Origin of the sequence: Paractinoplanes maris, from assembly GCF_023544465.1 — a bacterium.
GTDB classification, from domain to species: domain Bacteria; phylum Actinomycetota; class Actinomycetes; order Mycobacteriales; family Micromonosporaceae; genus Actinoplanes; species Actinoplanes maris.
Genome location: NZ_JALPVL010000017.1, coordinates 164889 through 222559 on the forward strand (window position 1 = coordinate 164889; position 57671 = coordinate 222559).

49 protein-coding genes (2 of these 49 cut by a window edge) are annotated in these 57671 nt (G+C 72.9%); 17 read left to right on the forward strand and 32 right to left on the reverse strand.

What is annotated here, in order from left to right; translation table 11 throughout:
- A protein-coding gene (locus NAG42_RS40250; RefSeq protein ID WP_250037735.1) for an AfsR/SARP family transcriptional regulator crosses the window boundary here: on the forward strand, positions 1–540 show its 3' portion. Its footprint begins 168 nt before the window's first position; the window shows 540 of its 708 coding nt (coding positions 169–708); the start codon falls outside the window, past its left edge; the stop codon is at positions 538–540.
- Between the two features lie 127 nt (positions 541–667).
- A complete protein-coding gene (locus NAG42_RS40255; RefSeq protein WP_250037737.1) occupies positions 668–3418 on the forward strand; it encodes an AAA family ATPase in 2751 nt (916 codons plus the stop codon).
- Between the two features lies 1 nt (position 3419).
- On the opposite strand, the gene NAG42_RS40260 is transcribed toward NAG42_RS40255, so the two are convergent.
- From NAG42_RS40260 to NAG42_RS40375, 24 genes are read right to left on the reverse strand one after another with little or no spacing between them, the layout of a single operon-like run.
- Positions 3420–4664, reverse strand: a complete 1245-nt coding sequence (locus NAG42_RS40260) for a hypothetical protein (RefSeq protein WP_250037738.1) — start codon at positions 4662–4664, stop codon at positions 3420–3422.
- Complete coding sequence (locus NAG42_RS40265) at positions 4661–5497, reverse strand: tetratricopeptide repeat protein (protein ID WP_250037740.1); 837 nt, start codon at positions 5495–5497, stop codon at positions 4661–4663. The genes NAG42_RS40260 and NAG42_RS40265 overlap by 4 nt, the downstream gene beginning before the upstream one ends.
- A 21-nt stretch (positions 5498–5518) precedes the next feature.
- Positions 5519–9094, reverse strand: coding sequence for an eCIS core domain-containing protein (locus tag NAG42_RS40270; RefSeq protein WP_250037741.1), 3576 nt, complete (start codon positions 9092–9094; stop codon positions 5519–5521).
- Between the two features lies 1 nt (position 9095).
- Entirely contained in the window at positions 9096–12167 is a 3072-nt protein-coding gene (locus tag NAG42_RS40275) for a hypothetical protein (RefSeq protein WP_250037744.1), read from the reverse strand.
- A complete protein-coding gene (locus NAG42_RS40280; RefSeq protein ID WP_250037745.1) occupies positions 12164–13450 on the reverse strand; it encodes a hypothetical protein in 1287 nt (428 codons plus the stop codon). Before NAG42_RS40280 ends, NAG42_RS40275 begins: the two co-directional genes overlap by 4 nt.
- 1 nt (position 13451) lies before the next feature.
- Positions 13452–14588, reverse strand: coding sequence for a coiled-coil domain-containing protein (locus tag NAG42_RS40285; RefSeq protein ID WP_250037747.1), 1137 nt, complete (start codon positions 14586–14588; stop codon positions 13452–13454).
- Complete coding sequence (locus NAG42_RS40290; RefSeq protein ID WP_250037749.1) at positions 14585–16525, reverse strand: ATP-binding protein; 1941 nt, start codon at positions 16523–16525, stop codon at positions 14585–14587. Before NAG42_RS40290 ends, NAG42_RS40285 begins: the two co-directional genes overlap by 4 nt.
- Complete coding sequence (locus tag NAG42_RS40295; RefSeq protein ID WP_250037751.1) at positions 16518–18056, reverse strand: hypothetical protein; 1539 nt, start codon at positions 18054–18056, stop codon at positions 16518–16520. Before NAG42_RS40295 ends, NAG42_RS40290 begins: the two co-directional genes overlap by 8 nt.
- Positions 18053–20215, reverse strand: a complete 2163-nt coding sequence (locus NAG42_RS40300) for a phage tail protein I (RefSeq protein WP_250037753.1) — start codon at positions 20213–20215, stop codon at positions 18053–18055. Before NAG42_RS40300 ends, NAG42_RS40295 begins: the two co-directional genes overlap by 4 nt.
- Positions 20215–22437, reverse strand: coding sequence for a putative baseplate assembly protein (locus NAG42_RS40305; RefSeq protein ID WP_250037755.1), 2223 nt, complete (start codon positions 22435–22437; stop codon positions 20215–20217). Before NAG42_RS40305 ends, NAG42_RS40300 begins: the two co-directional genes overlap by 1 nt.
- A 1-nt stretch (position 22438) precedes the next feature.
- Complete coding sequence (locus NAG42_RS40310) at positions 22439–22837, reverse strand: GPW/gp25 family protein (RefSeq protein WP_250037757.1); 399 nt, start codon at positions 22835–22837, stop codon at positions 22439–22441.
- Complete coding sequence (locus NAG42_RS40315) at positions 22834–24480, reverse strand: hypothetical protein (RefSeq protein WP_250037759.1); 1647 nt, start codon at positions 24478–24480, stop codon at positions 22834–22836. Before NAG42_RS40315 ends, NAG42_RS40310 begins: the two co-directional genes overlap by 4 nt.
- A complete protein-coding gene (locus NAG42_RS40320) occupies positions 24477–25127 on the reverse strand; it encodes a phage baseplate assembly protein V (RefSeq protein WP_250037761.1) in 651 nt (216 codons plus the stop codon). The genes NAG42_RS40315 and NAG42_RS40320 overlap by 4 nt, the downstream gene beginning before the upstream one ends.
- A gap of 27 nt (positions 25128–25154) precedes the next feature.
- Complete coding sequence (locus NAG42_RS40325) at positions 25155–26237, reverse strand: phage late control D family protein (RefSeq protein ID WP_250037763.1); 1083 nt, start codon at positions 26235–26237, stop codon at positions 25155–25157.
- The gene (locus NAG42_RS40330) at positions 26230–26415 is read right to left on the reverse strand and encodes a hypothetical protein (RefSeq protein WP_250037766.1); all 186 of its coding nucleotides are present in this window, start codon (positions 26413–26415) and stop codon (positions 26230–26232) included. Before NAG42_RS40330 ends, NAG42_RS40325 begins: the two co-directional genes overlap by 8 nt.
- Entirely contained in the window at positions 26412–27518 is a 1107-nt protein-coding gene (locus NAG42_RS40335) for a CIS tube protein (protein ID WP_250037768.1), read from the reverse strand. Before NAG42_RS40335 ends, NAG42_RS40330 begins: the two co-directional genes overlap by 4 nt.
- The gene (locus NAG42_RS40340) at positions 27518–28012 is read right to left on the reverse strand and encodes a phage tail protein (RefSeq protein ID WP_250037770.1); all 495 of its coding nucleotides are present in this window, start codon (positions 28010–28012) and stop codon (positions 27518–27520) included. The genes NAG42_RS40335 and NAG42_RS40340 overlap by 1 nt, the downstream gene beginning before the upstream one ends.
- The gene (locus NAG42_RS45230; protein WP_250037772.1) at positions 28005–30011 is read right to left on the reverse strand and encodes a phage tail sheath C-terminal domain-containing protein; all 2007 of its coding nucleotides are present in this window, start codon (positions 30009–30011) and stop codon (positions 28005–28007) included. Before NAG42_RS45230 ends, NAG42_RS40340 begins: the two co-directional genes overlap by 8 nt.
- Positions 30008–30472 (reverse strand): phage tail protein, encoded by a 465-nt coding sequence (locus NAG42_RS40350; RefSeq protein ID WP_250037774.1) that lies wholly within the window; start codon positions 30470–30472, stop codon positions 30008–30010. Before NAG42_RS40350 ends, NAG42_RS45230 begins: the two co-directional genes overlap by 4 nt.
- A gap of 28 nt (positions 30473–30500) precedes the next feature.
- Complete coding sequence (locus NAG42_RS40355) at positions 30501–32333, reverse strand: phage tail sheath subtilisin-like domain-containing protein (protein ID WP_250037776.1); 1833 nt, start codon at positions 32331–32333, stop codon at positions 30501–30503.
- A 26-nt stretch (positions 32334–32359) separates the two neighbouring features.
- Entirely contained in the window at positions 32360–33205 is an 846-nt protein-coding gene (locus tag NAG42_RS40360) for a hypothetical protein (protein ID WP_250037778.1), read from the reverse strand.
- Positions 33202–33792: a Pvc16 family protein gene (locus NAG42_RS40365; RefSeq protein ID WP_250037780.1), complete on the reverse strand. Its 591-nt coding sequence runs from the start codon at positions 33790–33792 to the stop codon at positions 33202–33204. Before NAG42_RS40365 ends, NAG42_RS40360 begins: the two co-directional genes overlap by 4 nt.
- Before the next feature lie 53 nt (positions 33793–33845).
- A complete protein-coding gene (locus tag NAG42_RS40370) occupies positions 33846–35012 on the reverse strand; it encodes an acyl-CoA dehydrogenase family protein (protein ID WP_250037782.1) in 1167 nt (388 codons plus the stop codon).
- 12 nt (positions 35013–35024) lie between these two features.
- Complete coding sequence (locus NAG42_RS40375) at positions 35025–35438, reverse strand: DUF1810 domain-containing protein (RefSeq protein ID WP_250037784.1); 414 nt, start codon at positions 35436–35438, stop codon at positions 35025–35027.
- A gap of 157 nt (positions 35439–35595) precedes the next feature.
- Between NAG42_RS40375 and NAG42_RS40380 the strand changes: the two genes are divergently transcribed.
- The 3 genes from NAG42_RS40380 to fliQ all read left to right on the forward strand — a co-directional run bounded on the left by NAG42_RS40380 (position 35596) and on the right by fliQ (position 37718).
- Positions 35596–36216 carry a Yip1 family protein gene (locus tag NAG42_RS40380; RefSeq protein ID WP_250037785.1) on the forward strand — a complete coding sequence of 207 codons (621 nt, stop codon included), beginning with the start codon at positions 35596–35598 and terminating at the stop codon, positions 36214–36216.
- A gap of 10 nt (positions 36217–36226) precedes the next feature.
- Positions 36227–36892 carry a maleylpyruvate isomerase N-terminal domain-containing protein gene (locus tag NAG42_RS40385; RefSeq protein ID WP_250037787.1) on the forward strand — a complete coding sequence of 222 codons (666 nt, stop codon included), beginning with the start codon at positions 36227–36229 and terminating at the stop codon, positions 36890–36892.
- 556 nt (positions 36893–37448) lie between these two features.
- Positions 37449–37718, forward strand: a complete 270-nt coding sequence (gene fliQ, locus NAG42_RS40390) for a flagellar biosynthesis protein FliQ (protein WP_250037789.1) — start codon at positions 37449–37451, stop codon at positions 37716–37718.
- A gap of 370 nt (positions 37719–38088) precedes the next feature.
- On the opposite strand, the gene NAG42_RS40395 is transcribed toward fliQ, so the two are convergent.
- Entirely contained in the window at positions 38089–39264 is a 1176-nt protein-coding gene (locus NAG42_RS40395) for an ROK family transcriptional regulator (protein ID WP_250037793.1), read from the reverse strand.
- A 90-nt stretch (positions 39265–39354) separates the two neighbouring features.
- Here NAG42_RS40395 and NAG42_RS40400 point away from each other — a divergent pair, with 90 nt between their 5' ends.
- Together NAG42_RS40400 and NAG42_RS40405 are read left to right on the forward strand one after the other, a co-directional pair.
- A complete protein-coding gene (locus NAG42_RS40400) occupies positions 39355–40617 on the forward strand; it encodes a DUF1479 domain-containing protein (RefSeq protein ID WP_250037795.1) in 1263 nt (420 codons plus the stop codon).
- 495 nt (positions 40618–41112) lie between these two features.
- Positions 41113–41589, forward strand: coding sequence for a GNAT family N-acetyltransferase (locus NAG42_RS40405; RefSeq protein ID WP_250037797.1), 477 nt, complete (start codon positions 41113–41115; stop codon positions 41587–41589).
- A 397-nt stretch (positions 41590–41986) separates the two neighbouring features.
- Here NAG42_RS40405 and NAG42_RS40410 read toward each other — a convergent pair whose 3' ends face one another.
- Positions 41987–42799, reverse strand: coding sequence for an inositol monophosphatase family protein (locus NAG42_RS40410; protein WP_250037799.1), 813 nt, complete (start codon positions 42797–42799; stop codon positions 41987–41989).
- Positions 42800–43008: 209 nt separating this feature from the next.
- On the opposite strand from NAG42_RS40410, the gene NAG42_RS40415 reads away from it, so the two are divergent.
- The 3 genes from NAG42_RS40415 (at position 43009) to NAG42_RS40425 (ending at position 45869) form a co-directional block, all read left to right on the forward strand.
- Positions 43009–43608: a sugar O-acetyltransferase gene (locus tag NAG42_RS40415; RefSeq protein ID WP_250037801.1), complete on the forward strand. Its 600-nt coding sequence runs from the start codon at positions 43009–43011 to the stop codon at positions 43606–43608.
- On the forward strand, positions 43605–44552 hold the full coding sequence (locus NAG42_RS40420; protein WP_250037803.1) for an LLM class flavin-dependent oxidoreductase: 948 nt from the start codon (positions 43605–43607) through the stop codon (positions 44550–44552). Before NAG42_RS40415 ends, NAG42_RS40420 begins: the two co-directional genes overlap by 4 nt.
- A 435-nt stretch (positions 44553–44987) precedes the next feature.
- Positions 44988–45869 (forward strand): alpha/beta fold hydrolase, encoded by an 882-nt coding sequence (locus tag NAG42_RS40425; RefSeq protein WP_250037805.1) that lies wholly within the window; start codon positions 44988–44990, stop codon positions 45867–45869.
- On the opposite strand, the gene NAG42_RS40430 is transcribed toward NAG42_RS40425, so the two are convergent.
- The 3 genes from NAG42_RS40430 to NAG42_RS40440 are packed head-to-tail and all read right to left on the reverse strand — an operon-like array spanning position 45866 to position 48164.
- Positions 45866–46363 carry a DUF1990 domain-containing protein gene (locus NAG42_RS40430; protein WP_250037807.1) on the reverse strand — a complete coding sequence of 166 codons (498 nt, stop codon included), beginning with the start codon at positions 46361–46363 and terminating at the stop codon, positions 45866–45868. The genes NAG42_RS40425 and NAG42_RS40430 overlap by 4 nt on opposite strands.
- Positions 46364–46380: 17 nt before the next feature.
- A complete protein-coding gene (locus tag NAG42_RS40435; protein ID WP_250037809.1) occupies positions 46381–47544 on the reverse strand; it encodes a PrsW family intramembrane metalloprotease in 1164 nt (387 codons plus the stop codon).
- Positions 47541–48164, reverse strand: coding sequence for a hypothetical protein (locus NAG42_RS40440; protein WP_250037810.1), 624 nt, complete (start codon positions 48162–48164; stop codon positions 47541–47543). Before NAG42_RS40440 ends, NAG42_RS40435 begins: the two co-directional genes overlap by 4 nt.
- 85 nt (positions 48165–48249) lie before the next feature.
- On the opposite strand from NAG42_RS40440, the gene glgX reads away from it, so the two are divergent.
- The 3 genes from glgX (at position 48250) to NAG42_RS40455 (ending at position 51993) form a co-directional block, all read left to right on the forward strand.
- Entirely contained in the window at positions 48250–50358 is a 2109-nt protein-coding gene (glgX, locus tag NAG42_RS40445) for a glycogen debranching protein GlgX (RefSeq protein ID WP_250037811.1), read from the forward strand.
- A 28-nt stretch (positions 50359–50386) separates the two neighbouring features.
- On the forward strand, positions 50387–51382 hold the full coding sequence (locus NAG42_RS40450; protein ID WP_250037812.1) for an SAM-dependent methyltransferase: 996 nt from the start codon (positions 50387–50389) through the stop codon (positions 51380–51382).
- 95 nt (positions 51383–51477) lie between these two features.
- The gene (locus NAG42_RS40455; protein WP_250037813.1) at positions 51478–51993 is read left to right on the forward strand and encodes an SET domain-containing protein; all 516 of its coding nucleotides are present in this window, start codon (positions 51478–51480) and stop codon (positions 51991–51993) included.
- 122 nt (positions 51994–52115) lie between these two features.
- Here the strand turns inward: NAG42_RS40455 and NAG42_RS40460 are convergent, their stop codons facing one another.
- Positions 52116–52343, reverse strand: coding sequence for a hypothetical protein (locus NAG42_RS40460; RefSeq protein ID WP_250037814.1), 228 nt, complete (start codon positions 52341–52343; stop codon positions 52116–52118).
- A gap of 236 nt (positions 52344–52579) precedes the next feature.
- Positions 52580–53716: a citrate synthase 2 gene (locus NAG42_RS40465; protein WP_250037815.1), complete on the reverse strand. Its 1137-nt coding sequence runs from the start codon at positions 53714–53716 to the stop codon at positions 52580–52582.
- Positions 53717–53783: 67 nt separating this feature from the next.
- Here NAG42_RS40465 and NAG42_RS40470 point away from each other — a divergent pair, with 67 nt between their 5' ends.
- The 4 genes from NAG42_RS40470 to NAG42_RS40485 all read left to right on the forward strand — a co-directional run bounded on the left by NAG42_RS40470 (position 53784) and on the right by NAG42_RS40485 (position 56807).
- Positions 53784–55100 carry a citrate/2-methylcitrate synthase gene (locus tag NAG42_RS40470; protein ID WP_250037816.1) on the forward strand — a complete coding sequence of 439 codons (1317 nt, stop codon included), beginning with the start codon at positions 53784–53786 and terminating at the stop codon, positions 55098–55100.
- Between the two features lie 9 nt (positions 55101–55109).
- Entirely contained in the window at positions 55110–55751 is a 642-nt protein-coding gene (locus tag NAG42_RS40475; protein ID WP_250037817.1) for a nitroreductase family protein, read from the forward strand.
- A 3-nt stretch (positions 55752–55754) separates the two neighbouring features.
- Positions 55755–56096: a VOC family protein gene (locus NAG42_RS40480; protein WP_250037818.1), complete on the forward strand. Its 342-nt coding sequence runs from the start codon at positions 55755–55757 to the stop codon at positions 56094–56096.
- 84 nt (positions 56097–56180) lie between these two features.
- Positions 56181–56807, forward strand: a complete 627-nt coding sequence (locus NAG42_RS40485) for a hypothetical protein (protein ID WP_250037819.1) — start codon at positions 56181–56183, stop codon at positions 56805–56807.
- Positions 56808–56859: 52 nt separating this feature from the next.
- Here NAG42_RS40485 and NAG42_RS40490 read toward each other — a convergent pair whose 3' ends face one another.
- Positions 56860–57671: the end of an ABC transporter ATP-binding protein gene (locus NAG42_RS40490; RefSeq protein WP_284046567.1), read on the reverse strand. Its footprint extends 979 nt past the window's final position; only the last 812 of its 1791 coding nucleotides appear in the window; its start codon lies off the right edge, out of view; it ends in the stop codon at positions 56860–56862.

A 57671-nucleotide genomic window follows, 5' to 3' on the forward strand; every position in this document is an offset into this window, starting at 1 on the left:
CGGGCCGGGGGCAACGTGCGCTCGGCGATCTGGCGGCTGCGCGCGGCCGGGGTGCCGATCGACGATCGGGCCGGCACCGGCCTCTGCGTCCGCGCCGGTCCCGCCCTCGCCCTCGACCTCGACGAGGTGACCGGCTGGGCCGGCCGGGTCACGACCGGGCCGGGCGACCGGGCCGATCTGTGCGTGCCGGCCGGCGTGGACGCCGCGCTCGACCTGCTGCCGGCCTGGTACGACGACTGGGTCGTCTTCGAGCGCGAACGGGTGCGGGCCCGCGTGCTGCACGCGCTCGAGCAGGTCAGCGAGCGGCTCTCGGCATCCGGGCGGCACGCCGAGGCGGTCGACGCGGCGATCGCCGCCGTCTGTGCCGAGCCGTTGCGCGAGAGCGCCCAGCGCGCCCTGATCCTGGCCCATCTGGCTGAGGGGAACCAGGTCGAGGCATACCGCTCGTTCCGGGCCTACCACAAGCTGCTCGAGGCGGAGCTCGGCGTGGCGCCGTCGCCGCGGTTGCGGGCGCTGGCCCCGGCCTCGATGAACGGTTGAGCGCGGCTGTCGGCGAAGCAGGTCCCGACGGCCCCGCGGCGTCCGGAAGCCGACACAGGCCGGGGGCGGCCCGGCGCAGGGCGCAGAATGAGGCCGGAGCCGCCGAAGGCTCATGCCGGGAGCCACGATGACTGGGCCGACGAGCGTACGGCTGGGCGAGCCGGTCGGGCGCGTCCACGAGTGCCGTCTGCTCGACGCGGCCGTCGACGGTCTCGACCGCCGGGGCACCGCGCTGCTGCTGTGGGGCGACCCGGGCGTCGGCAAGACAACGCTGCTCGATCATGTGGCGCGCCGGGCCGGGACGCGCGTGCTCCGCGCCCGCGGCGTGGAGTCCGAGGCGGTCCTGCCCTACGCGACGCTGGCCGACCTGCTGATCCCGCTGCGCGCCCACTTCGGGGCTCTCCCAGCGGTTCGGCGCGACGCGCTCGAGGGCGCGCTGGCCTTGTCCGACAAAGAAGCCTTCCCGTACGCGGTCTGCACAGCCGCCCTGGCCGTGCTGGCCGCCGCCGGCGAGACCGCCCCGCTGATCCTCCTCGTCGACGACCTGCACTGGGTGGACCAGCCGTCGCGGCAGGTGCTGCTGTTCGTCGCCCGGCGGCTGGACTCCGAACGACTCCTGCTGATCATGGCCGGCCGGGACGACACCGAGCTCCGCGGACGCTGTGACGTGCCGGCTCTGCATCTGGCCGGACTCACCCGGCCCGACTGCCTGCGGCTGCTGCGCGCGCACGACCTGCGACCCGTGCCCGGGGTGCTGGACGACCTGGTCGAGCGGACCGGCGGCAACCCGCTCGCTCTGCTGGAGTGGGTGGCGGCCACGGAGCCGGACCGGACCGCCGGGGACCCCGCCGGCGCCGGGTCGCTGTCGCTCGGCCGCCGGCTCGAGAGCGGCTGGCTGGCCCAGGTCGAACAACTGCCCGGACCGGCCCGGGCCGCGCTCACCGTGCTCGCTTCGAGCGGCTCCTCGGCGATCTCGCTGCTCGCCCCCGCGCTGGCCGGGCGCGGGCTCACCCTCGGCGACCTCGCGCCCGCCGAGGCGGCGGAGATCCTCATCGCGCAGGGCGACCGGTACGAGTTCCGGCACCCGCTGTTGCGCTCGGCGGTGCTCCGGAGCTCGTCGCTGGCCGATCGCCGGGCCGCCTATGACGCGCTGGCCGCCGTCACCTCGGGCCCGGCCCGGACGTGGTACCGGGCATCGGCCGCGGCCGGACCGGATGCGGCCGTCGCCGCCGAGCTCGCCGACGCCGCCCGGGAAGCCCGCCGCCGCAGCGGCTACGACAGTGCGGCGCTCGCCTGCCACCGGGCCGCACAGTTGTCCCCGCACCCGGCTGAGCGGGCCGGGCTGCTGCGCGACGCCGCCGCCGACTCGTTCCGGGCCGGCGCGTCGGCCCGCGCGGCCGCGTGGTGCGACGAGGCGCTGGCCGCCGCGGGCGACCCCCTGCTGCGGGCCGACATCGAGCTGCTCCGGGGCCGGATCCACACCTGGCTCGGACACACCACCGCGGCCCGCGACGGCCTGGTGGCGGCCGCGGGCGCCGTCCGCGACCTCGACCCCGCCCGGGCCGGTGCGCTGTTGAGCGAGGCCACCCTGCCGGCCGGGATGGACGGCCGGGTGCCCGAGCAGTTGCGGCTCGGCGCCGAAGCGGTCGCCCTGTCCCCCACGCCCCGCAACGTCGTGCTCAACAGCCTCAGCCTGATGATCGACGGCCAGGTCGAGGTGGCCCACCGAGGCCTCGAATCGGCCGCCGGCTTTCTCGGGCCGGCCGACCCGGTCGGTGAGCAGCACCTGCTCGCTCTGGTCGGCCAGAGCCTCCTGCTCGGCGAGCGGGAGACCGCCGGCCAGATGCTCCTCAACCAGGTCATCGAGGCGGCCCGGATCCACGCGGCCCCGGTCGTGCTGCCGATCGCGCTGGCCTTTCGCAGTGACGCCGAATACTGGTCCGGGCGGTGGGCCGAGAGTCAGGCCGACGCAACCGAATCGCTGCACTGGGCCGAGGAGCTGGGATACACCAGCGCCCTCGGCTTCATCATGGCGTTGCTGGGGCGCCTCGACGCGCAGCGGGGCGAGACCAGCCGGTGCGCGGCCCGCATCTCGCGCGGGCGGCGCGAGGCCGGGCCCTATCGGATCGGCAGCCTCGAGGGGTATTACACCGACGCGCTCGGACTGGCCGCACTCGCCTCTGGCGACTACGAGGATGCCGTGACCCAGCTGGACCGGACGTTCCGGATCAGCCGGCGGGGCGGGCTCGGCAATCCGCGGGTCATCCCGTTCGCCGCCGATCTGGTCGAGTCCCACGTCCGCGCCGGCCGTCCCGAGCGGGCCGCCGAGCCGCTCCGGTGGCTGGCCGGGGTAGCCGATCGGACCGGGCTGACCTGGCCGGCGGCGGCGCTGGCGCGCTGCCGCGGGCTTCTGGCCACCACGTGCGCCGAGGCCGAGACGCACTTCGCCGAGGCCGAGCAACTGCACAAGCAGCGGGAGCATCCGTACGAGGCGGCCCGCACCCTGCTGTGCCGGGGCGAGGCCTTGCGGCGCTTCCGCCGACCGGCGGCGGCCCGGATCCCGCTGACCGCCGCGCACGCCTGCTTCGAGTCGCTCGGCGCGGTGCCGTGGGCCCGGCGGGCGGCGGCCGAGCTCGCGGCGGCGGGCCGGCGCACCCCGCCCAGCGCCGGACCCCCCGTGCTCGACCTGTTGTCCCCGCAGGAGGTGCAGGTGGCCCGGGCCATCGCCGGCGGGATGAACAACGCCGAAGCGGCGGGCGTCCTGTTCATCTCGCGCAAGACGGTCGAGGCTCACCTGACCCGGGTCTATCGCAAACTCGGTGTCCGGTCCCGGACGGACCTCACCCGGGCGCTGGTCCTGGCCGGCCTGGTCCGGTGAGTCACGGCGCCCGGTAGCCCCCGGACTCGTCGCTGTAGGGGCGTCGCGGTTTCCGTGCGCGGGGCTTGGGCACCGGATCGGGGTCCGGCTCGGGGGCTCGGGGCGGGCGGGGACCGCGCCCGCGCCGGACCGGCCGGCTGTCATCGTCGTCGGTGTCGACGTTCACCTGGATGTCGATGTCGACGTCATCGTCGTCGTCGTCCTCATCGCGGTCGCCGGCGCGGCGGGAACGCGGATGGCCGGGCCCGTCGTCCTCCGGAGGCCGGTCGTCACCGTCGTGGTCGTCGTCGTCGGCGCAGTACCGCAGGTACTTCGCGACCACCTCGGCCGCCGCATCTTCCTCGAGCCGCCGGCACGCCGCACGCCACGACTTGCGATAGCAGTCCTCGACGGCGGCCCGGCGCACCAGCACGCTGATCCGGTGATGCCCGTCGATCATCGTGGTCAGGCAACCGCACAGGCAGTCCATGTAGTCGTTGACTGTGCCGAAGCCGAGCCAGATCGTCTTCAGGTGGCGGCGGGCCACGATCGCGGCCGCGTAGAGGTCGACCGGATCCCCGCCCGCGCCCAGGTCCTGGGTGATCTGGTCGATCTCGGCCAGCAGGTCCTCGACACGCTGGGGAAGCGGGACGACCTCGTCCTCCGGCGGATTCTCGCCCTCCTCGCCCTCGGCGACGGTGGGCGCGGCGGCCGTTCCGAGGCTGACCACGGCCGGCGCGGCCGGGGAGGACGGGGCCGGATCCGGGGTGGGCGCCGGATCCGGGGTGGCTCCCGGCTCCGCGATCAACCGGTGGAAGCAGGCCGCGGCCTCCGCGGTCCGGCGCTCGAGCGCGGCGCGGCGGCCCAGTTCGGCGATCTCCTGCGCGTCATCGTCGTCGTCCTCGTCGTCGCAGCAGCAGCCCCGTCCCGAGCCGCACCGATCGAGCCGTTCGACGACATGGGCGAACGCCCGGTCCAGCCGGGTCATGTCGTCGTCGTCGAGCTGACAGCGGATCTTCTCGATCAGGTCGCCCAGGTCCTTGCCGGCCTTGACGGCCTTCGGCCGCGCGGCCCGGCGCGCCTCGACGTATCGGGCCCGGGCCCCGGCGTAGGCCGCCCGGGCGTCGGTGATCGCCTTGGCCTGCTTCTCGTTGTACGCCGCCTGGGCCGCGATGCCCAGGACCCGGCACGCGTTCTGGTCGAGCACCCGGGGATCGCAGCGCCGGCGGCGTCGGGATCCGGATTCGGCAGCGGCCGGGTTCGTCATGACGTCCTCCCTGGATGGCTAACCGCATCCTGCTGCTCGCCTGTCACCGCACCGTCACCCGCGATCCGCTCGAGCAGCGCGACCGCCTCGGCCGCGTTGTCGCCGTCCTCGGCGACCAGCCGGCGCAGGGCGTCGCGGGCCTGCTCGGTCGCCCCGGCCAGCAGGTGCAGCAGGGCCAGGTGGAACCGCGCGGCCGGATCGTCCGGGGCCAGGTCGAGGGCGGTGAGCAGGGCCTCCCCGGCCGTCCCGTGGTCCTGGCGGATCAGCGAGATCACCCCCAGCTGGGTCCAGGCCCGGGCCGACCGGGGTGACCGCTCGGTGGCCTCGTGCAACACGCGCGCGGCCTCGAGAGTGCGGTCCTGGGCGGCCAGCGCCGTGGCCAGCGCGATGCGCAGACCGGCGTCCCCGGGGTGGGCCGCCACCGCCGAGGACCACGCCTGCTCGGCGTCGGCCGGGCGGCCGAGGGCCAGCTGGGCGCGGCCGAGGGCATCCCACGCGAAGTGGTTGGCCGGGTCCAGCCGTACGGCGGTGGCCAGCGCCGACAAGCCGGCCCCGACCTCGCCCAGGGCCAGCCGTGACATGCCCAGATGCGCCCAGGGCGCACTGCGGTCCGGTTCCAGCCCGATGGCGGTCTCGCTGTGCCCGGCGCCCTCGCGGTGCCGGCCGGTCGCGGAGAGGACGTAGCCGAGGTTGGCGTGCGCGGTGGCGTTGCCCGGATCGGTGGCCACCGCCTCGCGGAACAGCCGCTCGGCCGCGGCCGGGTCACCCCGGCCCAGGGCGAGCGCGCCCTGGTTGACGAGGTGACGGGCCGGCGAGTCCACGGTCGGATTCATGGGTTCCCCGCTCTCAGGGGTTCAGCCGACGAGCTGCTTCATGAGCCCGCCGAGCAGGTCGGACGCGTTGATCTGGGGATAGGTCCACTGGATCTGATCGAAGGACAGAGCGAACGGCTTCCCCGACTCGTAGTGCAGCGGGAAGGCGAGCCCGAAGCGCAGGTTCGACCCGTACTCGAAGGCGGCGAGCTTCCAGGTGCGGTGATAGAGCTCGATCTCGGTGAGCCACAGGTCGGCGGTGACGTCCACGAACGCGTCGACCCCGAAGCGGAACTTGGGCTCCACGAAGATCTCGCCGCGCGCGTCGAGCACGATGCCAGTGGCCGGCGTCCAGTTCAGCGCCGCCGCGGCCGACGCCTCCCCGGCCAGGCCCACCTCGCCGTGGACCGAGACCCCGGCGGTCGCGCTGACCACCGGGATGCCCACCCCCAGCCCGCCATCGACCTGCAGCCGCAGCCCGGCGTGGGCGGGCACCGCGAAGGTGCCGGTGCCCTTGACGGTGGTCTGGTCGGGCTTGTCCGGGCTGTAGGTGACCTCGAGGGCCACGTTGCGCAGCTGCCCCGGCCCGAAGCCGGCCGAGATGCTCAGCCCGCCCTTGATGGTGGCGAAGATACCGATCCGCTGCCCCGCCACGGCGACACCGACGATCGGCAGGTCGATCCCCACGGACATGACGGTTCGCTCGACCTTGCGCTCGTCGAACACGGTGAACTGCGACGGCATGGCCACCTTGCCGGTGACCTCGATCTGCCCCTTGGGTGAGAGCTTGAGCCCCACGGTCCCCTGCAACCAGGGCGTGACGGCCAGGGTCACGACCCCTTCCCCGTACGAGATGAGCGCCCCGTCCCGGGCCGGCGGCCCGGTCGGCAACCCGGCCTGGTCGAGGGTCCGGTTGGTGACCCCCAGTTTCACGGTCCCCTTGGCCAGCCCCCGCTCATAGGCCAGGTCCGCCTCAGCCAGGAACGCCCCGTCGGCATAGGTCCCGCCCACGGTCCCGCTGAGCCCAGGAACATCAGGCTCCGCCGTGATGCCTCCGGCCAGCGACCACCCTCCAACCGGCGACTGCGCCACAGTGGCGCTGACCTTGCCGCCCTTGATCCCGGGAATGCCCTTCCCCAGAAGGATCTCCCCGGTGATGGCCATGCCTTTCTCTTTGTCATAGACCAGCCCGAGGGTGCCCTTGTCGACTCCCTTGAGGTCGGTCTCGAATTCGCCCGTGGCGCTGATCGCGTCCTCACCGAGCTTGAGGTCGGCCGTCGCCCGCTTGATGCCCGGGATCTTGCCCGCCCCCACACCGATCCGGCCCTCCAGGGACCAGCCGTCCCTGCTGTACGAGCCGCGGATCTCGGCCGGCTTGAAGACTTCGCTGTCGAAGTCGAGGCCGACCAGGACGCCGAAGTCTCCGCTCTTCTCCTTGCGCCCGCTGATGAAGCCCTTGGCGAGCTTCGACACCTCGAAGTCCACCTGCCCGTCCACGCCGATGCCGCCGGTCGTGGCCGCGATGGCCAGCGAGCCGCCGGTCACCTGGAAAGGCCCGGGCAGCTTGAGCTCACCGGCCGAGACGACTGCCTCGACGCCGACATCCGCGCCGTCGATCAGCACCGCCATCTCGACGTTCTCCAGCAGCGGGATGGTCGGCTTGGGAATTCGTGCCCGTCCCACCATCCCGCTTTCGAAGTCGAAATCGGCCTGAAGCGAGTCGACGGGGCTCAGGGCGTCGTGGTGGAGTTGGACCGGCATGCGGGACTTGTCGAACGAGCGCAAACCTCCGGTGTCCAGGAGACCGCCGTATTCGATTCCCGAAATGCCGATGATCGGGAACGAGTCCGTTACCGGCCCCAGTCCCCTCTTGGCGCTCGGGAAGAACAAGATGCTTAGCTTTCCGACTTCGGTACCGGGAATCGCCGGCGCGTCGCCGGCCGTGTACGTCCCGCCGAGCACCTGAAACGCGCCGCGCAGGAAGAGATGCTCCGGACGAGGAATAGTGCCGCCTTCCTCGTCGACCGACTGACTGCCGTCCTTTCCACCGCCGCGCCGGGTCGCGATGGTGAGACGCCCCTTGGCACCGGTGATCTTCTCCCGGCTGGTCTTGTTCATCGCGATCAGGGCGTCCAAAGCGTTCGGACCACCGGCCTCGGCCCTGGTCCAGAAGTCCTTCGACGTCAACTTCTGGTCCCAGACCGAACTGCTCGACTCGGTCCGCGGATTGGGGCCTGCCTTGGCGGTCCCGAATGTCACGGCGCCGTTCTTACGGAGTGCCTTGAGATCGGGCACCGCGGGCAGGACAGTCGCGGCCGCGGCGAGAAACTTCTTGAGGTCACCGGCGATCGCGTTCTTGATGACCGTGCCGGACGCGGCGTTGGTACTTCTGTCGAGCAACTGCAGGTTCTCGATCTTGTCGGTGCCGTTGAGCTGCTCCTCCTGCCGGTGGTCGATCTGGTACTGGCGCAGCGGGTATTCCGGGACCTTGGCGTACGGCAGGACGGCCAGCGCGTTGGCGATGTCGGCGGCGGTGCCATAGGTCAAGACCGTCTTGGTCCGCTCGAAGTACCAGGGCGGCTCCGATTTCTGTTTGGTCTTCGCCGCGCGATCAGGCACCAGAGCGGCCAGCTCTTCGCTGATCTTGCCAACCCACTCCCGGCGGTGCTCGTCCCCCTTCGCCTCGGGCGGGGTCCACACCAGTGGGCGCTTGCCGGTGTGGTCGTCGACCTTGAAGTCCGGCACATATACTTCGTTGATCTTGATCTTGGGCTCGTCGGGCGTCGTGACGTCGATGGATCCGCCCGGACCTCGGTATTTCTTGGCCACCGCGGGCGCGAGATCCGCGGGTATCTGCGCTGACGTCTTCGATGTCGAGGACGCCGGAGCTTCCGCCCGTCTCACCACGGCGCGGCCCAGGGTCGGCTGGTGCTGGGATACGTGGGCCAGTTCGTGGGCCAGCAGGCGCTTCCCGTCCGGGGAGGACGGGTCGTAGGAACCGCTGCGGAAGTAGATGTCGGTGCCGAGGGTGAAGGCCAGGGCGTTCAAATTCCGGGCGGCCTGGTCGGCGGCGTTGTCGTCGTGGATGCGGATGTCACCGAGCGGGCGCCGGAACGCGGTCTCGAAGTCGAGGCGGACCGGCTCGGGCAACGGGGCGCCCTGACCTCGGGTGCTCATCAGGTATTCCTGCGCCTGATCGGTCACCACCGGCTCGCCGGCCGCGGGCTCGGGGGCCGGCTCCGGCTCCGGCTCCGGTTCGGGTGGTGTCACGGCCTGACGTCTCACCTCGTCGACCGGGCCGGGGACGCCGATCGGCGTGGCCGAGTCGGGCACAACGCCGACGGCCGGGGCGGCATCCGGCCGTACGGGAACGGCCGGCTCCGCCGACGGCAGGCGCTCGCCCAGCCGGCGCATCACCCGATCGGCGGTCGCGTCCGCCGCCTGCTCGGCGGGAGCACCGGCCGCACCGACCACCGCCTTGGCCCGCACCACCGCCCCGCCCAGCCCGCCACCCGGGGCGGCGGGCGCGGCGGACGTGCCGTCCGGCTTCTCCAGCTGTGGGGCGGGGCGGCTGTCGGGCTTGCGCTCGCCGTCGGGGGCGGCCGGCTCGCTGCCCACCTCAGGCCGCCGGGGCCGAGACGAGCAGGAACACGAACGCCACCGGCTCGGCGTCCTCGCGGTCGAAGGCCACCTCGTGCGCCTCGCCCCTGGTCAGCCGCCGCACCTCGGGGCGACCGGCCAGCGCCTGCTGGAGCTGCCCGGCCAGGTCGAGCATCGTCTTGCGGTCGTCCTCGTCCAACGCGTCGTGCGTCCACAGGACCGTCTCGATCTCGACGGCTTCCAGCTTGTTGCTCGCCCGGAACGCATCGAGCTGGGCGATCACCCGGTCCGCGTCGAGTCCGCCGGTGTCCCCCTCACCGAGTGCCGCGAACGCCGCGTCGTCGGTGTCGAGGGCCGGGTCGGGCTCATGGATCGCCCCGGTCGCCGCCGTCGTGGCCTCGGACGTCAGGATCGCCTTGACCGCCACCGAGCGGACCGTGGGCGCCCCCGCGGCGTACGTGATCAGGAAGGCGCTGCCCGCGAGCCCGGCCCCCCCCTGGAGAGCCGGCGGCGGTGTGACCGGGACGACCGGAAGCGACGGATCCGGCGTGACGTCCGGCGGCAGCGCCGACAGCAACGCCCGCAACCGCCCCGGCCCGACCAGCAGGCCCGACGTGCCGGGCGCGGCCGCATACCCGGCCAAGGCGACGGCACTCGCGCCGCCGGCCGCACGGTAATGCTGTTGCCAGGTGGCGCCCGGTGTCAGCAGCGTCGTCCGGCCGCCCTCGAAGACGACCTCGGTGGCCTTCCAGTCGCCGGGCCAGTCGCCCGGCTCGCCGGTGAGCAGGATCTGCGCCGCCTGTTGAGCACGGTCGAGGTCGGGCCGGGTCAGCACCTGCACGGTCACCGTGTCCACGGTGACCGGCGTGATCGGGTCGCCCTCGCAGCTCTCCCGGCGCCGCCGCCGGAACAGCACCCAGTCCTGGGTGGCCCGCACGGTCGCGGTGGGCCGGTCACCGGCCGGGAACAACCGCTGGTATTCCTCGGGCGCCCACTCCGGATCGGTGTGGATGCCGCCCAGCAGGGCCAGCGCGGCCGCCGCCGACTGATGGTGGAGGTTGCCGGGATCGCCGATCGCCGGTTCCTGCACCGCGACGACGCCGGCCGTCGGTGTGCTCCCCTCCGCGGGCCGCGTGTCGACGGTCGCCTCGGCCCGGATCGGGTCGCCCTTGATGTGCAGGTCGGCCGTCAGCCCGGTCTCCTCGTCCTGGACGGTCAGCGTGACACCGTCCTGGGTGGTGCGGGCCAGCCGGAGCCGGCGCCCTTCGAAGCTGCCGCCGGAACCGGCGCCGTCCGGACCCTCGGCCGAGAGACCGAATCCGCCCGACGCCACCACGACCGTCTCTCCCGCCGAGGCCGACTGCCAGGTGAGCGTCCCGAAGACCCGGAGGCTGAAGATGGTCGGTGTCCCGGCCGGCCGGTAGACGTCGATGTCGAGGCTGAACCCGGTGGAGTTCCTGCTGGTCCAGCCGAACGGGTCGTCGCGCACGGCGAGCGTGAGCCAGGCGGCGGCCAGCCGGTCGTTGCCCGCCGGGAGTGCGCCCAGGGTCGCCCGGCGGCGGGTCCGGGCCCGTACGGCCGTGGTCTGGGCCAGATCGACCAGCCGGCGCAACTGGGCCGGGGAGGGCGCGGTGACCGGCGACGCGGTGCGGATGGCCGACAGGAACGAGTCGAATCCCGCCCGGCCCGGTTCCTCCCCGCTCAGCAGTCGGGTCAGCGCCTCGGTGTTCTGCGGCAGCGAGATCGAGACCGCACCGCGCGCGACGAATCCGCTGTCCACCTCGACGCGGGCGGCGCCCTGCCCCCGCAGCGTCCCCCGTGGGCTGGCCTCGCCCTCGTCGAGCGCCCGCCGGACGTCGTCACCGAGGGCGAAGTCGACCGCGAAGCCGAGCCCGCCGCGGGCGGCGGTGACCGTCCCGTCCGGAACAAGGATGTCGATCTCCTCGCGGGCGGTCTCGTCGCGCAGGCCGCGCAGCAACGAGATGCGGTCCATGTGCTGGGCCCGGTCGAGCTCGTGCGGGATCTGGTCGCGCCGCACCGCGCACAACCACAGGCGTACGCCCGGCCCGAACTGCCCGGCCAGCCGGTCGCGCAGGTCCGAAGTGGCCGGTGGCACCGCCAGGTACCCGGCCGGCGGCAGCTCGACGAAGCCGCGGTCGATGAGCTCCTGGGCCGACCCACCGGGCGCGGGCGGCGCGGCCGAGAGCTGGTCCTGGAACTGCAGCACCTGGGCCAGGAAGACCGCGCCGGGCCGCTGCTCCAGCTGACCGGCCCAGTAACCGGCGGGCGGCGTCTCGAACGCCTCCCGGCAGGCGGTCCAGCGGTCGAGCAGCGTGATGTGCGTGCCGTCCCAGCCGAGCACGCCCACGGCCACGGTGTCGTCCCCGGCCCGCGGCGCTGCCCCGGCCCGCCACAGCGTGGACCCGAGCAGCGCCGCGCCGATCCGGCCGGTGGCCGCCCGCTCGGCCGCGAACCGCGAGGACGCGACCTGGGAGCGCAGGTGGGTCTCGGGCCGGGTCACCCCGGCGACCGTCCAGGGCTGGACGTCGGTGGTCAGCGGCCGCAGCAGCAGCGTCACGCCGTCCGCCCGGTATGGGCTGTCGGTGGTCGTGCCGCAGCCCGAGCAGACCCGGCCGAACACCTCGCCCGTGCCGGTGAGGGTGGCCGCCGGGCGCAGGCAGATCTCGTACAGGGCGGTGCCGGCGACCGAGACCCCGGCCGCCGGAGCCGCCGCCGGGGCCGCCGCGCACTCGGCGAATCCGGCCTTGCCGCCGGTCTGCGGTCCCCCCTGGGCGGCCGGGCCGAGCAGGTCGGTGATGGCGGCGCTGACGTCGTCGGGCAGATGGAGGATCTGACCCCGCGGGGTCTTGGCCAGCCCGGCCGACAGGTGCAGGACGCCGCCGCCGAACCCGGTCACGCCGAACCCGAAGGCGACGCCGGACGCGGTGGTCCGGTTGGACAACTCGACGTACTCGCGCTGGCTGTCCCTTTCCAGGTTGAGGTCGTCGGCCCGCAGGAACCGGCCGTCGTAGTAGTTGAGGTTGACGACCCCGCCGGTGCCCGGGGTGAAGGTGCGCCCTTCGACGGTCATGACGGTCCTCCCGGCTCGGACGGTGCGGATCGGCCCGGCAGCCGCCGGACCACGTCGCGGCCCTGCGCCCGGGAGGCGGGCGGGTCGCCGACGAACCCGGCCAGCGGCACGGGTCGCCCGTCGACCAGCCCGGCCAGCGGGGTGGGCCCGGTGCCACTGACGAGCAGGCGGTAGGTGACCGGGCCGGGTGGATCCGGGAGCTCGAACGTGAGTACGCTGCCGGTCCCCCCGTCGGTCACCGTGCGGCCGGTCAGTGCGACCGGGTCACCCCAGCCGGCCGCCTCGTCGAACCGGTGCACCCGCACCGCGCCCGGCACGGTCGACCCGGCGATCCGTCCCCGGAATTCGACGCTCACCCGCGTCCCGGTGACCCTGATCCGCTCCACCCGCGGCCCGCCGGCGTCGCTCGCACAGTCCTGGGCGCCCGAGCCGCCGCCCGGCCCCCGGTCCAGCAGTTCGGCGATCAGCTCGGCCAGCATCCAGACCGGCACGTGGGTGCGCCGCACGGACAGGTCGATGACCGGCGCCCGCAGACGCCACTTGTGGTCGGCGGTCTCGACCACGCTCATGCCGGGCAGGTCGGCCAGCAGGACCTCGCCCGGCTCGTCCTCGGGGAACAGCATCGTGCGGCCGGCCTGGGCGTCCGGCGCGTGCCCGGGCGGATGGAGCCCGGCGACCACCACGGCCAGAAGCGCCCGGAACTCGTCGAGCCGGGTGTCGCGATGGTCCACACCACCGGGCAGCAGGCCGTCCCGGACGTAGGCCCGCAGGGCCGCGAACGCCTGCCCGCGATCGTCCGGCGGCCGGGTGGTGTACGGCTTGAGCTCGAGCCGGGCCATCTCGAGGATCCGGGAGTAGGCCGGCGAGCGATCCGGCCCGGCGTGCCCCTGCTGGATCGACGGCACCGGCCGGGACAGGCAGGCCTCATGGCGTACGACCAGTCGAGCGTCGAAGGTCTTGGTGGTGATGCCCTGCTCGTCCAGCCACGCGCGCACGTCCAGGCACATCGGTGCGGCGGTGGCCACCTCGCGACCCAGCCCGTCGGTGGCCAGACCGGAGCCGACCATCAGCTCGGGCGTGTCCTCGGCCACCGAGACGGGGAAGCCCCAGATCACCCCTCGGCCGTGCTGCCAGGCCTGGTGGAGCGCCGCTTTGCCGCGCGGGTTGCCGGCCAGAACCTGGAAATCGGAGACGCCGAGCAGCATTCCGAAGTGGACGGCCAGTGAGGTGAACGGGTCGACGTCGAGCGCGGCCGCCGGCGGCGGCTGGGGTGCGGTGGTCATCTCACTCACCTCGCAGAAGGGCGGCCCGGCGGAGCTCGGCGGGAGCGGGCGCGACCGCCACAGCGGCGTCGGCGGCCTCGGCGGCGGCCACCAACGCCTCCCCGGCCCGGCGCTGCGTCTCCTGAGCGGCGAGGGCGGCGGCCAGCCGGGCGTCGGCGTCGGCCAGGGCCCGGGTCAGGACGATATGGTCACCCTCCAGCACGCGGTTGAGCTCGGCCACGGCGTCCAGCAGGGCAACGGTCTGGTCGACGAGACCGTCCGGGAGGGTGAGCAGCCACTGTTCGTAGGCGCCCGGGACACCGGCGGCAACGTCCTGCGCGGCCTGGTCGGTCCGGGCCTGCCCGGTCGACGGGACCGCGACCCGGGTCGCCTCCACCACAAGGGCCCCCGCGGCGACCCGGGCCGGCGCGTTCACCCCGTCGTCGACGGCGGCTCGGGCCCGGTTCAGGGCGTCCTCAGCCCGGGTGACCTCACTGCCGGCGGCCAGGACCGCGGCGTGGGCACGGGTCGCCTCCCCGGCCCGATCCTGCTCGGCCCGGCGGGCCTGCTGCACCGCCGCGTCGGCCCGGGCCAGCATGGCCTCGCCGCCGAGCAGGAGACCGAGCCGGGCCCCGGCCGCGGTGACCGCACCGGCCAGATCGCGCACCAGGGCGACCGCCTGCGGGTGGAAGGTCGCGACCTGAGCCAGCCTCTGGGTGTCGGCGTCACCCTCGGCCCGCGCCGCGTCGAGCGACTGCCGGGCGACCTGAAGGGCGCCGGTCGTCCGTTCGGCGGTGGAGGCGGTCCGGGTGGCGTTCGAGTCGGCCCGGCCCTTCGCCTCTCTGGCGTCCAGTTCTCGCAGCTCGGTGTGGATCTGCTTGCTGCGGTTGACGTCCAGGGCCAGCTCGGCGACGTGGCGTTCCGGGCCGGTTCGCGCGGCCGCAAGCTGCTGCCGCAGGGCCGACTCCTCCTGCCGCAGGGTGGCTCGCTCGGCCGCGATCGCGGTGAGCGCGGTGGCGGCCGCCACGGCGGCGGTGGCGGCCGCACCGGCCACGGCCTTCTGCGCCTTCTCGGCGGTCTCCAGCCGCTCGGCCTCGGCGGCGCGGAACGTCGTGACGGCGGTCGCGGTGATGGGTGCGGGGGTGGTGGATGTCGTCACGAGAGTCCCCTCGGGATCGGCGGCAGGCCTGGGAAGGACAGGCCGGCCTTGGCGTGTTCGCGCCGGACGGCGTGGACCAGGTGGGACAGGCCGAGCACGCGCCGGCCGGGACGCGGCTCGGCGGCGGCCAGGAAGGCGGCGGCCAGGGCGGCGTTGCGGATCAGGGCGCCGGGCAGCGGATAGAGGGCGGCGAGCAGGTCGAGGTCGAGGTCGCCGGCGAGCGGGGCGGTGTCCGGCAGATGGCGGCGCCACAGCGCCCGGCGGGCGGCCTCGTCGGGCAGGTCGAACGGGACGGCGAACTCGATCCGCCGGGCGAACGCGACGTCGAGGTTCTGCCGCAGGTTGGTGGCCAGGACGGCCACGCCGGTGAACCGTTCGAGCCGGCCCAGCAGATAGGCGGTCTCCAGGTTGGCATAGCGGTCGCGGGCGTCGGCCACCTCGGTGCGCTTGCCGAACAGCGCGTCCGCCTCGTCGAACAGCAGCACGGCGCCGTCGCGCTCGGCCGCGTCGAACACGGCGGCGAGGTTCTTCTCGGTCTCGCCGATCCACTTCGACACCAGCCGGGACAGATCGACGACGAGCAGGTCGCGGCCGAGCTCCGCGGCGACGACCTCGGCCGCGAGCGTCTTGCCGGTGCCCGGCGGCCCGGCCAGGAGCATTCTCAACCCGTACGTGCCGGGGCGGCCGAAGCCCCACTCGCCGAGTACCCGTTCCTGGCCTCGCATCCGGTCGACCGCCTCCCGCAGCTGGGCCAGGCGGTCGGCGGGCAGGACGAGGTCGTCCCAGCCGGCCCGCGGGTGCACGAGGGCCGCACCCGGCGGAACAGTCTCGGCGGCACGCGCGTCGATGCGGTCGCTCAGCTCGGCCCAGCCGGTCCGGCCGTCGACCAGGCCGGCGCGCAGGCGCACGTCAGCCGCGGCCCGCTCGACCTCGCTGGGCTCGATCGTGGCCGGGCCCAGCGGCGGGGGTGGGTCGCCCAGCTCGGGCAGGGCGGCGGCCAGGGCCGTCCGCCGGTCGGCGATCGGGTGCGGTCCGGCCGGCAGTTCGAGCACGGGCCGGGGCCAGGTGTGCACCTCCCGGCCGAGCTGGGCCAGCAACAGCGGAACGGGCAACCGAGGCTGGGACGGACCTTCGGTGGCGCCCGGTCCGCACAGCACGGGGACCACCCCACGCAGCAGGGCCAGCAACAGGACCGCACTGATCGTCGCGCGATCGGCGCGGGCCAGCCGCAGAACCACCGGTTCCCGGCCGGCCGCGGTCACCAGGGCGGCCAGCCGACCGGCCAGCGTCTCGGGGCGGGCCCCGGCCAGCAGCACCGTCACCGCGGCATCGCGTTCGACCGCCCGGCGCGCACCGGCCACGACCGGGTGGGTCAGCCAGGCCTGTGCACCCCAGCCCGGATACGGGCCGGGCAGCGGCTCGACCCCGGCCGGCCACCCGGGCAGGCCGCTCAGGGCGTCCCAGAGCCGGGTCGCCGGCCGCAGGCTGCGTTCCGGGAACGGCAGCTCCGGCTCATCGACGGTCATCGCCCGGCAAGCCGCGAGCGGTCCGGTGGCCAGGATCCGGGCCAGAGCCGTACGCGAGCGGGTTTCCTCACCGAGCATCACGGCCAGGCCCGTGGTCGCCCACGGCTCGCCGCGCGGGTGCAGAGCGCGCAGGATCGCCGCCGTTCCCTCGTGCTGGTTGGCCAGCAGCGACAGCACCAGCAGGTCGCGGTCGGCCGTGGCGAGGCCGAGCCCGGCCACCAGGCGGTCGATCGGCTCGGCCGGGCCGGCGGGCAGCGCCAGGCAGCCGCCGTCCGGTGCGGCGGGCCGGCCGGGCGCGGGCAACGAGCGCAGGAACCGGGCGCCCGCCTCGTCCCCCAGCCCGTCGAGCACGCCGGCCAGCCGCCCGGCCATGCGGGCGAGGGCGTCGTCGAGGCGGGCCGGCTCAGCCATAGCGGTACCGCACGACGCAGCCGAGCCAGGGCAGGAAGCCCGGGTCGAGGTCGAGGCCGGCCCGGCGGATGTCGACGTCCACATCGTCGAGGTCGAACAGCAGGTCGATCCAGCCGGGCTCGGCCTCGACCACGGCGCTCCGGTGGCTGACGAGACGGAGCAGCGCCTGCTCGGTGGGCTGCGGGGGCAGCATGGCGCGCAGGATGCCGGCCAGCTCGTCGACCACCGGCTCGAGGATCTCGGGGTGGGGTGGCGGCTCGGGCGGTTCGGCGTCCGGGGGCAGGCCGGCGAACGCCAGGACGGCCGGGTCGTCCGGCTCGGGCGGACCGGCGGCCGGGGCCGCCCGGCGGCAGGTGCGGCGGCCGAGCTCGTGCAGCACCGGCCGCAGCCCGGGACCGCCGTACCGGCCGGGGTCGGCGGTGACCCGGCCGGGCAGGTCCACCTCGGCGACCAGCGGCAGCAGGAACAGCAGTCCGCCCCAGGAGGTCCGCCGGACCCGGCCGGGGGTGATGACCGCCGCGGGCACCGGATCGATGCCCGCGGACCGGGCCGGCGGAGACACCCGGGCCGGCGACTCCCCAGGCTCCGGCCGAGCCGATCGTCCGGCCTGACCGGCCGGGCTCGCCCCGTCCGTCGGCTGGGGCCCCGCGCCGGCGTCGCGCCGGGCGCGATCCTGCTCGACCGGAACCTCTCGCGGACGGCCGGATGGGCCGGCGAGGTGGGCGGCGACCTCGGCCAGAAGGCTGCCCGCGGCCGGTCCCCGAGCCAACCCCGGGTCCACTTCCAGGACGGCGAAAGCGGCCAGCGCCGCGTCCAGGTCCGGACATGCCGTGTCGCGGGCGGCCCGATCGACGGCTCCGATGAGGACCGACCGGGTCAGGACGGCCACGCCGTCGGCCGTACGGTGGAAAGCCGCCACCGAGGCCAGCGGCGGAACCGACCCGGTGATCCGCCGCCAGGCCGCCCGGCTCAGCTCCACCAGAGCACGGTCCGGCACCGCCCCGATCAGGGCGGGCAGCAGCCCGGCCGCCGCGACCGCCGTGATCAGCGCGGTGGCCGCGTAGGCCTCGTCGTCCTCCGCGACCGCACGCAGCACCGGGACGAGCACCTCGCCGATCGGCGGGCCCGCACTCGGCATCGGCCACAGCCCGAGAGAACGCCAGGCCCACAGCCGGGTCCGATCGTCCCGCAGCACCGACAGCACGAGATCGCGCCGAGCTTGGACCGGGCCGCGATACCGGACCACGTCGGCCCCGCCGGCCGCGAGGGTCACCGACAGCGCCAGCGCGGCCGCCCGCCCCCACGCCTCGGCCAGCGCGGCGTCGTCGCGATCCCACGGCAGGCTCAGATCCGGCACCCGCACCCGGCGCACGCAGACGAGCCGGTCGCGATCGTCCTCGGCGCTCAGCCCGCCCGCCAGCCCGTGCTCGACCAGGGCGTCACCCAGCCCGGCCAGCCGGTCGTGGCCGCCCGGCCCGATCTGCGGGCCGACCCGCCAGGTGAGGGCGAGCCGGTCGATGCGGTCGGTCATGGGTCGATCACCGTCCCCCGCCCGAGTTCGGCCCCGCCGACGCGGACGCCCGCCCGGCCGCGCCCGATCACCCCGTCGGTGCCCAGCTGTGAGGTGGCGGCGAACCCGGAGTGCTCGCCCGCCCGCAGCCGCCGCACCCCCGACCCGGCCCCGACCGAGCTGGAGATCTCGACGTGCAGGCTCATCCCGACGCGCATCCCGGGGCCGAGCGGGCAGATCTCGACCAGTGTGTGCGCCGGGCGGTGCAGGTCGAGCAGATCGCGGACCACGGCGAGCTGCTCGTCGTCGGGCAGGCCGGTGAGCAGCACCGAGAACCGGTGCGCGGCCGAGTGAGGAGCGTGCCGCGGGCCCGCGGCGGGAGTGGCCGGGCCACCCACCACCCGCCAGCCGGCGCCCAGGACGGCGTCGAACGGCCCCGGCCGGTCGGCGGCGCCCCCGACCGCCGCGGCCCGCCCGCGCAGCCGGAACGACTCCAGGACCACGACCGGCTCGCCGAGGTAGATCTCCAGCGTGCGGCGCAGCCCGGCGACCGTGCCGCGCACGCGGAACAGGCCCGCGGCCTCGGCCAGCAAGGTCCGGCGGGCCTGTTCCGGCCAGCGGGTGTCCAGGGTCAGCCCGATCAGCGAGGCCAGCCAGGGCAGCAACTCGGCCGGAGCGCCGTACGGGTCGAACAGCAGATCCCGCTGCACCGCGCGGGCCTCGATGTCGCCGAGCTGACCACCGATGATCGCCAGGAAGCGGCGCAGCAGATCGGCGCCCGCCGGATCGCGGCGGTAGGTGCGGGGCAGCTTGGTGATCAGGTCGCGACCGGGGATCTCGGCCCGCACCGCCCGGACCCGCGGTGTGCTCACGCCGGTGCCGGTGAACCGCAGCCACAGCCGCAGATAGCGGCCGGGCGGGGCCACGATCGGCGCCTCCAGCACCTCGAAGCGGTCCCCCGCGGCCGGCGGCGACCACGGGAGCTCGCGCCCGGTCTCGCGCCGATGCAGCGGATGCCAGCGGCCGTCCGGGGCCGAGCCGGTGGGTGGGTCGTCGCCGGTGCCGGCCGCGAGCTCGACCGTCGTCCCCGGCGGTACGCAGGCCTCGACGAAGACGCGTCCCCAGGGCGACCCGTACGACTGGCCGTCCAGCCCGGGCGAGCCCGCTGTCCCCTCTCGCAGGTGGCGCACCCGCTCGGGGACGGCCGCGCGGAATCCCGTACGCCCGGAGTAGCCGATCCCGCCGTCGGGCGTCCGGGCGATGCCGCGCCCGTCATAGCCACGCGCCCGCAGCACCGGCCCCGGGCGCAGATCATCCGTCCAGGTCAGCAGGCGGTCGCCCGGTGGCCCGGCCACGACGACCCGGCCGCGCCCGTCCACCTCGATGTCGCGCGCGCCGGGCACCCGCACCACCTGCCCGGCTCCGCCGAGCAGATAGCCGTCGTCGTTGTCCCGCAACAGGATCCACACCGCCCCGTCGGGGCCGACGGCCAGCCGGGCCGGCCGGGCGCGCGGCGGCACCGGCCAGGAGCCCGCCGGACCCGGCCGGGGTGCCAGCAAGGCGGCCGCCCGGGGGTCCAGCGCGGCCGGGGCCGGCCGGCCGATCGCGTCCAGCCGCACCAGCGGCGCCGAGAGCGAGGCGGTCAGGGCGAGGACGAGCCGGCCGCCGGTGCCCGCGAGGTCGATCGGCGGATCGGCCGGCGTGACGGTGCGCAGCAGGCGGCCGTCGGCCTGGTCGAGCACGGCGATCCGCCCGGTCGTCCCGTCCAGCACGAACAGGTGGTCGTCGCTGTCGGTGGCCAGCGCCCGGGTTCGCAAGGGCCATCCGGCCACGGTGCCCGTCCGGCCGGCGGACGGGGAGGTCGCGAGCAGGTCGACCGGCGGTCCCGGTTCCGGCCAGGGCAGCCGCTGGATCTGCTCGCGGGCCGGATCGCCGCGGTAGAGGCACCGGTCGCGGTCGAAGGCGAGACCGACCGGTCCCACCTCGGGTGCGCCGGCCGGGAACTCCGGCGCCGGTCCGCCCGGTTCGGCGTCCAGCATCAGGTCGCCCGACTCCGGATCGACGCGGGTGCCGTCCCGGATCAGCCAGGCCGCGCCCGCCCCGCCGACCGGCGCGAAACGGCGCACGCCGGGGTCGGTCAGGTACGGGCTGGGCGGGGCCGGCAGCACTTCGGGCATCATCAGCATTCGTCCTTCGGCACGGGCACCGGCACCGGGGCCGGCGCGTCCGGGTCCAGCGGCTGGGGCGCGCCCGAACCGGCCGGCGGCGGCGGTCCGGCCACCACGCTCAGGGCGGTCAGCGCGGGCACCTCCCACGGGTGCAGCTCGACCGTGCCGGGCACCGGCTGCGGCCCGGAGGTGTCGGCCACCAGCACCGCCTCGACGTACTCGACGCCCGCGACCTGCAGCACGGCCGCCTCCAGCTCGGGCCCGTGCACGCGGCGGCCGAGCGGCCAGCCCGCGCCCTCGGGCCCGAACGGCGGCAACGGCGACAGGTACTGGTGGACGACCAGCTCGGCCCACCGCCGTACCCCGATCGCGCTGTACCCGGTCTTCACGACGATTCCCACCGACACCGCGACCGGCCGGTAGACGGGCGGGACGACGTACAGCTCGGTGGTGACCAGCCGCCGCGGATCGAGGTGCTCGAAGACGCCGCGCAACAGAGTCGCCTCGGCCGTCGGCGCGTCCGGGTGCCGGGGGTCGCGGACCGGCCACACCATCACCGTGACCACCCCGGCCGCCTCGAGGTCGCGGGTCGCCGGATCGAAGTGTGGGAGGCACTCGGCCCGGCCCACGCCCGGGATCATCGCCAGCTCGCGGAAGTCGCCCGCGGTCACCGCGCGGTCGTGCCGGGCCAGCTCGCCCGGGATACGCTCCAGCGCGCGGGCCAGCGGTTCGGCGTCCTCGCCGCCCGAGGTGGGCAGCGGGTTGCTCACGCTCACCCCACCGGTGTCGAGGGTGACCTGCTGGATGGCGCCGGCGGCCACGTTGCCACGCACGCCGCCGCCGTGCCGGTAGCCCGCCGCCCGGACCGGCGCGCCGGTCGGCAGCACCCGGCCCCGGAGGCCGTCACCGCACTGCACCCGCCCGGCTGCCGCGTCGAGCAGCAGGTGGCGGTCGTCGCGTCCGCCGGCCGCCAGGGAGTCGACGATCGTCCACTCCTGCCAGTGCACGCCGTCCTCCCGCACCTCGACGCGCAGGGTGCCCGGCACCACGGCCCCGTTGACCAGCGCCAGCTCCTGGTGGCTGAGGCCCTGCCCCACACCCAGCAGCTCGCCGGTGGCCTCGGCGACCTGCTCGACGTCGGCCACGTTGATCCCGGCCCAGGTCAGCATGCCGACCTCGGGCGCGCCCGCGCGGGGGAACGCGCGCAGCCAGAACAGCGCCGGCGGCTGCCCGTCGAGGCGGGGCGGGGTGTCCCGCACACCGGCCAGGTCGTCCTCGGCCGGCGGCAGGGTTCCCACGTCGGGCAGGCGCAGGGGCGGCAGCTGCAGGGCGACCGTTCCGGTGGCCCGCAGCCCGGTGGTGGTGTCGCGCACGACGGTCACCGGCAGATAGCCGCCGGTGGCCAGCGAGACCTCCCAGATCAGCGTGCTGTCGACCGCACGGTCCGGCGCCGCCGCCCGGGGTGCCGAGATGGCCGGGCCGGCGACCGCGGTGATGCCGCCGGCCGCGGCGGGCGCGAAGGTCTGCGACGGCAGCAGGACGGCACCGCCGGTGGGCTCGACCGCGGCCGTGGCGAAGCCGAGCACGATCGGGCCGGTGGCCAGCGGGCCGTGCTCGTCCAGGAGCGGCCCGGGCACGCCGGTCGGCTGCACGGCGATCCACAGTGTCCGGTCGACGGCGGGCCGGATGTCGAGCTCGGCCAGGCCCGGCTTCCCGGGTTCCTGGCGCAGGACCTGTTCGGCGTACGGGGCGGCCTGTCCCGGCTCGAGCCCGGCCAGATCGAGCACCTGGTGGTATTCGGCCCGCAGCACCGGGTCGGCCGGTTCCTCCGTACGGGATTTGACGACCGCCACGACCGAGGCCGGGATCACGGTCACGTCGTTGCCGACCCGGAACGGCACGTCCCCCGCGCTGACCACGGTGCCCAGCGGCACCGGCACGGGCAGCCCGTCCTCGCCCTCCGGTGTGAACCGGACCAGCCCGGTGGCCCGGGCCGGAGGATACGGCGAGACCTGGAGCAGCCGTAGCAGCCACAGCCGGGTCTGGTCGGGGATCTGGTTGAACCGGAAGAGCAGGCTCTCGCCCAGATGCGCGACCAGTTCGAGCAGGGTGATGCCGGGATCGCTCTCCCCCAGGTCGGTCCATTCGGGCGTGTAGACCGGGATGCGCGCCCGCAGCTCGGCCAGCAACTGCTCGAACGAGCGGTCGTCCAGCACGGGGAACGGGATCGCCATGTCAGGCTCCGGCCACGGGCAGGGTGAACCGGAGACCGCCGTCGCTCTGGTCCCGGACGTGCACGTAGCCGATCGAGACCAGCACGGTGGCCGGGTCGCCCGAGCTCGTCACGTCCACCGCCGACAGCTCGATCCGCGGCTCCCAGGCGGTCAGTGCGGCGGTGACGTCCCGGGCGATCGCGGCCCGGGTGGCCGGGTTGTTCGGCTCCATCAGGTACCGGCTCAGCCCGCAGCCGAAGCCCGGCCGCATCACCCGCTCACCCGGCTCGGTGTCGAGGATGAGCAGGATCGACTGGCGGACGAGGGCGGCGCCACGCTGCCAGCCGAAGCCACCCGAGGCGGCCGGTCCGGGCGGGAAGGCCCAGCCGGTGCCCAGGCGCGAGCTCACCGGGGACGTCATGGCGTCACCACCTCGGCCCGCTCGACCCGGGCCGCGACCACCGGCCGCGGCTGCTCCCGGGCGTCCTGGGCCAGGGCGGCCCGGCCGATCGCGGCGTACGAGGAGGCATCCATCCCCCCGGCCTGGAAGGCGGCCCGCATCTCCTGATCCAGCGGCGTGCCGCCAGGCTTGCTCCCGCCCAGCAGCTCGGTCATCTTCGCGAGGAAGGCCGGCCGGTTGGCCACGGTGGCCGCGACCCCGGCGTCGACGTCCAGGCCCGCTCCGAGCGCCTCGAAGTCGTCGATCAGGCCTCCGTCGATCTCGGCGTCGGGCGGCAGGCAGAAGCGCAGCGCCAGCATCCACCAGAGCTGGAAGACGAAGACCACGATCGGCAGGAAGAGCTGCAGCACGAAGAACGCCACGATGGTGATCAGCGGGACTGCGAACGAACAGATCTGGGTGACGGCATTCGTCTCCCCCTTCGCCGTGGCCTCCAGCTTCTCGGTGGTGAAGGCCAGCTCCGAGCCGGGCGGTGACCGGAACCGCAGACCACCGGCGCCGCCCGGGCCGAGCCGCAGCGCGTCCGCCTTGAGCTGAGCCAGGTCGGGCAGCTGCACGGTGGCCGGACGGTTGGCGCACCCCTCGAGGTCGAAGTGCCCGGCCAGCCGGTAGGGCTCGGTGGGCTCGGACCAGAAGATCGGGCAGCGGCAGTGGGCGCCGTCGCGCGGGCACTCGGGCCGGTGCCGGCGGGCGAAGCAGCGGATCTCGTACTGCGTCCCGTCGTCGTAGCGCGGCCGCCCGGACAGATCCACGTCCCCCGACCCGCCCGGCACGACGCCGAAGAACAGGGCCTGCCACGACGCGTCCGAGCCGGGCCGCGCCGGGTCCGGCATGAGCGGGCTCAGCGGGTACGCCATCTCGGCCAGACGCTCGGGCATCTCCTCGACCGGCTCCCACGAGCCGGCCCCGGTCAGCGAGGTGCGCACCGCCGCGCCCGGCTCTCCGCCCGGGATCCAGCCGTCCAGCTCCCGGATCGGCTTGTCACTCGCGGCCACCTCACGCACGCGCTCGCGGGCGGTGCGCTCGGCCTCGGCGAGGGCGGTCAGCCGGCGGTGCAGGATCTCCCGCCGCACAGTCCCGGTCTCCCCGCGCAGCCGCCGCTCGGCCAGCCGCGCTCGCCCGCGTGCCCTGGCCCAGTGCCGCAGCCGGGTGGCCGCCTCGCCGTCCGGCCCGCCGGGCAGGTCGCTGGTGCGGCGCCGGACCACGAAGCCGGCCTCGCACACATCGTCGGCCCGGGCCCGGGGGAAGCCCGCCGCATCGCAGTGCACCGCACAGACGACCAGGTAATGCCGATGGTGGGTCGGCAGATAGAGCTTGCGCGGGCCGCCCGAGGTGGTGCGCGACGGCATCCCGCCGGCGCGCGGCTCGGTGACGGTGGCCACCCGGTCGGTGTCGTCGGTGAACTCGAGCCGGCGCTGCGGGTCGGCCAGGAACGTGTTCACCAGGTCCGGCCCGTCGTACTTCTGCAGCACCGGTGCCTGCGTGCGCACGGCCCCGCGCCGGCCCGGGTCGCCCGGGGCGGGCTCGCCGTCCAGCCGCGGCCAGTGCCACCAGGGCGCCACCACGCGCCAGTCGTGGGTGATCACGAGGTCGGCGGTGGTCACCAGACGTTCCCCGCGCCCGGGCTGTACGAGGGCGACACGACAGCGGTCGAGGCGACCAGGTTCGTGCAGCTGACCATCCCGTCGAAGGTGGCCGTGGGGGCGTGCACGTTGAGCGCCGCCGCTGTGACGTCCACGGTGCCCTTGGTGCTGATCGTGACCGTGCCCGCGTTGTCGATGGTGATCCTCGACCCGTTGGCGTGCCGGACCTCGATCGTACCGGGGTTGTCCTCGATGGCCACCGTGTGCCCGCGCCCGCTGGCCAGCGTCACCTTGGCCGCCGCGGCGTTGTCGTCGAACTCCAGGATGGCGCCCGAGCGGCTGCGGATCAGCCGGCGGTCGTTGGGCCGGGTCGGCGTCACCGGCATCATCTCCTGGCCGTTCCAGCACGACCCGACCACGTACGGCCGTTCCAGGTCGCCGAACTCGAAGCCGACCACCACCTGGGTGCCGACCGCGGGCAGCGCGACGAAGCCCTGGTTGTCGTCGGCGTACGGGGTGAGCAGGGTCGCCCAGTAGCGGACCGTGGCCCCGTCGCCGCCCAGCCACGGGAACCGCACCTGCACCCGGGCCTGCCGCTTGCTGTCCACCACATCGGTGACCAGCGCCGGATACAGACCGAAATAGCCTCGCGGCGTCGGTTCGCTCATCACGGTCCTCCTCGGCGGGTGCGGGGTTCAGCCCGCGTTGACGGTCGGTCGCTCGGCGGTGAAGCGGGTGCGCAGGCCCGCGCTGAGGTCGTAGCTGTGGTGGAACCGGGTGACGTAGTAGCCGTCGCCGTCGAAGGGCCGGCCGCAACGGGACAGGGTCAGCCGGCTGCCGACCACCAGCTCGGGCGTGCCCGAGGTCGTGCCCCGCACCTGCACGAAGCTCCGGCTGCGGCGCAGCATCTCGGCCCGGGCCAGCGCGCGGGCCACCGGCTCGGTGACCGGCACGTCCCGGGTGCGCCGGCCCGGCAGGTCGCCGAGCGCCCGGCGCAGCGTCTGCGGGCCGGTCCGGCCGCCGGAGATCTCGGCGTCCACCGTCGACGCCGGGGCCACGGCCTCGACCGTGGCGCGGGCCCGGGCGTCGTATCCGGAGACGCGTACGGCGGTGCACTGATGGGCCAGGTCGGCGCGCACCGACACGTCGACGAGGTCGCTGCCCCGGGTCAGCGTGACCGCCGTGCCGGGCCGCTTGTCGCGGGTGGCCAGATGGATCACGCCGTCGGCCGCCCACAGCTCGGCCTGCAACCGCCGGGCCCGCTCGCGCAGGAAGGACAGGTCGCTCTGGTTGAGCTGTTGCACCGACTCGTAGGTGGGGCCGTCGAGCGCGATGTCGGCCCGCAGCCCGTGCCGCCGGACGACCCGCCCGGCCACGTCGGCGTCGGTGCAGGAGGTGTACGTCTCGCTGTGCTGACGCAGCCGCAGGCGCATGAGGTCGTCCTCGGCCAGCACGGTCACGACCGGCACGTCGCCCTCGGTGAACCGCACCTCGAGCGCCGACACCGCTCCGATGAAGGCGATCCGCTCGTTGCCGGGCGGCCCGAGCGACACCCACACCCGCCGGCCGAAGTCGAGCGAGCCGCCGTCGAGGTACTCCACGACGTCGTTGCTCGACCGGGCCCGGGGCGCGGTGGCCAGGAAGCTGGCGCTCAGCGTGCGCAGGCCGTGCACGTCCTCGGCGACGTCCAGCCGCACCAGGTCGCGCCCGAGGTCGGGTTCGAGCGAGCCGTCGACGGTGAAGACCGGCGCCGCCGACGCGAAGGCGGTCTCAGTCATCGAAGCCTCCCCCGGCCGTGCGTGCCCGGTCACGCTCGCGCTCCTCGGCGAGCTCGGCGAAGCGCTGTGCCTTCACCCAGCCGGGCGGTTCGGCGGGCTGGGCGGCGGACCCGGACGTGGCCGCCGGGACGCCGGTCAGCTCGACCTGGCTCGTCAACTCGCCCACGTGCACGGTCATCGGGACCCCCGCGCTCGGACGGCCAGCCAACCGGCGACCGTCGGGTCGTCGGTTCCCGGCGGTTCCACCGCCCCGGCCCGGGTACGCGGACCCGCGCTCACCAGTCCGGCGGTGACGGTGTGCCCGACGGGCAGCCGGGGCCGGAGCGGCACGCCGAAGCCGTAGCCGGTGGCCCGCGCGTCGACCGGCGTCACCGTGGCCGTGGCCGGGCCCGCCCCGAAGCTCAGCCGGGCCGCCCGGGAGGCCGCCGACGCCTCGGCCGCCACCGAACCGGCGAGCACCTGGCTGAGACCGCCCGCCGCGGCCAGCGCGGTCCCGTCGAGGGCCACCGCGGCGGCCGGCGGGGCGGCCACACCGGTGGCCACACCGAGCCCCCCACCGGCGCTGAGCGCACTGGAGAACTCGACCGGCAGGCCCGCGGGCAGCGCGGTCGGATCGGTGATGCCCCGCAGGCCCTTCCAGTCGTGCGGATCCAGGCCCATCCGGGCGGCCAGGTCGGGTGCGCTCTCCCCGGCCAGCGCGGTGGCGCTGCGGTCCGGCGGCGGCGAGTCCCCCGGCCCGCCCGGCGTGCCCGGCGTGCCCGGCGCGACCGGGGGCGTCGCTCCCGCGCCCTTGTTCGCGCCCGGCCCCGCGAGGTTGGCGTCGAACTCGGGCCGCTGCTCCTTGATGGTCACCGCGCACTTGGCCCGCAGCGGCACCCCGTTGCGCGCGAAGAAGTCGAAGTCCTGGTTGAGCACGGTCATCACGCCGACGACCGAGAACGAGCCGTAGGTGAACCGGACCCGGGGCGGGACGGCCTTCTTCTTCTTCATCGCGGGCAACACGAACCGTTCGAGCTGCCGGGTCCGGGTGCGCACATCCAGCGGCGACTCGGTGGTCCCCTCGTCGGCGGTGTCGAAGACCAGATCGAACGACAGTGTCGAGGTCGATCCCTGGTACTGCACCTTCTGCCGGCCGGCGTCCTTGCCGAAATCGACCGTGCTGGCCATCTGCAACCTCAGCGTGGCCGGGTTGATCTGCACGGTGATCCGTGCTCCGCCGGTGGCGTTCCGGGTGCCGGGGCCGTCGACGAGCTCCTCCAGCACGGCCTTGACGAACTCCATCAGGTCACCTCCAGCCGCAGGCCCTCGTGGGCGATCTGCAGCTCCTCGATGGCGATCTCGCCGGTCCTGCCGTTCAACGCTGGGCCGACCAGCTTGGCCGGCAGGCCGCGGACGAACGTCCAGCCGCCGATCGGGCGTTGCCGGGCGTCGAGAAGCGAGATGGTGCCGTCGTAGCGGCGCAACGGGCGCACGCCGTCGACCACGTCGGCGAACCAGCGCCACAGCGTGCCGTCGATCCGGCCGCCGGCCGCGTGCAGCATGCCCCGGCGCAGGGTGATCCGGGACAGCTTGGCCCGGCCGGCTCGCTGCACGACGCCGTTGTTGCGCCCGCCCTCGACGTACTCGCCGACGTCCATCTCGAGGTCGAGCCCGGTGCACTCCTGGAAGCCACCGGTGCCCAGCGTGGGTCCCGCGCCCGGCCCGGTCCCGGGGCCGGCGGCGGACTGGGTCAGGGCCACCCGGAAGCGGAAGGCACGGGCGAACTCGTCAGTCACGGGGCACCACCGCTCCGCCGCCGGCCGGCGATGCCGGTGGCAGCACGGTCCCGCCCACCAGCAGCTGCGGCTCCTCGGCGCCACCGGCGTCGAGGACCACCCGGACGAGGATGAACTCGAGCGGCGCGGCCGGGGCCACCCCGATCTCGACGACCAGCCGCCCCGGACCGGTCGCGCCGGGCTCGCCGACCGTGACGAACCACGACTCCTCCGGGGTGCCGCCGGCGAACGCGCCTCCGTCCGACAGCTCGCCCAGCAACTGCTCGAGGTGCCGGCGGATGCCGGTGCGCAACCGGTCCCCGGCCGGCTCGAAGACGGACCAGCCGAGCTGGCGCAGCACCACCCGCTCGACCTCCATGAGCAGGCGGCGGGTGGTGAGCTGGGCCAGCGCGGGGTCGGTGCTGAGGGTGCGGGCACCGGTCAGGCGCACCCCGTCCGGGGTCATCGCGAAGACGTCGACGCCCAGCCGGTGCAGCCGGTCGTGCAGGCCGGGCGGCACGGCGGTGGCCAGGTCGACGATCTGCGTGGCGAGCTCGTTGGCGGGCCCGCGGGCGAGTCCCTGGCGCAGCTCGCAGCGGGCGATGAGGCCGGCCGCCACGGCCGACGGCGGGATCGCCACCAGCCGGCGGCCGGGCATCGGGCCCGGGGTCCGCAGCCAGGGGTGATAGGCGGCCGCGAACGAGGAGGAGAACCGCGAGCGCCAGCGCAGCACGCGGGTGTCGTCGATGCCCGGCGGCACGTCGAGCAGGGCCACCACGCGCAGGTCCTCGGCCAGCGCGATCACCTGCTGCTGGCGCTCGGCCAGCTCGGCCAGTCCGTCGGGATCGGCCGGATCGAGGGTCAGCCCGTCCAGGCCGGACCGGGGCCTGGCCGGCCGCTGCGGTGCCGTGGCCACCCGGCGGCACGGCCGGAAGTCCGGACCGGCGCCGACCGGTTGCGGCGGCAGGGCCTCCACCGGAGCCGGCACGGCGAACAGGTCGGGCACGACCATCGAGGCCACGTCGTCCACGTCGGCCAGACCCCGAAGTCCCGCGAGCACGTCGCCGGCCGTGACGGCCGCCCAACGGTCCTGTCCGGGTCGCTCCGGGTCGACCGTGACCACGACCCCGGGGAGGTCCGGTCCGGGCCGCACGGTGCCGGCGCGGCCCTCCAGCGGGGCCACCAGCCGGGAGTCGCGGTGCAGCACGTCGGCCACATAGCGGGGGTGGGCGGCGAACAGGCCCAGACCGGTGAACAGCTCGTGGCGCCGGCGCGCCGGATCGGGGTCGACGACCTCGAGACGGCCCTCGACCAGCTCGGCCACGGTTCCCGGGCCGGTCGGGTGCCCCGGCTCGCACAGCGCCACCAGATCGGACCCGGCGTCGGTGAGATGCCCGCGCCTCTCCAGGCGTTGCACCAGGGCCACACCGGCTGTGCCGGTCGGTGAGGTGAGCCGCAGCAGGCTGCCGGGCACGATGACCGAGCCCGGGTCGAGCACGACCTCGGTGGCGCCGAAGCGGGCGGTCACCGTCGCGGTCAGCGTCCGGGTCACGTACGTCCAGGTGAGCTCGAGGTCGTTGCCCCACGTGCCCTCGTTGCGGGCGCGCAACTCCAGGCCGTCGAGCACGGAGAAGGCGGCACAGCCGGGCGGTGGGCGCGACTCACCGGGCTCGCTCGGGGCCGGCGCGACGATCCGGATCACGTACGCCCGCCGGCCCCCCTGGGCGAAGTAGGCCGCGACGGCGTGGGGCAGCAGGCCCGGCGGACCCTCGAAGGCACCGAACAGCTCCGCGTAGTCGTCCCAGCTCTCCACCGGCACCGGCACCGAGCGCCGGTAGCTGACCCCGCGGCCGGCCACCGCGACGTCGTCGACCTTCTCGTACGCCGGCCCGCGCGCCGCCACCCCGGCGAAGGCGGCCACGTCGAGGCGCTCCACGGCCGCCCGGGGCTGCGGCACCTCGGGTACGTGGTAGACGCCGGGCGGGCCGAGCACCAGCGGGTCGTCGAGGCGGACGGTCACTTCTCGTACTCGATCGACTCGGGCGCGAGGTGGAGCTCCTCCATGGCCACCTCGCCGCCACCCTTGGCCACCAGGGTGGGGCCGACCCACTTCTTGGGGTGCGCGTTGCCCAGCTTGAAGACCACGGCCCGCTGGTCGCTCTCGTCGTTCAGCGTGATCGTGACCGATCGCGGGTCGTAGAGGCCCTTGCGCACGTCGTTGAACCACTGGAACAGGTCGGTCGAGCCGTAGAGCCCGCGCTTGAGCGTGACCTCGTCGACCTTGTAGGTGTTGGGGATCTTCCGGACGGTGTTGACCTTGTCCTCGCCGTCGCGGTACTCGGAGATGTTCAGCTCCGAGCCCAGCCCGGACACGTCGGAGCAGAAGCCGTGGAAGGCCGCCCCGCCGCCGGAGGTCGAGGCCGCGAACTCGACGACGAACCGGAAGGCGCCGTACGGGCGGCGATCGTCACGCTCAGGCATCGGTGCATCCCTTCTGCTGGTGGCCGGATCAGCCGCGCGCGTCGGCGGTGAACTGGCCGATCCGGAAGATCACGAACTCCGCCGGCCGGACCGGGGCCACACCGATCAGGCAGATCAGGCGGCCGTTGTCGAGGTCGTTCTGCGTCATGGTCGACCGGTCGCAACGGACGAAGTACGCCTCGTCCGGGGTGGCCCCGAGCAGGGCACCGCTGCGCCACTGGACCTGCAGGAAGTCCTCGACCGTCTGGGTGAGATTGCGCCACAGGGCCTCGCCGTTGGGTTCGAACACGGCCCACTGGGTGGACAGGTCGATCGAGTGCTCGAGAAAGATGAAGAGCCGCCGTACGTTGACGTAGAGCCACTCGGGGTCGGAGCTCAGCGTGCGGGCGCCCCACACCCGGTTGCCCCGCCCGGCGAAGAACCGCAGCGCGTTGATGTGCTCGGGGTTCAGCACCTGGTTGCGACCGGTGTTGATGTTCATCTCGAGCCGGCTCAGCCCGAACACGACCTCGTTGGCCGGCGCCTTGAAGACACCGCGGGTGACGTCGTTGCGGGCGTAGATGCCGGTGACGAAACCCGACGGCGGGAGCATCAGGCGCGGCGTCGGCACGCCCGGTGCCGGTGGCCCACTGGGGTCCAGGATCTCCACCCACGGGTGGTACAGCGCGGCGTACTTGGAGTCGAAGTTGCCGCGGAAGGCCCGGATCTCGTTGAGTGAGGCGCCGCGCGGCCCGTCCACCACAGCGATCCGGTAGCGGGCCAGCTCGGCGTGGCGGATCAGGTTCTGCGTGGCGAGGAACCGGTCGGCCTCCTCGTCGATCGCTCCCGCGTCCGGGGCGGCGACGATCGCGATGTCGTCCACGTCGGCCAGCGCGCTCAGGCCGGTCGCCTTGTTGCTCGCGTCGTCCGGGTCGGCCTCGTGGCCCATCAGCTCGAGCGCGGTGATCGCCCGCCCGTCCGAGCCGCCGGCCAGGCGGTAGGTCTTCTCCGGTCCAGCGTCGCCGATCAGCGCCTGCAGCAGCTGGATCGGCGTGGTGCCGGCCGTCACGAAGTCGTGGTCGAACCAGACCGGGCAGTCCTCGTCCTGCGGGTCGTCGCGGTCGAGCACGCGGCTCAGCGAGCGGCGGCCGTTGTGGGCCAGGCCGAGCCGCGGGAAGACAGTCTCCCGCTCGGCGGCGTCGGTGATGGTGACGGTCACCTCGACCGGCAGGAGCCAGGAGGCCACGGAGGGCGGGGCGGGAGCACCCATACGGTCGAAGAAGGTCTGGGTGCCGTCCACCGCGATGCTCAGGATCCGCAGTGCGCCCGGCGCGATCGGCTTGGCCAGGTCCGGCTGCCGGCCGGGATCCACGACCTCCAGCAACGTGCCCGATTCGACGCCCCGGGCCTGCGCGGCGGCTCCGAGGTGGATCCCGACGTCGCCCGAGCGGACCGCGGTCACCCGCACGGCCAGGTTGCCGTGGCGTCCCGGCCACCGGGCGCGGAACCGGGCCAGCGACGGGGTGGCGGTCGCGACCGGGATGTCGTCCGAGGTGGCGACCCCGTCACCGACGACCGGCTCGACGTAGACCCGGGAGACGTAGAGTCGCTGCCCGCCGTTGAGGAAGTACGCGCGTACGGCGTGGGCCAGGTACGGGATGGAGAAGTCGTCGTACGCCTCGAGGCCGCCGTAGACGCGCTCGAACTCCGGATAGTTGGTCACCAGACGCGGTTCGGCCGACTGCGGCCCGCCCCGGTACTGCACCGGGCCGAACCGGGTGCGCCCGGCGAACGCGGTGGTCGAGGTGGACACCGCACTGATGGTGCTCGCGCGGAAGCTGACCTCTTCGAGGTAGACGCCGGGCGCCAGATACTCGGGCATGAAGGCCTCTCAGGGTCGCGGGCGGGTCAGGTGACGACGATCGGGGCGGGACGCACGGCCCGGCCGCGCGGGAGGGTCTGCCGGCTGGTGATCCGGTGGGTGTATCCGGCCGGCAGCCGCTCGCCCGCCTCGGCCGGGTCGCCCGCCCCGAGCGCGGTCACGGGCTCGACCGGTAGCAGCCAGAGCGGGTCGGCACGCGACCGGCTGGGCGAGTCGACCGGGTCGCTGTGCGGCGGGAGGTCGCGGGCGAACACGGCCACGTCGACGTCGACCGTGGTGGCCCGCGAGGTCGCGACCGGCACCGGCAGGGGGCCGACGACCAGGAGGAACTCACCGCGGTGGTCGGCCTGCGCCCGCCACAGGACCGGTCCGGCACCGGCCGGGCGCGCCTCGATCCGGGCCCATGGGACAGCTTCACCGGCGCGCACGACCCGGCCGAGCATGGCCGTCGTGCCGGGAGCCAGCCCGCGCCGGCGGCCGGGGAACAGCACCGGCCGGTGCGCCCGCGCCGGTTTGCCGGGCAGGTCGTCGGTCCCGAGCACGGCGGCGAAGGTGGGCGCCGGGACGGAGAGCCGGCGGGGCACGTACTGCTCACTGGGATCGACGATCCGGATCGGGATCAGCGGCGCGGAATCGGTCACGGCCGAGCCGAATCGCAGCGCGAACCGTCCGGTCCGGCTGCGCCGCAGGGCCGGCAGCCCCATCGTGTGGTCCGGCCGATCGGGCACCGGATGCGGTCCCGGCACCCTTTCCAGCAGCACCGAGACGGTGAGACCAGGACGGCGTACGGGTTCGAGGGCGTCCACCGGGTCGACGCCGAGCCGCAGACGGAACACGCGCTCGGCCCAGTCGCCGGACAGGTAGGTGTTCATCGCCTGCTCCCGGTTCGCATCCCGCGGACGGCGGTGAGGACGGGCGGCCCGGGTTCGGCGGCGCCGGTCACGATCACGACGATCCGCACGAGATACGGCACGCTGAGCCGGAAGTTGCAGCGCAGGCTGTCGAACGTGCGCATGAGGTCCTCGGTCGGCAGGTCCTCGAGGACGAACTGCACCGACTCGGCGGGACCCCAGTCGCCGCCCGGCAGCAGCTGCGCCGAGCCCAGCCCCGCGGGCCGTTCCAGGATCTGCAACGTGCGGCCGATGACGCGGTGCTCGTGCTCGGCGTTGTCGCCCCACGCGGTGAGCAGGTAATGCAGGTCGAGCGGCAGGTAGGACCGGCCGTCCTCAGCACTCACGGCCGACCATCCGGGCCGGGTCACCTTGTCGAAGTCCACCCGGTACAGCAGGATCGACAGCCCCGGCCGGGGCACGGCCATCGCCGGGGGATCGATGTCGTCGGTGCGCACCAGGACGGCCTGGGTGAGCTCGTCGTCGATCGGCGGCACAGCCTCGAAGCCGGTGTTGAGCACGAGCTCGATGCTCTTGCCCACCGCAGCGATCCCACCGAACCCGGCCATGCGGGCCATGGTTCCGGCCGGCCGTCACCGAGCCGTCACGCCGGCTGAGCCCCTCAGAGCTGCCCGTGGTTCGGAGGCTGGACGTCGCCGAGTTCCCACGCGGCCAGGTGGTGGTATTTCCAGTCGACCGGGTCGTGGACGCTGTGCGTGCGGGCGTTGCGCCAGTGCCGGTCGAGGTCGTACTTGGCGGCGGCCGAGCTGGTGCCGCACAGGGCGAACAGCTCCGAGCCGGCCTCCACCGCGACCTCGCTGCCGAAAGCCTTCGCGGCGGCCACGGCCAGCGAGCCCCGGGCGGCGGTCGCGGCGTCGGCCGGCACCCGGCCGATCTCGTCGAGCGTCCGGGCGGCCTCGCCCAGCAGTGCCTCGGCGGCCCGGACGCGGGTGGCCAACCGGCCGTAGCGGTACATGACGTGCGGGTCCTCGCCGGCCGCGGTGGCACCGGCCCGGACGGCCTCGGTCGACGGGCGGGCCTTCTCCCGCAGGTAGGAGCGGGCGTCGGCCAGGGCGCAGCCGGCGATGCCGACCTCGATGGCCGCGTGCACGAGCTGGGCGCGGGCGCCCAGCTGCTGCGGCACCTCGTACGCCCGGGAGTAGTCGAGGGCGAACTCGACCGGCACGTCGGTGAAGGTGGCGGTGCCGCTGATCGTGGCCCGCTGACCGATCACGTCCCAGTCCGTGCCGACCTCGACCCCGTCCGCGTCGCGCGGCACAAAGGCGAGCACCAGCCGGCCGTCCTCGCCGATCGCGCTCACCGCGATCCAGGCGCTGGTGAGGGCGCCGGTGGCGTAGAACTTGACGCCGGTCAACCGGCCCCCGGTGACCCGGGTCTTCAGATCCTGGGCGTGCTTGCCGCCCCTCTCGGCCAGCGCGTTGCCGATCCGGCGCCCGGCCAGCACCTCGGCGAACAGGCGCTTACGCAGGTCGGCGCCGCCGTGCACGGCCAGCACATCGATCAGCAGGTAGTGGGCCTGCGGCACCTGGGCGATGGCCGGGTCGGCGGCGGCGATCAGCCGGGTCACCTCGGCCAGCGTCGACGGGCCGAGGCCGGGGCCGCCGTCCTCGGGCGGGATCGTGATGGCGAGCAGGCCGGAGCCGTCGAGCAGGGCCAGGGCTTCGCGGGGGACGACGCCGGCGCCGTTGCGGTCGCGCTCGACGGCCCCGGGGGCCAGGGCGGCGGCAAGCTGGGTGGCGGCGGCGACAGCCTCGTCGTGGGTCCTCATCGGCGCACCGTATCAGCGGCTCAGCAGCTCCAGGGTGCGCTGGTCGGGGCCGTCGTAGAAGCGGTCGATGACCTGCTGGAACGGGCCGGGGTCGCCGTCGGCCGCCGCTTCCTGGAACAACGTCATCGACGAACGGAGCTTGAGGTCGTCGGGATGGCCGAAGATGTCCGCCGCGGTGCGGTCGCTGCCGGCCAGGATCGCCACCAGCTCATACAGGCGCGGGCCGAGAACCGGGTGCGCTAGATAGGCGCGGGCCTCGTCGAGGTCACGGATCGCGTACTGCTGGGCCGTCGGACTGGAACCGAGGCCGCGCAGCTGCGGAAAGATGAACCACATCCAGTGCGTGCGCTTGCGCCCGGCCTGCAGTTCGGAGCGGGCGTTCTCGTACGTGTCGTTCTGCGCTTGCACGAAGCGGTCGAGATTCATCGGTTCAGCGTCTCCTGGCCCGTTTTCGGCGGCAACCGCGGATCCCCCGGTTCCGTGGCGCACCCGAAACGGGACACGGGTGCCGGTATGGGACTGCCATGGGTGGCTGAATCAGAAATGGCGCCGGTAAGGCCCCATAGTTGCTGACAATGAGAGCATGTCGGACGGCGAATTTCTCGGGTATGCCGGGGCGCTGGCGGTCGCCGGGCTGCTGTTCCTGATCCTGGCCGTGCTGGGCCTGGGCCAGGGTCTCGTCATGCGCGTGCTCGACGTACTCCTGGGACTCGCGTTCCTGGGCTACGCGGGCTACCTGATGGTGGTGGCTCCGGACTCGCCGTTCACCTCGTGGTTCGTGTTCGTGACCCCGGCGCTCGGCCTCGCCGCGGCGGTGGTCGCGCGCCGGCGCTCCCGCGCCAGGATCAAACGCCTCGAGGAGGCCGGTTCCCAGCCGTACGCGGGTCAGCACGCGACAAACCACGCGGAGCGCCAGCCGTTCCCGTCCCCGCCACCACCACTCGACCCGTCCGCGCCCGCGGCGAAGCCGGACAAGAAGCAACCCGAACGGCCCTCCACCGCGCTGCCGTCCGGGCTGCCCCCGTCGGGCCTCGGTGAGCGCCCGGTCGAGGCCGAGCCCCGGCCGCCGCGCCCGTCCGGCCTGCCCAAGACGCACGCGGAGCCCGACTACCGGGCGCGCCACGGAGCCTCCGGCGGCGAGACGGCCGACCACGACTACGCCGGCGGCCGCCACCGGGCGAACGGCGCCGCCGAGCCTGAGTAGATTTCGCGGCATGGACTACCGCCGGACGTACCGCTCCGCCGCCGTCGCCTTCGTCGACCTGGTGAGCCGGGTGCCCACCGACCGTCTCGACGGGCCGGGGCTGGGCGAGTGGTCGCTGCGCGAGCTGATCGGACACACGGTCAGTTCCGCGCTCGAGCAGGTGCCCCCGGTGCTCGGAACAGCGACCGGCGCGGCTCCCACCCGTTCCGCCTCCTTGCCCGGGGCGTCATCGTTCGCCGGCCCGGTGGCGGTGAACGTCGAGGCGCCCGAGGGCTACTTCGCCTTCGTCCGGGACGTACCCCCCGAGCTGTACGCCGCCGCCGTGTCGGCCTCGGGCGACGACGCCCGCCGGGCCGCCGACCTGCTGCCCGCCGCGGGCGAACTGGCCGGCCGCGCCACCCAGGCGCTGGCCGCAGTCGGCGACGACGACGTGGTGACCACACCCGTGGGCGGCATGCGCGTCCGCGACTGGCTGCCGACCCGGACGTTCGAACTGGTCGTGCACGGCTCCGACGTGGCCGCCGCCGCCGGCGTACCCGCGGCCTTCGACCCCGCCGCCGTGTCGGAGGCAACCCTGCTGGCCGCCCGCATCGCCGTGGCCCTGGGCGAAGCCGAAACGGTCCTCAGCGCCCTGACCGGCCGCGCTCCCCTGCCCGCCAAGTTCTCCGTGGTCTGACAACCCCCGCGCCTCCCACCCCCACAGGATTCCGCCACCGGCACCGTCGCCGCACGCATCCGCCGGCCCTTCGACTGCCTCGCCATGCCCCGCAAGGCCCTAGCCACGCCCGCCATGCCTTCACGGCCCTGGCCGCACCCGCCACGCCATCACGGCCCGGCCGCGTCGCCACGCCCGCACAGCCCTGGCCACTCCCGCCATACCTTCACGGCCCTGGCTGCACCCGCCACGCCATCACGGCCCGGCCGCGTCGCCACGCCCGCACAGCCCTGGCCACTCCCGCCATGCCATGACGGTCCCGGCCGCGCCCGCCACGCCATCACGGCCACGGTCGCACCCGCCACGCCCGCACAGCCCTGGCCGCACCTGCCACGCCCGCCGTGCTCGCGCGGTCCTGGCTGGCGCCCGGGCCCCAGGGAACCCTCATGACCCGCCGAGCCTTCGGACCTCACTGATCGCCACACGCCTCAGCTGACTTGAGGCTTCGAGGACCGGTCTCACCGAACTGCAACCGGTCTGCACTCGATGCGCGCTCAACCGGCCCGAACAGAGGGGTATGACCGACACCATGATCATCGAGCTGGGCCTGGGCGCCATGACCATCGCCGCCAAGATGTGCGCGCCGGTCCTGCTGACGGCGCTCGCGGTCGGTTTCGCCATCTCCCTGTTCCAGTCGGTGACCCAGATCCAGGAAGCGACACTGTCGTTCGTCCCGAAGGCAGCCGCAGTCTGCGCAGCCCTCCTCTTCTCCGGCAACTGGATGCTCAACGAGATGACCACCTACACGATCCAACTCTTCGGCCGCATCCCCGACCTGATCAACTGACCGCCACCCGCGGCATCCATTGCTTCGACTTATCCATACCCGCAGCTCCACCGCCCGCAGCCGCTCGCACTCCCCGAAGCCACCGCCTCGCAGCATCAACCGCTCCGCGGACCTATCGCCGCGGTACTCAGCGCCGCGGTACTCAGCGCCGCGGTACTCAGCGCGGTACTCAGCGCCGCGGTACTCAGCGCCGCGGTACTCAGCGCCGCTGTTACTCGACGCGGTTACCCAGCGCCGCGCAAGCGGTCGGCCATCCACCACCGCGGAGCCGGCGGCGCGCAGACCGGCTTTCCTACGCACACAGGTCGATGCGAAGTCGCCTTGTCCGACCGTGCGGAACCACCTCGACGCATCCGAGCCGGCGCGGTTGTCATCGGCCGACGATGAGCGCGCGCAGCATGTCGAGAGCCTGGGCCCGGGCGCCGGCCAGCGATGGTTCGTTCTTCACCGAAGCCGCCCGCACCGGAACGGGCCGCGGTGAGCGCGAGACCTCCTCGGCGATGACATCCGACAGCGGTGTCCCCCACCGGCCGCCGATGACCACCACCTCGGGGTCGATGAGTGTGGCGAGGGCCGCGACCAAGCCGCCGACCGCCGTCACCACTTCCGGTGGCCGTTCCTCGAGCAGCCGGTCGACGTCGATCGCCGTGGAGCGGCCGTGCCGCAGCCCGAGCAGACCGAACACCTCGATCAGCGGCATCGCCCGTCCCCCGGGGCCGACGGTGACCAGGTGAGCGACTTCGCCGGCGACACCGCGATGCCCACGCCGCACCTCGCCATCGCTGACGATCGCGCAACCCAGGCCCTCGTCGAGGTAGACGAACGCGAAGTCGTCCATCGGTGCCGCCGCCCGCTCGGCCTCCGCGGCCCAGTTGACGTCGTTGTCCACCAGCACAGTCCCAGCGACCCGCCCCGCCAGCACCGCCACCGGGTCGATCTCGCCCAGCAAGAACGGCGCGTCCGGCAACTGCAGGAGCCGCCCCGTGTGCCGATCCACCGGATCGGCCGCACTCACCACCGCCAGCCGCGGCCAGGCATCCAACCGCAGCCGCCCCGCAGGCCCCAACTCGCCGCGGTCGCCGCGGTCGCCGCGGTCGCCGGCGAAGTCGGCCTCCTGCCGGGCTTCGACAAGCTCGCGCACCCGGTCGACCGCTCGGCCCAGGGCGGTAGCCACATCGTCAGGCCGGGCCGGGCGGCCCACCGGCTCCTCGACCCGGGCCACCAGATTCCCGTACGCGTCCACGCATTCCGCCACGACGCCTTCAGGGGCGACGCTGACCGCCAACGCCGTGCCGACGTCCGGAGCCAGCGAGTAATACGAGCCCACCCGGCCACGGCCACGACCACCGGGTGTGCGCCGGCCGGTGTCGACGACCAGTCCGGCCTCGGTCAGGCGGCGCACGCTCTCGCCCGCGGTGGGTTTCGAGATGCCGGTCTCGGTGGACAACTCCGCGCGCGTCAACAGGCGGTGCCGCATGAGAGCGCGCAGTACGTGCTCATCCGTGAGTGAGCGCAGCAGTTCCTGAGAGGGCTTGGCCGGATCCACGACGTCATTCTAGTCAGGGCTCTTGCCTAGAAGGGTTCCGGGCTCTAGGGTTCCTTCTAGTTAAGGGACATGACTAGAAGGAGACCCGCCATGCCGCTCCCGCACTGGGAGGAGACTCCCACCGATCTCCCCGCCGCCGTCCGCGAGATCAAAGCCGCCCTGCGTGAGCAGATCGCCGCCTCCGGACGCACGGTTGAGGAGGTCTTCGCCGTCGTCGAGCGCAACGTCGCCGCCGAGGTGGCCGACATCAACGCGGCCAAGGCGCGCGGCGAGACGGTCTGGCCGGTCATCGCGTACGACGACATCGAGGCCGGCACCGTCAGTGCCGCCGACGTCGACCTGCTGCGCAAGCGTGGCTGTCTGGTCGTGCGCGGGCACTTCGAGCGGTCGCAGGCGCTGGGCTGGGACGCCGGCATCGTGGAGTACGTCGAGGACAACAAGTTCTTCGAGAACTACCGCGGACCCGGTGACGACTTCTTCGGCAGCGTCGGCTCCAAGCCCGAGATCTACCCGATCTATTGGTCGCACGCGCAGATGGAGGCTCGCCAGAGCGACCGGATGGCCCGTGTGCAGACGTTCCTCAACAGCCAGTGGAAGCACACCTCCGAGGGTGTGCAGTGGTTCGACCCGTCGCGCGACTCGCTCTACCCCGACCGCATCCGCCGCCGCCCCGAGGGCGCCGACTCCGCCGGCCTGGGGACACACCTCGACCCCGGCACGCTCGACCTGTGGATGACCGAGGCTTATCAACAGGCCTTCCGGCATCTGTTCACCGGTGAGGTGGAGAAGTACGATCCGTGGGACGCCGCCTACCGCACCTCCGGCCCGCAGTACCCCGGTTCGACCATGTGCTCAGCGTTCCGGACGTTCCAGGGCTGGACGGCACTCTCGGACATGGCGCACGACCAGGGCGTGCTGCACACCGTCCCGATCCCCGGCGCGATGGCCTACCTGATGCTGCGCCCGCTGCTCAACGACGTCCCCGACGACGAGATGTGCGGCGTCACCGTCAACCAGGTCTTCCCGGCCGACGACAAGTGGCACACCCCGCTCATGGAGGCCCTGTCCGGCATCCCGGACGTGCAGGCCGGCGACTCCGTCTGGTGGCACTGCGACATGATCCACAGCGTCGCCCCCGTGCAGGATCAGAAAGGCTGGGGCAACGTCATGTACATCCCCGCCGCCCCCTGGTGCCCCCGTAACGAGGCCTACGCCGCGAACGTCCGCGAGGCCTTCCTCACTGGTTCCAGCCCGTCCGACTTCCCCGCCGAGCACTACGAGCGCGACTGGACCAACCGCTTCACCGAGTCCGAACTCAACGAAACCGGCCGCCGCGGCCTGGGTCTGGCCTGACCCTCGTAGTCAAAAGCCTTGAAACCGCATACGACCGGGACCACGGGCCCAACGCCGCCCTGGCAGCCCGACAGTCCGTGCGGCGCTCGTGAAGGTCTCGATCGTCCCGCACCGAAAACGCCGGTCGCCGTGCGCCAACAGCCACGGTGACCGGCGTTTCCACTTGAACGAGCACCCATCGCTCACTCCCGCCGGTCCATTCGCTCACCGCAGGCCGCCGCGACCGAGTTCGCTCGACCGCGCCCGTCCATTCGCTCACCGCAGACCACCCCGCGACCAGAACTCGCTCAGCCGCGCCTGTCCCGCTCACCGCAGGCCATCCGCGAGGACGACAAGACCCGCAGTCGGCTCGCCGACTCATCGAGAAACACCATCCCGGCCAGCGCCGCACCGACCGCCCAATCCCCTCCGGCACGCTTTCCATTCCCACACCGCAGACCGCGCATGAGCGTTAATCGGTGTTTTGCCGGCGGCCGCGCTCACTATTCTCTGGACATGATCAAGGCACGAGCGGCCACGGTGGACGACGCGGCGGAGCTGGTGCGGCTCCGGGGTGTTCTCTTCGACGTGCCCGACGACTCGGACGACGGTGGCTGGCGGCAGGCGGCGCGGCAGATCCTGCTGCGCCGCCTGGCTGAGCCGTCACCCACCATGGCCGGGTTCGTCGTCGACCAGCCGGACCACCCGGGACGGCTCGCAGCGTGCGCGGTCGGCGTCCTCGACGAACGACTGGGCGGTCCCCGCAATCCACAGGGCCTGGCCGGATACATGTTCAACGTGGCGACCGATCCGGATCACCGCCGTCGTGGATACGCCCGGGCGTGCACCTCAGCTCTGATCGCCTGGTTCCACACCCGGGGCGCCGGCGTAGTAGACCTCCGCGCCAGCCGCGAGGGCGAACCGCTCTACGCCTCCCAGGGTTTCGTCCACACCAAGGACCCGGCCATGCGCCTGTCACTGCCCACCAACTGACCCTGCTCCACGACCCACCGGCTCAGCACACTCCCCCGCCGACCGGCCCGTCACCACCCGAGAGCGGGCGAGGGCGGCCGCCACCACCCGAACAGATCAGCGACCCACCATCCGGCAGCAACCCCGGAGAGCCGCCACCACCGGGAAAAGATCAGCGACCCCAATCCACCCGGAACAAGTCAGGCGAGCCACCACCACCGGCAAACAGAACACGGACCCATCACCACCGGGAACGGATCAGGCACGCCACCACCACCCAGGAACGGATCAGGCACGCCGCCACCACCCAAGAACAGAACAGCGACCCACCACCACCCGGGAACGGATCAGGCACACCACCACCACCGAGGAACGGAACGGCGACCTGACACCACCCGGGAACGGATTGGCGGGCCTATCACCACTGGGAACGGATCAGGATGAGCAGGGCGGCGTGGGTCTCGTGGTCGGCGGCGATCAGCAGGCCCTCGTCGCCGGTGTGGGGTGGGCCGCCGTCGAGGCTGGTCACCACGCAGCCGGCGGCCTGGCACAGGGCAATGCCGGCGGTGAAATGGACGCTGTCGGCCAGGTGGCCGTCGGTGATGTAGGCGGCTCGCCGGCCCGCCGCGACCCAGGCCACGGCGAGCGTGCTGGAGATGACGCGCGGCCGGAAACGGGCGGTGAACCGGTCGTCGAGGAGTAGCCGGGCCGCCCGGAAGGTCGGCGCGCTCGGGAACGGCGGATCGAGGTTGAGATCCACCAGGCTCGAGGCGGCGTCCGGAACGAGTGGTTCGTCGCGGCCCGACCGGCGCACCCAGGCCCGGTCGCCGTCGGTCCAGAACACCTCCGCCGCGAACGGGTCGGCCGACGCGGCAGCCGACGTGCGTCCCCCACCGGCATCGGCCGCTGTTCTCGTGCGGAGAGCGACGTTGACCGAGACCAGCATGGTGCGGGCCGCGTAGTTGAGCGTCCCGCAGAGCGGGTCGACCAGCCATTCGCGCTCACCGCCGGCCGCTCCGGACCGCCCGCTCTCCTCACCGACAACCACATCGTCCGGCCGGGCCGAGCGCAGAACAGCCAGAACCGCCTCCTCCGCGTCGAGGTCGGCCTGCGTGGCGAAATCGCCCGGCGCCTTGTCGAAACGCGCAAGCTCGGTGCCGTACCGCTCGAGCACCACCGCCGCGCCCGCCTCGGCCGCCGCCACCGCCAGTTCACCATCATTGATCGACACGACACGATCCTAGGACCGACGGGGTTTCGAGCGTCACCGCTCACGCACGTCGCCCGGGTGGGTCGAGCGCTTTGGGCGCGCCGGCGCCCTGCTCGGGCCACCCGGGCCCTCGACGTGAGTTGCGGTCCGAACCCACCACCCCGCTACGACATCCTGATGTTGATCTCCGAAAGGGTTTTCCCCAGGCGGCGTTCGCGTAAGGATCGGTTGTGACTCTCGAGCGGCAGCGGGCCCACATCCTGACCGGTGCGATGTATGACGACCTGACCGAGGAACTCGTCGAGGCGCGGCAGCGCACGGTGTTGCTCACCGTCGAGTACAACGACAGCTTCGGGCAGCCGCAAGCAACGCGGGAGGCGATTCTGCGCAGGCTGTTACAGAGCGTGGGGGCCAATTGTCACTTCGAGCCCACCTTCCGATGCGAGTTCGGGTTCAACATCAGTGTCGGCGACCGGTTCTACGCGAACTTCGACTGCGTGATGCTCGACGGTGGTGGGATCACGATCGGTGACGACGTGCTCTTCGGGCCGCGGGTGGGCATCTACACGAGCAACCATGCGATCGACCCCTATGAGCGTGCGGCCGGCGGCTGTTACGCGAAGCCGGTGACGATCGGTGATCGGGTGTGGGTGGGTGGTGACGTCACGATCAATCAGGGAGTGACGATCGGTGACGGGTCGGTTGTCGGGTCGGGCAGTGTGGTGACGCGTTCAGTTCCGGCTGGAGTGATCGTGGCCGGAAATCCGGCGCGGGTGCTCCGTAAGATCACCGAGGCCGACCGGACCGGATTTCAGGGGAGCTCGTCGTGACGCGTGTGGGTGTGATGCTTCCGCGGGATCTTCCTGTGGACGAGGTGCTGGGTTATGCACAGCGCGCCGACGAGCTCGGCTTCGACGAGCTGTGGGTTGTGGAAGACCTCGGCTTCCGGGGTGGGATCGCCCAGGCCAGTGCTGTGCTCGCCACGACTTCGCGGATCGTGGTGGGCATCGGGATCCTGCCGGCGGGCGCCCGCAACGCGGCGTTCGCGGCGATGGAGCTGGCGACTCTCGCGCAGCTCTTCCCGGGCCGGCTGATCGCGGGTATCGGCCACGGCATGCCCGGCTGGATGCAGCAGGTAGGAGCCTGGCCGGCCAGCCCGCTGACGCTGCTCGAGGAGTACACGGTGGCGGTCCGGACCCTGCTGCGCGGCGATCCGGGACCGGCGGCGGGCCGGTACGTGCAGGTCGAGGGCGTCGTCATCGGCGAGAGCCCTGAGGTCGTGCCGCCGGTCGTGCTCGGTGTGCGCGGTCCGAAATCGATCGCGCTGGCCGGCCGGGTGTCCGACGGTGTGCTCCTGGCCGAGCCCGCCGCGCCGCCCTACGTGCGGGCGTCGATCGGGCATCTGGGCTCGGCGTCGCTCGAGGTCATCACGTACGACGCCGCGGTGGTCGGCGACGACGGCCGGGCGGCCCGCGATCTGGTGCGGCCCGGCCTGGCCTGGATGGGCGAGCCGGACTGGGCTCCGCACCTGGCGCCCCTGCCGTTCGCCGGCGACCTGGCCCGCCACCGCGAGGCGTCGTCGGGCCCGGAGGAGTTCGCGGCCACGATGCCCGACGAGTGGGTGCGCGAGTTGTCGCTGGCCGGCACCCCCGACGAGGTACGCGCCCGGATCGCCGCCCGCCACCAGGCCGGAGCCACCAGCGTGGTACTGATCCCGGCCGAGGCAGACCGTCTCGACGCCCTCGACCGCCTCGCGCAGGTTCTCCGGCGATAGCCCGCGACCCCGGCACCCGGCTCGGAGCTCGCGGCTGGCGGCTCGCGGCTGGCGGCTGGCGGCTCCCGACTCCCCGCTCGCGGCTCGCGGCTCGCGGCTCCGGCTGGCGGCTCGCGGCTCGCGGCTCGCGGCTCGCGGCTCGGACAGCGGACATCGGCGGCGTCAAGGCCAAAGCGGTGCGCGTCACGTGCCGACAAGCCTGACCCGGGTGCCCGGTGGAAAGCGGCCAGTGGGTCTTCCTGGGTTCATCGCGCCCGCCGGATGTGAGCGTGAGAAGCGACAGCAACACGCTATCCACAGCGGAGGCTTCTCATGGACTCGAACTCCGGACGCCGGCAGTTTCTGCAAGCGACTGGCACCGCGGCCCTCGCCGCGGGCATCGCCCCGCTTGTGGGGAGCGGCGGAGCGGCGGCCGGGCAGGCACGATTCGGCCCGGTGAAACACATCAACGCCGGAGTTCTCAACGTCGGCTACGTCGAGCTGGGCCGGTCCACCGGACGACCGGTCGTATTGCTGCACGGTTTCCCGTACGACATCCACAGCTTCGAAGAGGTTGCCCCGCTGCTCGCCTCGCGCGGTTACCGCGTGATCGTCCCGTACTTCCGGGGCCACGGCACCACGACGTTCCGGTCGCCGTCCACACCCCGCAACGTCGACCAGGCCGCGTTCGCGCTGGACACCCTGGCCCTGATGGACGCGCTCGGCATCAAGCGGGCGCTCCTCGCCGGGTACGACTGGGGTTCGCGCACCGCCGACATCATCGCGGCCCTGTGGCCGGAACGGGTCAAGGCGCTTGTCTCGGTCACCGGATATCTGATCACCAACCTGGAGGCGAACAAGGCGCCGCTGCCCCCGGCGGCCGAGAACGCGTGGTGGTACCAGTACTACTTCTCCACCGAGCGCGGTCGCCTCGGCTTCCAGCGCTACTACCGTGAGCTCGGCGAGTTCATCTGGCGCTTCAACTCACCGACCTGGAAGTTCGACCAGCAGACGTACGCGCGTACGGCCGCCGCGTTCACCAACCCCGACTACGTGCCCATCGTGATCGGCAACTATCGCTGGCGGCTCAGCCTGGCCCCGGCCGAGCCCGAGTACGCCCCGATCGAGAGCCGCCTGCAGCAGGCCCCGACCATCGGCGTGCCCACCGTCACCATCGACGGCCGGCACGACCCGTTCACGCCCGCGGGCGACGGCAGCGCCTACCGCGACCACTTCACCGGCAAGTACCGCCACCGCACGTTCGACGTCGGCCACAACGTCCCGCAGGAGGCACCACGCGAGTTCGCCCAGGCCGTGGTGGACGCCGACCGGCTCTAACTGTGAGCGACCTGCTGCATCGCCTTGACGTAGCGGTCGGTCGCGAAGCGTTGCACCAGCATCGCGATGGGGCCGGCCAGCCGTACGAGAAGGGTGGCCGGCCGGCTGAAGGCCCGCAGCTGGAAACGGACCTCGCCGTCGTCCTTCATCCGCACGAAGAAGGCTTCCTCGCCGCTCTCGGGATGCCCGGGCAGGGTGCCGTAGCCGAAGCCTTTGCGGTCCGGCTCGTCGACCGTGTAGACCACGCGGCACGGGATGGTCAGGAACGCCAGGGCCAGGGTCACGTCCACACCGACTGCGGCCGGCCGGTCGGCGCCACGGACGCTGAGGCCGGCCGCGCGGTGCATGCGCCAGTGGAAGAGCCCGTCCACCGCCCGGTCGAACGTCGCCTGGCCGTGCCCGAGGGGAGCGTCGCGGTGGACATGGTCGTACCCGGCCGGCAACGGGCCCTCACGGGTGGCACCGACCTGGGCGTACGTCAAGGGCTTGTCCATGGCGTCAAGGTATCCGGTCACGTCCGGTGTAAACGGAGCAACTCGGCCCGGGCATGCGCGACCCGCGGCGTCTCGTGTCCGGCCGACACCGCGATCTCCTGCGCCAGGTCGTGCGCGGTCTCGATCAGATGGCGCGCGCGTCGCTTGTTGTGGACAAGCTTGGCGAAGTGGCGGCGGTCCTTGTGCAGACCGCTCACCGCGTCGAGCAACGGTGGATCGATGACGCCCGCCTCGACCTCGGGTGCCAGCAGCTCGCGCATCCACGTGCGCTCCTTCGCCGAGGCCAGGCGCCGGACGACGAGCAGGACCGCGATCGCCAGCGGCATCAGGATCAGGTACGGCGCGACGATCGTCAGGAAGGTGCTGAAGCGGAACAGGCCGGACGCGTCGTCCCAGGCAAAGTGCAGGAACATCGCGGCCAGGCAGGCCAGGATGCCCCGGCCGACGCGCCTCTCCCCCGGCGCGCGGCCGAGGATCCACATCACGCCGGCGCAGAAGACCGCGCTGAACAGGGCGTGCGACGTGATGCCGACGAACCCGCGCAGGGCCAGGATGAACAGCGACGACTCCAGCTGGCCGACCCCGAAGCTGGCGGTCGCGTTGTTGTACGCGTACAGGATGTCCTCGGAGACCTGGAAGCCCAGCCCGATGAACGCACCGATGATGAATCCGTCGTAGGCGCTGCGCACCAGCCGCGGGGCCAGCGCGATCAGCAGGATCAGGCCGAGGCCCTTGCTCCACTCCTCGTCGATCGGGGCGCTGAAGCCGGCTCCCCACGTGTTGGCGCCGGCCGGGCCGAGCAGTTTCGTCCAGATCTCGAGCAGGGCGGTGTTGGCCGGCAGGGCGATCCAGAAGGTCGCCGCCACGGCACCCCAGACGAAACCGGTGGCCAGCAGCTTCCCGGGCTGCGCGGTGTAGCGGTTCTGCCGGCGCAGGAAGAGCAGCCACGGGATGAGGTAGATCCCGAAGAAGACGATCCCGCTGGTCACGGCGAGCCGATAGGTGCCACCGAGCCCCGGCCCGAAGTATTTGATCATGCCGATCGCACCGGCGCCGACACCGATGACGTAGACCCAGAAGGCCGGGTTGTGGGGCTGGAAGAACGTGAAGCGCGCGCCCCAGCCCGACTCGTCGATGGCTTCGAGCTGCGCGGCCTTGGCGTCCGCGGTGGTGATCGTCATTCGTTCGCTCCCGGGGTGATGCTGCGCAGGAACGCCTCGATCTCGCCGGACACCTGCTGGAACTCGCCCGGCACGGCGGAGACGTCGACGAGCAGAGCGGGCGCGGCCGCCGGTGCGGACTGCGACATCTTGAAGGCGGCCAGGAGCTCGTCACCGCCGGTGCCGCTGGCGCTGCGGACCACACCGACCAGGCCGGACGTGGTGGTCAACGTCGCCGGCGCACCGGAGATGTGAGCCTCCGGATCCTCGGAGGTGAGGACCTGGTCGAGGAACTGGGCCGCGGTGCCGTTGAACGACGCGCCGGTCATCTGGATGGTCGTGCCGCCCTTGGCCAGCTTCACGTCGTCCTGCGTCGGGACCACTTCCGTACGGTCACTGACCAGCGCACCGGACTCGAGCTGCCAGCCGACCGGCGGCACCGCCGTCGCGCCGTCGCCCAGGTCGAGCACGTCGCCGGCCTTCGTGGCGTTGTCCCACGGAATGACCGCGTTGAGCGCCGGCCAGCCGTAGATGAGCAGCAGCGCCACAATGAGGACGAACAGCGCGGGCTTCAAGGAACGCCGATCGAGGCCGAACCACCGATGTTCGACGGGCACCCAGCCCGGTATGCCTGTAGTCATGAGCACCCCCTTGGGCAACAACCTAGTGCCGAGGAACGTCGAACGCGCGGATTGACGACCGTGGTGGGAGGGAAGCAACACTCGCATGCACATCTGGCCAGGAAACCCGTACCCGCTGGGCGCGACCTATGACGGTGGTGGGACGAATTTCGCCCTTTTCTCCGAACTCGCCGAAAGGGTCGAACTGTGCCTCTTCGACGACGAGGGCAACGAGACCCGCATCGACCTGCCCGAGCGCGAGGCCCTGGTCTGGCACGGCTATCTGCCGCGAATCGTGCCGGGTCAGCGGTACGGATACCGGGTGCACGGCCCCTACGACCCGGGCAACGGCCTGCGCTGCAACCCGAGCAAGCTGCTCCTCGACCCGTACGCCAAGGCGATCGACGGACGTAACGACTGGAACGAGGCACTTTTCGCGTACCGGTTCGGCGACCCGAATTCCCGCAATGACGACGATTCAGCGGCTTACGCCCAGAAGTCGGTGGTCATCAACCCGTTCTTCGACTGGGGCAACGACCGGCCGCTGCGCATTCCGTTCCACCAGACGGTCATCTACGAGGCGCACGTCAAGGGCATGACCGAACGGCACCCCGAGATCCCCGAGGACGTACGCGGGACGTACTCCGGGCTCGCCCACCCGGCGATGATCAAGTATCTGAAAGAGCTGGGCGTGACGGCGGTCGAGCTCATGCCGGTGCACCAATTCGTGCACGACAGCACGCTCGTCGATCGCGGCCTCACGAACTACTGGGGCTACAACACCATCGGCTTCTTCGCACCCCACAACGGGTACGCGTCGTTCGGCGGGCACGGCGGTCAGGTGCAGGAATTCAAATCGATGGTGAAGGCACTGCACCAGGCGGGCATCGAGGTGATTCTCGACGTCGTCTACAACCACACCGCCGAGGGCAACCACCTGGGCCCGACGCTCTCGTTCCGGGGCATCGACAATCCCGCGTACTACCGGCTGGTCGACGACAACAAACAGTTCTACTACGACACCACGGGCACCGGGAACAGCCTCAACGTCCGGCACCACGAGTCGCTGCGGCTCATCATGGACTCGCTGCGCTACTGGGTGACCGAGATGCACGTCGACGGTTTCCGCTTCGACCTGGCGGCCGCCCTCGCCCGCGAGTTCCACGCCGTCGACCGGCTGGCCGCGTTCTTCGACCTGGTCAACCAGGACCCGATCGTCTCGCAGGTCAAGCTCATCGCCGAGCCGTGGGACGTCGGCGACGGCGGTTATCAGGTCGGTGGCTTCCCACCCCTGTGGACCGAGTGGAACGGTCGCTATCGCGACTCGGTCCGCGATTTCTGGCGGGGTGAGCCGTCCTCCCTGGGCGAGTTCGCCTCCCGCTTCACGGGCAGTTCCGACCTGTACGAGATCGACGGCCGCCGCCCGATCGCGTCCATCAACTTCGTCACCGCCCACGACGGGTTCACGCTGAACGACCTGGTGTCGTACAACGAGAAGCACAACGAGGCCAACGGCGAGGACAACCGCGACGGCGAAAGCCACAACCGCTCGTGGAACTGCGGCGTCGAAGGGCCGACCGAGGACCCGGACGTCATCGGCCTGCGGGAGCGTCAGAAACGCAACTTCCTGGCCACCCTGCTGCTCTCGCAAGGCGTGCCGATGATTGCCCACGGCGACGAGCTCGGGCGCACGCAGCTCGGCAACAACAACGTCTACTGCCAGGACAACGAGATCAGCTGGGTCGATTGGACCGACGCCCGCAATCAGGACGTGCTGACCAGCTTCACCCGCAGACTCACGGCGTTGCGGGCCAAGCATCCCATTTTCCGCCGCCGGCGTTTCTTCACCGGCGACGCGTACGGCGATGACAAGGTGCCCGACATCGCGTGGCTGCGGCGCGACGGCCAGCCGATGACCGAGGCCGACTGGAACACCCGCAGCGGCATGACGATGACGGTCTTCCTCAACGGCCGCGGAATCCCGGAACGGGGCGCTCTGGGCGAGCCGATCACCGACGACTCGTTCCTTCTGCTGTTCAACCCGCTGGGCGATGCGGTGCAGTTCACCCTGCCCGATCGCACCTTCGGCAAGACGTGGGAAATCGTCGTCAACACCGCCGACCCGTTGCTGGCGATCCGCCGGAAGACCGCCAAGGCCGCGTCGCAGCACGAGGTCATGGGGAACACCCTGGTGGTCCTGCGGTGTCGCTATTAGTGAGACGCCTTTCTCCCTGTTCCCGTCGATGGGCGAATATCCGGTCTACGACGACGCGGTGTACGACGCCTTCTCCGTTCGCGACCCGCGGTTCCTCGCCTATCGAGAGGCGATCGCCGGGTCGGTGGCGGGCAAGGTCGTGCTCGACATCGGCACCGGGCGGGACGCGTTGTGGGCGGTCGAGGCCGCGCGGGCCGGGGCCCGTCACGTCTACGCCGTGGAACAGCAGCCGGATGCGGCGGCCCAGGCCCGGCTGGCGGTGGCGGGGCTCGCCGGCCGGGTGACGGTCGTCGAAGGGCTCTCGACCCGGGTCGAGCTGCCCACCCCGGCTCAGGTGTGCGTCTCGGAGATCGTCGGGAACATCGCTTCCGCCGAGGGCGCCGCCGCCGTGCTCACCGACGCGCGGCGGCGCCTGTGCACAGCTGACTGCGTCTGGATCCCGTTCCGCATCCAGACGTGGGCCGCGGCGGTCGAGCTTCCCGGCAGCGCCCGGGTCCTGGCCCGGGAGAGCCTTCCGTACGTGGACAAGGTCTTCGCCGCGGCCGGGGCGCCCTTCGATCTGCGGCTGTGCCTGGGCGGCCCGGGCGAGTCGTTGCGCGTTTCGTCGTCGGCGGTGGTCGAATCGCTCGTCTTCGACCACCGCCGACCACCACCCGAAGCGGAAGGGGTCACCACGGCCGGTCTCACCGTCGACGTCGCCTCCGCGCGGATGACCGGCCTGCTGCTGTGGACCCGGGTCGCCGTCACGCCGGCGGCCGGCCGGCCGGAGATCGACACGCTGACCGGCGGCACCCGCGGGTGGGCGCCGGTCTATGTCCCGCTCTCGCTGGCCGGTGTGCCGGTCCACGAGGGCGACCGGCTCACGGTCACCTTGGGCCGCTCCACCAGCGACGACGGCGTGCATCCCGACTATCACGTCGCCGTCGGAACGCCGGGCGCTGAGGAGCCGTTGACGTGGTCCGGCCCGCACCACGACGGTGGTTTCCGCCAGTCGCCGCTGCACCGCGAGCTGTTCCCCGCCTGATCACCTTTCCGCGCGCAGCGGGTCGGCCTTCACACAGCCACTGGCCGGGCTCCCGTCGGCTTGCGCGTCCATTGAGGTCGGTGGATGGTGGGCACATGTGGCCCACACCTGAGCCGGACTGCTGGTTGCATCCCGCGGTCGAGGTGCGCTCGTCGCCGATCGACGGTGCCGGCTTGTTCGCGCGGGCGCCGATCTCGGTGGGCGCGACCGTGTCTCGCCTGGGCGGCCGACTCGTATCGACCGGCGAGCTGGCCGGCCTGCTGGAAGGTTCCAGGGACTTCGTCGACACGATCACTGTGGGCGAGGACAGTCATCTGGTGCTGCCGTCCGCCCGCGACAACGGCAAGGGCAACCACAGCTGCGACCCGAACCTGTGGTGGGGCGCGCCGTACACACTGACCGCCCGCCGCGACGTCGCCGCCGGCGAGGAACTGACGAACGACTACGCCACCAGCACGGGCGTCGACGCTTTCACGATGCCGTGCCGCTGCGGCGCCCGCCGATGCCGCGGCCTGGTCACCGGCCACGACTGGCAACGCCTGGACCTGCAACAGCTGTACGGCGACCACTGGGTGCCGGCCCTGCTGACCCGCATCCACAACGCAACCTGACCACGTCCGGGACCGCCCCTGGCCAGTCAAGTACCGACCGGCCGCAGTCCGGCTACCGGCAGCGGCCCGGCCGACTACGGCGGCCTGACCGGCAGTAACTCCATTTGCCGGCTAAGGCTCTACTACCGTCCGCGGTTGCGTGGGTGGTTCCGGGCGACGCGTTCGTTGCCGTGGCGGTAGTTCCCGGTGAGCCGGGCCATCAGCTCCTGCGGATCGTCCTGCTCCACATCGACCAGGAACCGCGCGGCGGCCGACCCGCGAAGAACGCCGGCCGGACGCTCATGATGCAGCAGCTCGATGTCCCCGTTCTTCCGAACGCGGTACGTGAATCCCTCCGGTGCACCCGCCATTGCAGCATCGTGCGCTTGCGTCCGGCTCGCCGCGACCGATTTTCACCGCCACCACACTCACTCGATCACGGGCTGTCGAGCGAACGCCCATAGAACTCCGAAAACAACGCCCAAACGCTCATCACACTTCGAAGCGGTAGCCAAACGCTCATCACCAAGCGAGACAGCGCGCAGACGCTCACCGCCCCTCGCAGCGACGCCCGAGCGCACATCGGACCTGGCGAGCCGCGCGACGATCAGCGCGGCACGGTGTAGCGCTTCAGGGCTGCGTCCCAGCCCGGCAGGTCGGCGGCGGCACGCTCGGGTGGGCCCACATAGTCCGCCGACGGGCGGATGATTTTGGCCAGGCGTTTCTGCTCGAGGATGTGTGCACTCCAGCCGGCCGTTCGTGCACAAGTGAACATCGCGGCGAGCAGATCAACCGGGACCTCGGCGAAGTCCAAGACGATGGCGGCCCAGAACTCGACGTTGGTCTCGAGCACCCGATCCGGCTTGCGCTCGCGCAGCTCAGCCAGCGCGGCCTTCTCCAGCTCCAGGGCGACTTCGTAGCGGGGCGCGCCCAGTTCACGCGCGGCCTCCCTCAAGATCCGGGCGCGCGGATCCTCGGCCCGATAGATCGCGTGCCCGAAGCCCATCAGCCGCTGCCCGCTGTCGAGCACCTTCTTGACGTACGCCCGCGCGTCCCCACTCTGCTCGACGGCCGCGACCATGCCGAGCGCACGCGCCGGCGCCCCGCCGTGCAGGGGCCCCGAGATCGCACCGACCGCCGCCGAGAGGCACGCCCCGACGTCCGCGCCCGTGCTGGCAACGACGCGTGCCGTGAACGTCGACGCGTTCATGCCGTGCTCGGCCGCGCAGACCCAGTAGCGATCGATCGCCGCCACGTGCCGCGGGTCCGGCTCCCCCCGCCACCGGATCATGAACTGCGACGTCACATCCGGCGCTTCGGCTACGCGGCTGTCCGGCACCGGCGGCAGCCCGTCCCCGCGAGCCGAAGCCGCCACCACAGCCAGCATCGCGGCCGACGCCCGCGCGACGTCCAGCCGCGCCTCCGCGTCCGAGATGTCGATGAGCGGCCGCATCCGCAGCGCAGCCGCCGCGGCTTGGACGTCCACCCGCGCATCACCGGTCCGCACCGTCAACCTGCCGTCGTCTCTGAATGCGTCGTCGCCTCTGAATGCGTCCTCCGGCGGCAGCGGCGAGTCGAAGTTGCCGTCCGCGAGCAGGCCCCACACGTCGCCGAAGGAGACGGCTCCGGCCAGGGAGCGGATGTCGACGCCGCGGTAGCGCAGCGCGCCCCCGTCCCGGTCGGGCTCGGCAATCTCGGTGTCGAACGCGACGACACCGGCCAATCCTGGATTCACGTTCACCATGACTGCAGCGTGCGCATCGTTCATGTTGACGTCAACATTGATCCAGTCAACATGAGAGCATGTCCACATGAAGACGGATCCGCCGCGACTGAGCACCCGGGAGGTCGCCCACCTGCTCGGGGTCAAGCCGGCGACGGTCTATGCCTACGTGAGCCGCGGCCTGCTCGGCAGCCACCGCAACGCCGACGGGAAAGGCAGCCTTTTCGATCGGGCCGAAGTCGACGCGTTCTTGGCCGCCCGCAATCACACCACGACTCCGGGCATCCGGACCGGCATCACGCTCATCCAGGATGGCACCCTGCACTACCGCGGCCAGGACGCCGTCCAGCTCGCGCGGGTGGCCAGCTTCGAAGAGGTCGTGCTGTCCGAGGCGGTCATCGCTCCGCTTCCCCACACCGCCCGCCACACCGACCGCCTGCGCGTGATCGTCGCCGCGGCCGCAGCCGGCGACCCCCTGCGCTTCGACACGTCCCCGGCCGCGGTCATCGCCACCGGCCGCACCCTGCTGGGCACCATGGTCGCCGCACTACCACCCGCCCGGCGCGCCGGCCCCGCCCGAGCGAACAACACAACCGCCGGCGAACCCCTCACCACCCCCACCGCAAGCAACGCTGCCGCCGGCAAAGCGCTCACCACCCCCGCCGCGAACAACACTGCCGCCGGCAAACCCCTCACCGCCGCCACCGCGAACCACGCGACCGACGGCGACCCCCTCCCAGCACCCGATCACTACCCGGCCCCACCCCCACGCCTAGCTGAGCGGCTCTGGCCACGACTCACCACGCGACCCCCCACCCCCCAGGACATCAACCTGCTGGACGCCGCCCTGATCCTGCTCGCCGATCACGACATCGCCGCCTCCACGCTGGCCGCCAGGGTCGCCGCATCCACCCGCGCCCACCCCTACGCCGTGGTCGGCGCCGGCCTGGCCGCCCTGGACGGCCCGCTGCACGGCGCGGCCAGCGGCCTCGCCCACGACCTGCTGGCCGACGCCCTGACCCGGCCCGACCCGGTCGGCGCCATCGCCGGCACCGTGCGCCCCGGCGAGCCGGTCCCCGGCTTCGGGCACCGTCTCTACCCCGACGGCGATCCACGGGCGTCGGCGTTGCTCGACATGCTCGGCGACACCCGCGCCCGGGCCGCGGCCGACCGTGTCGCGCACGTCATGCGTACGCGATCGGGCCTCGAGCCCAATGTGGACCTGGCCCTCGCCGCGCTCGCGCTGGAGCACGACATGCCGGCCGACGCCAGCGAGACCATCTTCGCCATCGCCCGGACGGCCGGGTGGCTCGCGCACGCCCTCGAGGAATACGCCGACCGGCCGTCCCGATTCCGGCCCTCGGGCGAGTATTCGGGCCGCACGCCCGCCGGCGACGGACGGTAGGGTCCGGGAATGTCGTCCGATCCGAACAGCCTGTCCCTGCTCGAAGGGCTGCATTCCACGCCCGCTCGCCGTTATCTCTCGCCCGACCCGATCCCCGAGGACGTGATCCGGGCGATCCTCGACGCCGCCGTGCGCGGGCCCAGCGGTGGCAACACTCAGCGCTGGGCTTGGATCGTCGTGCGCGATCCGGAGGTCAAGCGGCAGATCGCCGAGTGGTATCGGGAGGGCTGGGAGACCAGCTACGGCTCCCGGCGCGAGCAGATCCTGAACTCCGACGACCCGGGCGGCATGAGCGCCGCCACCTTCCGGGCCGCCGACCACCTCGCGGGCCATCTCGAGGAGGCACCCGTCTGGATCTTCCCGGTGCTGATCGGGGCCGCGCGGTCCAGCAATCCGCGGCTGGGCTCCTCCATCTACGGCGCTGTGCAGCAACTGATGCTGGCCGCTCGGGCCTACGGCATCGGCTCGACCTTGACGACGCTCCACGCGGGGCACGAGGACGACGTACGCAAGCTGTTGAACCTGCCGGCCGATGCGCTCACGATGGCCCTGATCCCGCTCGGCTACCCGGCTCGCGGGCGGTGGGCGCAGCCGAAGCGGCGGCCGCTCGACGAGGTCGTCTTCCAGGAGCGGTACGAGGATCGGGGCTGAGCGGTGAATCCGTACGTCAAGAGTTTGACCTTCGACTGCCAGGACGCCTTGGTCGTGGCGCGTTTCTGGGCGGCCGCGCTCGGTGGTGAACTCGACGAGGACGGCACGCCGGCCAAGGCGTTCGTCGAGGCACCGGGCTGGGGCGGGCCGAACCTGTGGTTCCAGCGGGTTCCCGAGCCCAAGCAGGGCAAGCTGCGGCTGCACTTCGACCTGCGGGCGCCCGGCGGCGACATCCCGGCCGAGGTGGCGCGGCTGACCGCCCTCGGCGCGACGTTCGCCTGGGAAGCCGACGGCATCACCGTGCTGCGCGACCCGGAGGGCAACGAGTTCTGCGTCGAGGAGTAGCCCGGCGGCGACTCGTAAAGTGCGGCGGGGGCCGGCCGATAGCGGGGTATCGCACGACGACGCCCCGAGGAAGGAACCCGCCCCATGTCTCAGCGGACTCTGCCGGTCCGCGACGATCGGTGGCAGCCGACGGACCGGATCTACGAAAGCCTGATCGCCCGCGCGGTCGAGGGTTCCGAGGATTCCGAGGCCCGTGACGGCACCGCCGAGATGATGGCCGGCGCTTTCCTGCTCGTCGTGCTCTTCGTCATCGTGCTGAAGGGCGCCGGGTCGGTCGCCGTCGCGCTGGCCGTGACCGGGTTGCTCGGCGGGCTCGGGTTCCTCTATCTGGTCAGCGCGGCCCGACCGGCTCAGGGCGACCGCAGCCGGGCCCTCGAGGAGCTCGGCGGCCCCGGATTGCTCCCGGCCGGCTACCTGGTGCACCCCAAGGCGTGGCAGGCGGGACTGTCCGGCCACGTCGCCGGGGTCCCCGAGTCGCAACTGCTGGCCGCCGCCGAGCTGTGCAACATCTTCCCGGGTACGGTCGACGACCTCCTGCGGTTCGTCGGGAACGTCGCGATCCACGTGCCGGCCGGCCGCAACACGAGCGCCGACGACGTGCGCCGGCGGGCCCGGGAGCTGGTGCGGGTGGGCAAGCCGATCGTCGTCGACTACGCCAAGAGCGCCCCGAAGTTGCCCAGCCCACCGCCGGAGGGCAAGAAGAGCAAGTGACACAGCGAGACGCCCCGGGCCAGCGGCACCGGGGCGTCTTCGGTGTGAGCGGTCATGCGGCCAGGGCGGCGTAGCGGCCGCCGACATCGACCAGGTCGTCGTGCGTGCCGGCCTCCAGGATGCGGCCGTGGTCGACGACCGCGATCTGGTCGGCGTGGCGGACGGTCGACAAGCGGTGAGCGATCGTGACCGTCGTGCGGCCGACCGACAGCTCGTCGAACGCTTTCTGCACGGCTCGCTCGGTTTCGTTGTCCAGAGCGCTCGTCGCCTCGTCGAGCACCAGGATGCGCGGGTCGCGCAGAAGGGTGCGGGCGATGGCGATCCGCTGCTTCTCGCCGCCGGAGAACCGGTGCCCGCGCGAGCCGACCATCGTGTCGTAGCCGTCGGGCAGCGACGCGATGAGGTCGTGGATCTGCGCGGCGCGGGCCGCGGCCTCGATCTCGGTGTCGGTGGCGTCCGGCTTGGCGTACCGCAGGTTCTCCCGCACTGTCGTGTGCAGCAGGTAGGTCTCCTGCGACACCACGCCGACGATCGACGCCAGCGTCTCCAGCGACATGTCGCGCAAGTCGACGCCGTCGATCGTGATGCGCCCGGCACTCGGGTCGTAGAGGCGCGCGATCAGGGCGGCCAGGGTGCTCTTGCCGGAGCCGGTCTCGCCCACCAGGGCGAGCGACGACCCCGCGGGCACGTCGAGGGTCACTCCGGCGACGGCGGCGGCCGGGCTTCCCGCGTACGTGAAAGTGACGTCCTCGAAGCGCAGGTGCCCCCGCGGCGCGGCCACCGGCACGGGCCGGGCCGGCTCCTCGATGTCGACCGGCAGGTCGAGGTATTCGAAGATGCGCGCGAACAGCGCCAGCGAGCTGG

Coding starts and splice junctions, on each gene's coding strand:
- NAG42_RS40255 (WP_250037737.1), top strand. CDS start 668: ATGACTGGGCCGACGAGCGTACGGCTGGGCGAGCCGGTCGGGCGCGTC.
- NAG42_RS40260 (WP_250037738.1), bottom strand. CDS start 4,664: ATGACGAACCCGGCCGCTGCCGAATCCGGATCCCGACGCCGCCGGCGC.
- NAG42_RS40265 (WP_250037740.1), bottom strand. CDS start 5,497: ATGAATCCGACCGTGGACTCGCCGGCCCGTCACCTCGTCAACCAGGGC.
- NAG42_RS40275 (WP_250037744.1), bottom strand. CDS start 12,167: ATGACCGTCGAAGGGCGCACCTTCACCCCGGGCACCGGCGGGGTCGTC.
- NAG42_RS40280 (WP_250037745.1), bottom strand. CDS start 13,450: ATGACCACCGCACCCCAGCCGCCGCCGGCGGCCGCGCTCGACGTCGAC.
- NAG42_RS40290 (WP_250037749.1), bottom strand. CDS start 16,525: ATGGCTGAGCCGGCCCGCCTCGACGACGCCCTCGCCCGCATGGCCGGG.
- NAG42_RS40295 (WP_250037751.1), bottom strand. CDS start 18,056: ATGACCGACCGCATCGACCGGCTCGCCCTCACCTGGCGGGTCGGCCCG.
- NAG42_RS40300 (WP_250037753.1), bottom strand. CDS start 20,215: ATGATGCCCGAAGTGCTGCCGGCCCCGCCCAGCCCGTACCTGACCGAC.
- NAG42_RS40305 (WP_250037755.1), bottom strand. CDS start 22,437: ATGGCGATCCCGTTCCCCGTGCTGGACGACCGCTCGTTCGAGCAGTTG.
- NAG42_RS40310 (WP_250037757.1), bottom strand. CDS start 22,837: ATGACGTCCCCGGTGAGCTCGCGCCTGGGCACCGGCTGGGCCTTCCCG.
- NAG42_RS40320 (WP_250037761.1), bottom strand. CDS start 25,127: ATGAGCGAACCGACGCCGCGAGGCTATTTCGGTCTGTATCCGGCGCTG.
- NAG42_RS40325 (WP_250037763.1), bottom strand. CDS start 26,237: ATGACTGAGACCGCCTTCGCGTCGGCGGCGCCGGTCTTCACCGTCGAC.
- NAG42_RS40330 (WP_250037766.1), bottom strand. CDS start 26,415: ATGACCGTGCACGTGGGCGAGTTGACGAGCCAGGTCGAGCTGACCGGC.
- NAG42_RS40335 (WP_250037768.1), bottom strand. CDS start 27,518: ATGGAGTTCGTCAAGGCCGTGCTGGAGGAGCTCGTCGACGGCCCCGGC.
- NAG42_RS40350 (WP_250037774.1), bottom strand. CDS start 30,472: ATGCCTGAGCGTGACGATCGCCGCCCGTACGGCGCCTTCCGGTTCGTC.
- NAG42_RS40355 (WP_250037776.1), bottom strand. CDS start 32,333: ATGCCCGAGTATCTGGCGCCCGGCGTCTACCTCGAAGAGGTCAGCTTC.
- NAG42_RS40360 (WP_250037778.1), bottom strand. CDS start 33,205: ATGAACACCTACCTGTCCGGCGACTGGGCCGAGCGCGTGTTCCGTCTG.
- NAG42_RS40365 (WP_250037780.1), bottom strand. CDS start 33,792: ATGGCCGGGTTCGGTGGGATCGCTGCGGTGGGCAAGAGCATCGAGCTC.
- NAG42_RS40370 (WP_250037782.1), bottom strand. CDS start 35,012: ATGAGGACCCACGACGAGGCTGTCGCCGCCGCCACCCAGCTTGCCGCC.
- NAG42_RS40375 (WP_250037784.1), bottom strand. CDS start 35,438: ATGAATCTCGACCGCTTCGTGCAAGCGCAGAACGACACGTACGAGAAC.
- NAG42_RS40380 (WP_250037785.1), top strand. CDS start 35,596: ATGTCGGACGGCGAATTTCTCGGGTATGCCGGGGCGCTGGCGGTCGCC.
- NAG42_RS40385 (WP_250037787.1), top strand. CDS start 36,227: ATGGACTACCGCCGGACGTACCGCTCCGCCGCCGTCGCCTTCGTCGAC.
- fliQ (WP_250037789.1), top strand. CDS start 37,449: ATGACCGACACCATGATCATCGAGCTGGGCCTGGGCGCCATGACCATC.
- NAG42_RS40400 (WP_250037795.1), top strand. CDS start 39,355: ATGCCGCTCCCGCACTGGGAGGAGACTCCCACCGATCTCCCCGCCGCC.
- NAG42_RS40405 (WP_250037797.1), top strand. CDS start 41,113: ATGATCAAGGCACGAGCGGCCACGGTGGACGACGCGGCGGAGCTGGTG.
- NAG42_RS40430 (WP_250037807.1), bottom strand. CDS start 46,363: ATGGACAAGCCCTTGACGTACGCCCAGGTCGGTGCCACCCGTGAGGGC.
- NAG42_RS40435 (WP_250037809.1), bottom strand. CDS start 47,544: ATGACGATCACCACCGCGGACGCCAAGGCCGCGCAGCTCGAAGCCATC.
- NAG42_RS40440 (WP_250037810.1), bottom strand. CDS start 48,164: ATGACTACAGGCATACCGGGCTGGGTGCCCGTCGAACATCGGTGGTTC.
- glgX (WP_250037811.1), top strand. CDS start 48,250: ATGCACATCTGGCCAGGAAACCCGTACCCGCTGGGCGCGACCTATGAC.
- NAG42_RS40450 (WP_250037812.1), top strand. CDS start 50,387: ATGGGCGAATATCCGGTCTACGACGACGCGGTGTACGACGCCTTCTCC.
- NAG42_RS40455 (WP_250037813.1), top strand. CDS start 51,478: ATGTGGCCCACACCTGAGCCGGACTGCTGGTTGCATCCCGCGGTCGAG.
- NAG42_RS40460 (WP_250037814.1), bottom strand. CDS start 52,343: ATGGCGGGTGCACCGGAGGGATTCACGTACCGCGTTCGGAAGAACGGG.
- NAG42_RS40465 (WP_250037815.1), bottom strand. CDS start 53,716: ATGGTGAACGTGAATCCAGGATTGGCCGGTGTCGTCGCGTTCGACACC.
- NAG42_RS40470 (WP_250037816.1), top strand. CDS start 53,784: ATGAAGACGGATCCGCCGCGACTGAGCACCCGGGAGGTCGCCCACCTG.
- NAG42_RS40475 (WP_250037817.1), top strand. CDS start 55,110: ATGTCGTCCGATCCGAACAGCCTGTCCCTGCTCGAAGGGCTGCATTCC.
- NAG42_RS40485 (WP_250037819.1), top strand. CDS start 56,181: ATGTCTCAGCGGACTCTGCCGGTCCGCGACGATCGGTGGCAGCCGACG.